At 50.5% G+C, this 57,671-nt stretch carries 49 protein-coding genes and 1 pseudogene; 24 read left to right on the forward strand and 26 right to left on the reverse strand.

Annotated elements, in window-relative coordinates:
• Positions 1 to 312: 312 nt before the first annotated feature.
• Positions 313 to 1,848 (forward strand): SpoVR family protein, encoded by a 1,536-nt coding sequence (locus PMPD1_RS12195; RefSeq protein WP_173634297.1) that lies wholly within the window; start codon positions 313 to 315, stop codon positions 1,846 to 1,848.
• 45 nt (positions 1,849 to 1,893) lie between these two features.
• Here the strand turns inward: PMPD1_RS12195 and fadR are convergent, their stop codons facing one another.
• The gene (fadR, locus tag PMPD1_RS12200; protein WP_173634298.1) at positions 1,894 to 2,613 is read right to left on the reverse strand and encodes a fatty acid metabolism transcriptional regulator FadR; all 720 of its coding nucleotides are present in this window, start codon (positions 2,611 to 2,613) and stop codon (positions 1,894 to 1,896) included.
• A 422-nt stretch (positions 2,614 to 3,035) separates the two neighbouring features.
• On the opposite strand from fadR, the gene dsbB reads away from it, so the two are divergent.
• Positions 3,036 to 3,566: a disulfide bond formation protein DsbB gene (dsbB, locus tag PMPD1_RS12205; RefSeq protein WP_173634299.1), complete on the forward strand. Its 531-nt coding sequence runs from the start codon at positions 3,036 to 3,038 to the stop codon at positions 3,564 to 3,566.
• A gap of 46 nt (positions 3,567 to 3,612) precedes the next feature.
• On the opposite strand, the gene ycgN is transcribed toward dsbB, so the two are convergent.
• The 4 genes from ycgN to PMPD1_RS12225 form a co-directional block, all read right to left on the reverse strand.
• Positions 3,613 to 4,059, reverse strand: a complete 447-nt coding sequence (ycgN, locus tag PMPD1_RS12210; protein WP_173636206.1) for a cysteine cluster protein YcgN — start codon at positions 4,057 to 4,059, stop codon at positions 3,613 to 3,615.
• A 61-nt stretch (positions 4,060 to 4,120) separates the two neighbouring features.
• A complete protein-coding gene (locus tag PMPD1_RS12215; protein WP_173634300.1) occupies positions 4,121 to 4,780 on the reverse strand; it encodes a fumarylacetoacetate hydrolase family protein in 660 nt (219 codons plus the stop codon).
• A gap of 54 nt (positions 4,781 to 4,834) precedes the next feature.
• The gene (locus PMPD1_RS12220) at positions 4,835 to 5,932 is read right to left on the reverse strand and encodes a lytic murein transglycosylase (RefSeq protein ID WP_173634301.1); all 1,098 of its coding nucleotides are present in this window, start codon (positions 5,930 to 5,932) and stop codon (positions 4,835 to 4,837) included.
• Between the two features lie 97 nt (positions 5,933 to 6,029).
• Positions 6,030 to 6,299, reverse strand: coding sequence for a YcgL domain-containing protein (locus PMPD1_RS12225; RefSeq protein ID WP_173634302.1), 270 nt, complete (start codon positions 6,297 to 6,299; stop codon positions 6,030 to 6,032).
• A gap of 161 nt (positions 6,300 to 6,460) precedes the next feature.
• Here PMPD1_RS12225 and minC point away from each other — a divergent pair, with 161 nt between their 5' ends.
• Genes minC through minE form a run of 3 tightly spaced genes read left to right on the forward strand, consistent with a single transcriptional unit; the run spans position 6,461 to position 8,279 of the window.
• Positions 6,461 to 7,162, forward strand: coding sequence for a septum site-determining protein MinC (gene minC, locus PMPD1_RS12230; RefSeq protein WP_173634303.1), 702 nt, complete (start codon positions 6,461 to 6,463; stop codon positions 7,160 to 7,162).
• A gap of 31 nt (positions 7,163 to 7,193) precedes the next feature.
• A complete protein-coding gene (minD, locus tag PMPD1_RS12235) occupies positions 7,194 to 8,006 on the forward strand; it encodes a septum site-determining protein MinD (protein ID WP_173634304.1) in 813 nt (270 codons plus the stop codon).
• A gap of 3 nt (positions 8,007 to 8,009) precedes the next feature.
• Positions 8,010 to 8,279, forward strand: a complete 270-nt coding sequence (gene minE / locus PMPD1_RS12240; protein WP_173634305.1) for a cell division topological specificity factor MinE — start codon at positions 8,010 to 8,012, stop codon at positions 8,277 to 8,279.
• A 59-nt stretch (positions 8,280 to 8,338) separates the two neighbouring features.
• Here the strand turns inward: minE and rnd are convergent, their stop codons facing one another.
• The 5 genes from rnd to yoaA form a co-directional block, all read right to left on the reverse strand.
• Positions 8,339 to 9,460, reverse strand: a complete 1,122-nt coding sequence (rnd, locus tag PMPD1_RS12245; protein ID WP_173634306.1) for a ribonuclease D — start codon at positions 9,458 to 9,460, stop codon at positions 8,339 to 8,341.
• 107 nt (positions 9,461 to 9,567) lie between these two features.
• Positions 9,568 to 11,247, reverse strand: coding sequence for a long-chain-fatty-acid--CoA ligase FadD (gene fadD, locus PMPD1_RS12250; RefSeq protein ID WP_173634307.1), 1,680 nt, complete (start codon positions 11,245 to 11,247; stop codon positions 9,568 to 9,570).
• A 210-nt stretch (positions 11,248 to 11,457) separates the two neighbouring features.
• A complete protein-coding gene (locus PMPD1_RS12255) occupies positions 11,458 to 12,051 on the reverse strand; it encodes a Slp/YeaY family lipoprotein (RefSeq protein ID WP_173634308.1) in 594 nt (197 codons plus the stop codon).
• 57 nt (positions 12,052 to 12,108) lie between these two features.
• Complete coding sequence (gene tsaB, locus PMPD1_RS12260; protein WP_173634309.1) at positions 12,109 to 12,810, reverse strand: tRNA (adenosine(37)-N6)-threonylcarbamoyltransferase complex dimerization subunit type 1 TsaB; 702 nt, start codon at positions 12,808 to 12,810, stop codon at positions 12,109 to 12,111.
• 59 nt (positions 12,811 to 12,869) lie between these two features.
• Positions 12,870 to 14,780 carry a DNA repair helicase YoaA gene (gene yoaA / locus PMPD1_RS12265; RefSeq protein ID WP_173634310.1) on the reverse strand — a complete coding sequence of 637 codons (1,911 nt, stop codon included), beginning with the start codon at positions 14,778 to 14,780 and terminating at the stop codon, positions 12,870 to 12,872.
• A gap of 134 nt (positions 14,781 to 14,914) precedes the next feature.
• Here yoaA and PMPD1_RS12270 point away from each other — a divergent pair, with 134 nt between their 5' ends.
• Positions 14,915 to 15,259 (forward strand): RidA family protein, encoded by a 345-nt coding sequence (locus tag PMPD1_RS12270; RefSeq protein ID WP_173634311.1) that lies wholly within the window; start codon positions 14,915 to 14,917, stop codon positions 15,257 to 15,259.
• Between the two features lie 12 nt (positions 15,260 to 15,271).
• On the opposite strand, the gene PMPD1_RS12275 is transcribed toward PMPD1_RS12270, so the two are convergent.
• The gene (locus tag PMPD1_RS12275) at positions 15,272 to 15,457 is read right to left on the reverse strand and encodes a YoaH family protein (protein WP_173634312.1); all 186 of its coding nucleotides are present in this window, start codon (positions 15,455 to 15,457) and stop codon (positions 15,272 to 15,274) included.
• Between the two features lie 137 nt (positions 15,458 to 15,594).
• Between PMPD1_RS12275 and pabB the strand changes: the two genes are divergently transcribed.
• From pabB to PMPD1_RS12295, 4 genes are all read left to right on the forward strand, one after another.
• The gene (gene pabB / locus PMPD1_RS12280) at positions 15,595 to 16,971 is read left to right on the forward strand and encodes an aminodeoxychorismate synthase component 1 (protein ID WP_173636207.1); all 1,377 of its coding nucleotides are present in this window, start codon (positions 15,595 to 15,597) and stop codon (positions 16,969 to 16,971) included.
• Positions 16,958 to 17,539 (forward strand): CoA pyrophosphatase, encoded by a 582-nt coding sequence (locus tag PMPD1_RS12285; RefSeq protein WP_173634313.1) that lies wholly within the window; start codon positions 16,958 to 16,960, stop codon positions 17,537 to 17,539. The genes pabB and PMPD1_RS12285 overlap by 14 nt, the downstream gene beginning before the upstream one ends.
• A gap of 294 nt (positions 17,540 to 17,833) precedes the next feature.
• A complete protein-coding gene (gene sdaA, locus PMPD1_RS12290) occupies positions 17,834 to 19,198 on the forward strand; it encodes an L-serine ammonia-lyase (protein WP_173634314.1) in 1,365 nt (454 codons plus the stop codon).
• Between the two features lie 214 nt (positions 19,199 to 19,412).
• Entirely contained in the window at positions 19,413 to 20,975 is a 1,563-nt protein-coding gene (locus PMPD1_RS12295; RefSeq protein WP_173634315.1) for an EAL domain-containing protein, read from the forward strand.
• A gap of 42 nt (positions 20,976 to 21,017) precedes the next feature.
• Here the strand turns inward: PMPD1_RS12295 and PMPD1_RS12300 are convergent, their stop codons facing one another.
• Positions 21,018 to 22,589, reverse strand: a complete 1,572-nt coding sequence (locus tag PMPD1_RS12300) for a TerC family protein (RefSeq protein ID WP_173634316.1) — start codon at positions 22,587 to 22,589, stop codon at positions 21,018 to 21,020.
• A gap of 530 nt (positions 22,590 to 23,119) precedes the next feature.
• Here PMPD1_RS12300 and manX point away from each other — a divergent pair.
• The 5 genes from manX (at position 23,120) to mntP (ending at position 27,264) form a co-directional block, all read left to right on the forward strand.
• Positions 23,120 to 24,085: a PTS mannose transporter subunit IIAB gene (gene manX / locus PMPD1_RS12305; RefSeq protein ID WP_173634317.1), complete on the forward strand. Its 966-nt coding sequence runs from the start codon at positions 23,120 to 23,122 to the stop codon at positions 24,083 to 24,085.
• A gap of 77 nt (positions 24,086 to 24,162) precedes the next feature.
• Complete coding sequence (locus tag PMPD1_RS12310) at positions 24,163 to 24,966, forward strand: PTS mannose/fructose/sorbose transporter subunit IIC (protein WP_173634318.1); 804 nt, start codon at positions 24,163 to 24,165, stop codon at positions 24,964 to 24,966.
• 14 nt (positions 24,967 to 24,980) lie between these two features.
• Positions 24,981 to 25,829, forward strand: coding sequence for a PTS mannose transporter subunit IID (locus tag PMPD1_RS12315; protein ID WP_173634319.1), 849 nt, complete (start codon positions 24,981 to 24,983; stop codon positions 25,827 to 25,829).
• 109 nt (positions 25,830 to 25,938) lie between these two features.
• Positions 25,939 to 26,397 (forward strand): DUF986 family protein, encoded by a 459-nt coding sequence (locus PMPD1_RS12320; RefSeq protein WP_173634320.1) that lies wholly within the window; start codon positions 25,939 to 25,941, stop codon positions 26,395 to 26,397.
• A gap of 306 nt (positions 26,398 to 26,703) precedes the next feature.
• Positions 26,704 to 27,264, forward strand: a complete 561-nt coding sequence (mntP, locus tag PMPD1_RS12325; protein ID WP_173634321.1) for a manganese efflux pump MntP — start codon at positions 26,704 to 26,706, stop codon at positions 27,262 to 27,264.
• A 14-nt stretch (positions 27,265 to 27,278) separates the two neighbouring features.
• On the opposite strand, the gene rlmA is transcribed toward mntP, so the two are convergent.
• The 5 genes from rlmA to PMPD1_RS12350 all read right to left on the reverse strand — a co-directional run bounded on the left by rlmA (position 27,279) and on the right by PMPD1_RS12350 (position 30,485).
• A complete protein-coding gene (rlmA, locus tag PMPD1_RS12330; RefSeq protein WP_173634322.1) occupies positions 27,279 to 28,094 on the reverse strand; it encodes a 23S rRNA (guanine(745)-N(1))-methyltransferase in 816 nt (271 codons plus the stop codon).
• A gap of 166 nt (positions 28,095 to 28,260) precedes the next feature.
• Positions 28,261 to 28,470 (reverse strand): transcription antiterminator/RNA stability regulator CspE, encoded by a 210-nt coding sequence (cspE, locus tag PMPD1_RS12335; protein WP_173634323.1) that lies wholly within the window; start codon positions 28,468 to 28,470, stop codon positions 28,261 to 28,263.
• A gap of 80 nt (positions 28,471 to 28,550) precedes the next feature.
• Positions 28,551 to 28,625, reverse strand: coding sequence for a DUF2627 domain-containing protein (locus PMPD1_RS22885; RefSeq protein ID WP_435529737.1), 75 nt, complete (start codon positions 28,623 to 28,625; stop codon positions 28,551 to 28,553).
• 553 nt (positions 28,626 to 29,178) lie between these two features.
• Entirely contained in the window at positions 29,179 to 30,183 is a 1,005-nt protein-coding gene (locus PMPD1_RS12345) for an MBL fold metallo-hydrolase (RefSeq protein ID WP_173634324.1), read from the reverse strand.
• 29 nt (positions 30,184 to 30,212) lie between these two features.
• Positions 30,213 to 30,485: a YebO family protein gene (locus PMPD1_RS12350; protein WP_173634325.1), complete on the reverse strand. Its 273-nt coding sequence runs from the start codon at positions 30,483 to 30,485 to the stop codon at positions 30,213 to 30,215.
• A 232-nt stretch (positions 30,486 to 30,717) separates the two neighbouring features.
• On the opposite strand from PMPD1_RS12350, the gene PMPD1_RS12355 reads away from it, so the two are divergent.
• Positions 30,718 to 30,957 (forward strand): YobH family protein, encoded by a 240-nt coding sequence (locus PMPD1_RS12355; RefSeq protein ID WP_173634326.1) that lies wholly within the window; start codon positions 30,718 to 30,720, stop codon positions 30,955 to 30,957.
• Positions 30,958 to 31,006: 49 nt separating this feature from the next.
• On the opposite strand, the gene kdgR is transcribed toward PMPD1_RS12355, so the two are convergent.
• Positions 31,007 to 31,798 carry a DNA-binding transcriptional regulator KdgR gene (gene kdgR, locus PMPD1_RS12360; protein WP_173634327.1) on the reverse strand — a complete coding sequence of 264 codons (792 nt, stop codon included), beginning with the start codon at positions 31,796 to 31,798 and terminating at the stop codon, positions 31,007 to 31,009.
• A gap of 196 nt (positions 31,799 to 31,994) precedes the next feature.
• Here kdgR and PMPD1_RS12365 point away from each other — a divergent pair, with 196 nt between their 5' ends.
• Positions 31,995 to 33,374, forward strand: a complete 1,380-nt coding sequence (locus PMPD1_RS12365; protein ID WP_173636208.1) for an MFS transporter — start codon at positions 31,995 to 31,997, stop codon at positions 33,372 to 33,374.
• Between the two features lie 62 nt (positions 33,375 to 33,436).
• Here the strand turns inward: PMPD1_RS12365 and htpX are convergent, their stop codons facing one another.
• The 4 genes from htpX to PMPD1_RS12385 all read right to left on the reverse strand — a co-directional run bounded on the left by htpX (position 33,437) and on the right by PMPD1_RS12385 (position 37,906).
• The gene (gene htpX, locus PMPD1_RS12370) at positions 33,437 to 34,318 is read right to left on the reverse strand and encodes a protease HtpX (protein WP_173634328.1); all 882 of its coding nucleotides are present in this window, start codon (positions 34,316 to 34,318) and stop codon (positions 33,437 to 33,439) included.
• Positions 34,319 to 34,550: 232 nt separating this feature from the next.
• Entirely contained in the window at positions 34,551 to 36,596 is a 2,046-nt protein-coding gene (gene prc, locus PMPD1_RS12375) for a carboxy terminal-processing peptidase (protein ID WP_173634329.1), read from the reverse strand.
• Positions 36,597 to 36,615: 19 nt separating this feature from the next.
• Positions 36,616 to 37,308 carry an RNA chaperone ProQ gene (gene proQ / locus PMPD1_RS12380; RefSeq protein ID WP_173634330.1) on the reverse strand — a complete coding sequence of 231 codons (693 nt, stop codon included), beginning with the start codon at positions 37,306 to 37,308 and terminating at the stop codon, positions 36,616 to 36,618.
• Positions 37,309 to 37,405: 97 nt separating this feature from the next.
• On the reverse strand, positions 37,406 to 37,906 hold the full coding sequence (locus tag PMPD1_RS12385) for a GAF domain-containing protein (protein ID WP_173634331.1): 501 nt from the start codon (positions 37,904 to 37,906) through the stop codon (positions 37,406 to 37,408).
• A 238-nt stretch (positions 37,907 to 38,144) separates the two neighbouring features.
• On the opposite strand from PMPD1_RS12385, the gene yebS reads away from it, so the two are divergent.
• The 3 genes from yebS to rsmF all read left to right on the forward strand — a co-directional run bounded on the left by yebS (position 38,145) and on the right by rsmF (position 43,525).
• Positions 38,145 to 39,389 (forward strand): membrane integrity lipid transport subunit YebS, encoded by a 1,245-nt coding sequence (gene yebS, locus PMPD1_RS12390; RefSeq protein WP_173634332.1) that lies wholly within the window; start codon positions 38,145 to 38,147, stop codon positions 39,387 to 39,389.
• Positions 39,358 to 41,982: a PqiB family protein gene (locus PMPD1_RS12395; RefSeq protein WP_173634333.1), complete on the forward strand. Its 2,625-nt coding sequence runs from the start codon at positions 39,358 to 39,360 to the stop codon at positions 41,980 to 41,982. Before yebS ends, PMPD1_RS12395 begins: the two co-directional genes overlap by 32 nt.
• 100 nt (positions 41,983 to 42,082) lie before the next feature.
• Complete coding sequence (gene rsmF / locus PMPD1_RS12400; RefSeq protein ID WP_173634334.1) at positions 42,083 to 43,525, forward strand: 16S rRNA (cytosine(1407)-C(5))-methyltransferase RsmF; 1,443 nt, start codon at positions 42,083 to 42,085, stop codon at positions 43,523 to 43,525.
• Between the two features lie 15 nt (positions 43,526 to 43,540).
• Here the strand turns inward: rsmF and PMPD1_RS12405 are convergent, their stop codons facing one another.
• Positions 43,541 to 44,188, reverse strand: a complete 648-nt coding sequence (locus PMPD1_RS12405) for a metallophosphoesterase (RefSeq protein ID WP_173636209.1) — start codon at positions 44,186 to 44,188, stop codon at positions 43,541 to 43,543.
• Positions 44,189 to 44,457: 269 nt separating this feature from the next.
• The gene (locus PMPD1_RS12410; RefSeq protein WP_173634335.1) at positions 44,458 to 45,471 is read right to left on the reverse strand and encodes an acyltransferase family protein; all 1,014 of its coding nucleotides are present in this window, start codon (positions 45,469 to 45,471) and stop codon (positions 44,458 to 44,460) included.
• Between the two features lie 281 nt (positions 45,472 to 45,752).
• Between PMPD1_RS12410 and PMPD1_RS12415 the strand changes: the two are divergent.
• The 4 genes and pseudogenes from PMPD1_RS12415 to PMPD1_RS12430 all read left to right on the forward strand — a co-directional run bounded on the left by PMPD1_RS12415 (position 45,753) and on the right by PMPD1_RS12430 (position 47,946).
• A pseudogene (locus tag PMPD1_RS12415) lies at positions 45,753 to 46,568 on the forward strand (DUF3289 family protein).
• Positions 46,569 to 46,668: 100 nt separating this feature from the next.
• Positions 46,669 to 47,160 (forward strand): Hcp family type VI secretion system effector, encoded by a 492-nt coding sequence (locus tag PMPD1_RS12420; RefSeq protein WP_173634336.1) that lies wholly within the window; start codon positions 46,669 to 46,671, stop codon positions 47,158 to 47,160.
• On the forward strand, positions 47,157 to 47,567 hold the full coding sequence (locus PMPD1_RS12425) for a polymorphic toxin type 44 domain-containing protein (RefSeq protein WP_173634337.1): 411 nt from the start codon (positions 47,157 to 47,159) through the stop codon (positions 47,565 to 47,567). Before PMPD1_RS12420 ends, PMPD1_RS12425 begins: the two co-directional genes overlap by 4 nt.
• A complete protein-coding gene (locus tag PMPD1_RS12430) occupies positions 47,545 to 47,946 on the forward strand; it encodes a hypothetical protein (protein ID WP_173634338.1) in 402 nt (133 codons plus the stop codon). The genes PMPD1_RS12425 and PMPD1_RS12430 overlap by 23 nt, the downstream gene beginning before the upstream one ends.
• Before the next feature lie 480 nt (positions 47,947 to 48,426).
• Here the strand turns inward: PMPD1_RS12430 and PMPD1_RS12435 are convergent, their stop codons facing one another.
• Both PMPD1_RS12435 and recA read right to left on the reverse strand, forming a co-directional pair.
• Positions 48,427 to 56,421 carry an LPD38 domain-containing protein gene (locus PMPD1_RS12435; RefSeq protein ID WP_173634339.1) on the reverse strand — a complete coding sequence of 2,665 codons (7,995 nt, stop codon included), beginning with the start codon at positions 56,419 to 56,421 and terminating at the stop codon, positions 48,427 to 48,429.
• A gap of 108 nt (positions 56,422 to 56,529) precedes the next feature.
• Positions 56,530 to 57,534, reverse strand: coding sequence for a recombinase RecA (gene recA / locus PMPD1_RS12440; RefSeq protein WP_173634340.1), 1,005 nt, complete (start codon positions 57,532 to 57,534; stop codon positions 56,530 to 56,532).
• Between the last annotated feature and the right edge of the window lie 137 nt (positions 57,535 to 57,671).

The raw sequence follows: 57,671 nt of genomic DNA on the forward strand, positions 1-57,671 counted from the left end.
GCATCTTATGATGACAACAATAGATATTGCGCATCAGAGCCGAAGATAGCGTTGTTCTCGCGCCAGCGAATAAAATAGTAGATTATGCTACCTATAAGAAAAATAGTCGCATTAATGCTTATTTATAAATTGTTTTTTATTCGGTGGTCTGGTTTCTACCGAATATAGCGGTTGTTTTCCTGGTTTGGATAGGAGACAGTGAACTATCATTGAAGTGTTCGCCCAGAAAAAACCTTAATCTACACCAAGCTGATTTAGTCATCGTGATATGCGGTGAGGAGCCTGAATCAGGTGCCAAAAGAGGGGTGCGCTATGACGACTTTATTTGACGATCCGATTAAGGACAGCAAACGACTCAGTGACGGACCTGACTGGACTTTCGAACTCCTTGACGTCTATCTGGCGGAAATTGATCGGGTAGCGAAACACTACCGTTTAGATACTTACCCCCATCAAATAGAGGTAATTACCTCGGAACAGATGATGGATGCCTATTCAAGCGTCGGTATGCCGATTAATTACACCCACTGGTCCTTCGGCAAAAAATTCATCGAAACCGAGCAACGCTATAAACACGGTCAGCAAGGGTTAGCGTATGAGATAGTGATCAATTCGGACCCTTGTATCGCCTACCTGATGGAAGAAAACACCATTACCATGCAGGCGTTGGTGATGGCGCATGCCTGTTATGGACATAACTCCTTCTTTAAGAACAACTATCTCTTCCGTAGCTGGACGGATGCCAGCTCAATCGTCGATTATTTACTGTTCGCGCGTAACTATATTGCCGAGTGCGAAGAGCGCTACGGCGTGGAGGAAGTGGAGCGCTTGCTGGACTCTTGCCATGCACTGATGAATTACGGTGTTGATCGCTATAAACGCCCGCAAAAAATCTCATTACAGGAAGAGAAAGCCCGGCAAAAAAGCCGGGAAGAATATTTGCAAAGCCAGGTCAATACGCTGTGGCGCACCCTGCCCCGGCGCGAGAAAGAAGAGGTGCAGCCGGAGGCGATGCGTTTCCCTTCTGAGCCGCAAGAAAATCTACTCTACTTTATGGAGAAGAACGCGCCATTGCTGGAGCCATGGCAGCGAGAAGTGCTGCGCATCGTGCGTAAGGTAAGCCAATATTTCTACCCGCAGAAGCAGACCCAAGTCATGAATGAGGGTTGGGCAACCTTTTGGCATTACACCATCCTTAACCATTTGTATGATGAAGGAAAAGTTTCCGAGCGCTTTATGCTGGAGTTCCTGCATAGCCATACCAACGTGGTGTATCAGCCGCCTTATAATAGCCAGTGGTATAACGGGATTAACCCCTATGCATTGGGGTTCGCCATGTTTCAGGACATTAAACGCATTTGCCAATCTCCTACCGAGGAAGATCGCTATTGGTTCCCGGATATTGCCGGGAAAGATTGGCTGGAGACGTTGCATTTCGCGATGCGTGAATTTAAGGACGAGAGCTTTATTAGTCAATTTTTGTCGCCCAAAGTGATGCGTGATTTCCGGTTATTTACCGTGTTAGATGATGACCGAAATAACTATCTGGAAATTGCGGCTATCCATGATGAAGCAGGCTATCGCGCTATTCGCCAGCAATTGTCGGCTCAATATAATTTGAGCAACCTGGAGCCGAACATTCAAGTGTATAACGTTGACCTGCGCGGCGACCGCTCGCTCACTTTACGCTATGTGCCGAATGATCGTGCGCCATTGGATAAAAGCAGACGGGAAGTATTGAAACACGTTCACCGGCTGTGGGGGTTTGATATACAGCTTGAGCAGCAAAATGAGGACGGCAGCAGCGACATTCTTGACCGCTGTCCGCCGCGCCCCGGAACACTGTAAACCCGATACAAGAAGGCCGGGCAATGCCCGGCCTTCTTTTTTCGTTTAACGACGCTGGTGCGCTATATCGGTTGGCATGGTTTTTTGCATACTGTGCCAAATCTCTCCGCTGCGACGACCATATTCACGCACTGCGTCTACGACGCTCTCTGTCTCGCCACGTTCGCAAAATGCGCGCAACTGCTGGTAAAAGGTCAACGCCAGCTTACGCGCCTCCGGGTTAGAGAAATAGTGTCTTCCGACGCGCGTATACAGCCCTTTTAACCCATTAAGAATTAAGCCATAAATCGGGTTACCTGACGCGAACGCCAGACCGCGAAAAATACTGTAATCCAGTTCGGTATAGGCATCTGCCTGATCTTCGACCCCGACCGCAGTCTCCAACACGACTTTTGCCTTATCGGGATGGTGACTCACCGCGCGACGAATAAATATTGATGAAATATTGGTTCGCACCGACAGTAAATTATCGATAAGTTGCGGTACGCTATCGTGGTCGAGACGCGCTAGCGTTTCAAGGATATTAAGCCCCGAGGTTTCCCAAAAATCGTTAACACGCGTTGGCTTACCATGCTGGATGGTTAACCATCCATCACGCGCCAAACGTTGCAGGACTTCACGCAATGTTGTCCGCGTTACGCCAATGAGCTCAGAGAGCTCGCGTTCAGCGGGGAGAATGGATCCTGGTGGAAAACGACTATTCCAAATACTTTCAATAATATACTCTTCCGCGAAACCAGCCGGACTTTGCGCCTTAATGACCATAGTGTAGTTTTCTCACTGCTTTCTTATTTGGCGATATTCAGCTCATCATACCAGAGGCCCCAGGCGGGACATAGCCTCGAGGTGGTCGAAAAAGCCAACCTGGCGCAAATATCAGAAAAGTTGCTAGAAAATCAGTTGAATAAGAGCCAAAAAATGACATTTTTACTACTTTTTGGCATCCGGGTTTTTCAGTGCCAGGCAGAGTAGAAAGCCATTATCAGGGTAAGAAATTTGGCTGCCAGAGGGCCAGGCTCAACGTTACGTACCAACTGGTTGCGGCATCTGCTGGCGAACAGTTACGCTTTAATGTCGGTTTATTTACCTTAAGTCATTTTCATTACTGATTTTTTTATCCGGAAGGCTGGCAGCCGGACACTTTTGGTTTACACTGCCGTTTCAACGCTTATTGCATGGAAAGAGTTATGTTGCGATTTTTAAATCAATGCTCCAGAGGACGTGGCGCCTGGTTGTTATTGGCATTTACCGCCTTCGTATTGGAGATGGTGGCGCTCTATTTTCAGCACGTAATGATGCTAAAACCCTGCGTCATGTGTATTTACGAGCGCTGTGCGTTATTCGGCGTGATGGGCGCGGGGATTGTTGGTGCCATTGCACCCAAGACGCCATTACGTTTTGCCGCCTTATTGATTTGGCTGTATAGCGCCGTTGAAGGGCTACGCCTGTCTTACGAACATACGATGATCCAGCTCCATCCGAACCCGTTTGTGACCTGTGATTTTGCCGCTCGCTTCCCGTCATGGCTGCCATTGAACCAGTGGTTCCCGGGCATCTTCGTTGCCTCTGGCGACTGCGCGGAGAAACAGTGGTCATTTTTAACCTTAGGCATGCCACAATGGTTAATCGTGGTGTTTGGCGTCTTTTTACTGATCGCCCTGCTGGTGTTACTGGCGCAATTTTTCAAGCCTAAACGCCGCGATCTGTTCACTCGCTAACATAAAAAAACGGCCCGAAAGGCCGTTTTTTTTATCCTGCTACAGATTATTTTGCCCAGCTCGGCCGGTTCATGATGTGGTCTTCCCAATCCACCACCTCACTTTCACGTACTGCAATATGCCGAACCGAAATACGCTCGGCATGCATCGCCGCTTTCGAACCGGTCCGCAACGGATGCCAGACCGGTAATGGCTTCCCTTCCGCCAGTAGCCGATAAGCACAACTGGGCGGCAGCCAGGAGAAGGTCGGCAAATTATCGCGCGTTAACTTGATGCAATCCTCTTCATATTCGAAACGGCGCTCATAGTTACGACACTGGCAGGTTTTAATATTGAGTTGGTTGCAAGCGACGTTGGTGAAATAGATCTCATCGGTATCGGCGTCCTGCAACTTATTCAGACAACACTGCCCGCAGCCATCACATAAGGACTCCCATTCCTCATCGCTCATCTGCTCAAGCCGCTTATGCTGCCAGAAAGGGGTATCAGTCATCATGGTGTCCTGTCGGGTAAAAACCGCACCTTATAACCAGGTTATGTGCGGGATGCAACTTTTAGAGTACGCGGGTGGCAATACCATGGCCTGCCAGCGACACTTCCAGCTTATCGCCAGCGTGCATTGGCCCGACGCCTTCCGGCGTACCGGTTAAGATAACGTCGCCGGCACGTAGCGTGAAAAACTGGCTCATATAAGCAATTAACGGCAGAATTGGCGTAATCATATCGGCGGTGGTGCCGTGCTGACGCACTTCGCCATTAACCACCAGCTTCAGTTCTGTATTTTGGACATCGCCGTCAAATTCGCCAACCGGGATAAACCCGGAGAGTGGGCAAGAATTATCAAACCCTTTGGCCTTCTCCCACGGTTGACCGGCTTTTTTTAACCCCGCCTGCACATCACGTAAGGTCAAATCAAGCGCCACACCGTAACCGGCGATAGCTTTCACCACATGCTCTTCCGACGCTTGCTTCAAAGTCGCGCCGATTAATACCGCTAACTCCACTTCATGATGCACTGAACCAAACTCTTTTGGAATTGACAGCGGCTGGCGCAGATCGCACAGCGCCGTTTCGGGTTTAATAAACACCACGGGCTCAGTCGGCGTGGCGCTCCCCATCTCTTTAATATGCTTAGCGTAATTACTGCCGACACACACCACTTTACTAACCGGATAATCTAACAAAGCGCCCTGCCAGTCACGATGCTGATACATGCTTTCCCCTTGCGATAATGTGGCGCCGACGCGATGTCGGCCAATGTTGGACAATTACTGTGCGATAGCATCAGCCATTTTGCCAATACTAATGGCAAAATAATAAGATCGATTCCAGCGCATAATGGTACGGAAATTGTCATAAACCATGAATGCACGTCCCTGCATATCATCCGGCAAAATGATCCAGGCCCGTTGTGAAGTGTCCGGTAAGTTCACGCTATCGGTCAGCCGCACGCCCAGTTTCTCCCACTCACCCACTGTTTTCGCTTGCCCGGTTTTCAAGCCAGCCTGCTGCTGAACAAAATCCACCGGCAGCACAACTTCACGCCCCCAGCCTTCGCCGTTTTTCCATCCCTCTTTCGCCAAATAATTGGCCGTTGAAGCAAACACATCGGCTTCGTTATGCCAAATATCGATTTTACCGTCGCCATCACCATCTGCGCCGTAACGCAGGTATGAGCTTGGCATAAATTGGTTTTGCCCCATGGCGCCAGCCCATGACCCTTTCATCTCAGAGGCATCAATATGGCCTTGCTGGATAATTTTCAGCGCGGCGATCAGCTCTTGAGTGAAGAACGTTTCACGACGCCCTTCAAAAGCCAGCGTTGACAGCGCAGAGATGATGTCCTCTTTTCCCTGGATCTTGCCAAACTGACTCTCCATCGCCCACAGCGCGACAATGTATTGCGGCGGCACGCCATATTGTTGGCTAACCGGCGCGAGGTCGCCTTGATAACTTTTTACACTGTCGCGTGCCTGCGCGATTTTCCCGGCGGTCAAAACCCGGCTGAGATAGTCATCCAGCGTGATATTTTTCTCCGGCTGATTGCGATCTGATTTTATGACCCGATCGACAAAATGCACCTCGGCAAATGCGGCCGCAATCGTTGCTTGATCAACCCCTTGCGCACGTGCTTGCGCCTTTAACTGTTCAACATAGCCGGGAAACTCTGCCGGATTCCGGCCTTCCTGCGCCAGCGTAGTCTTGCCGGTTGGCGGTTGAAGGAAACCGCCAGATGACGGCGCCGCCGTGGATGAGGGGGTGGATGGCGGCGCGCTCTGCGGTTCCGCCATCGCCGGACGATTTTTACCGGCACATCCCGCCAGCAGGAGAGAAAACATGATGGCGCTCAGAACGGGTTGCTTCATGCAGGGTTCCTTTAATAATCGGTTGGGCCATCATTTAATAATAAAAAGCGTGATAACGACGGCGATGATATATTTTACAGAGGATTCTGAAGTAACGTTATTTACTATTTTCCAGATGACGTTTAAGTAGACTTTCAGCGGGCGGTGGAAGTTGTAAATAATAGCCCTGTTCTTGTAATGCGGTTTTCACTTTCTCAATATCCGCATTCACCAGTTTCTTGCGGCCATCCAGCGGGAGCATCATGGCGAACTGTGGCCTGCCGAAACCGCGTAACAGGGCTTCCGGCACGCGCGAAAAATCGTCTTTTTTTTCTACATAAAGGTAAGTTTGGTCGCGCAACGGGCTTCTATAGATCACACAAAACATATTTTTTACTCGAATTAAACCGGATGGTGGCTTGCCTGAATATAACAGTAACTATAACATGCTTGCAGTACTTCGGAATAATGTCCCGGCGTGATTAAGCATTTGGAAATTAGTTGCATAATTGCGTTGGGTAAAGACATAACAGGACTGAGTCAGGACAGATGTCGCAAACGCCAATCGAGTTTAAAGGCAGTAGTTTCACACTGTCTGTTGTTCATTTACACCACACTCAACCCGAGGTGGTTCGTCAGGCGCTACAGGACAAGATTGACCAGGCTCCCGGCTTTCTGAAAAACGCGCCGGTCGTTCTGAACGTGGCCACACTGACCGGCGACGTCAACTGGAAAGAGATGCAGCAGGCGATTGCGGCTACCGGCCTACGTATCGTCGGCATAAGCGGCTGTAAGGATGAGGCGTTAAAGCGCATGATCGTCCGCGCCGGGTTGCCGGTGTTATCGGAAGGTAAAGGGCAGAAGAAAAGTGTCGAACCTGAACCGCTGGTACAGGTTCAGCCTCCGGTGGAAACCCCAGTAGCGAAAACGCGGGTGATCAATACACCAGTGCGTTCTGGTCAACAAATTTACGCACGTAATGCCGACCTGATTGTCACCAACAGCGTCAGTGCCGGTGCGGAGTTAGTTGCCGATGGCAATATTCATATTTACGGCATGATGCGCGGTCGCGCACTGGCCGGTGCGGGAGGCGACCGTGATTGCCAGATTTTTTGCACCAGCCTGTCCGCAGAGTTGGTTTCCATTGCCGGTGAATACTGGATTATGGACCAAATTCCCGCAGAGTTTTTTGGAAAAGCGTCGCGCCTTTGCCTGAAAGATGGCGCTTTAACGATACAAACATTGAATTAGACCCCTTTTCTTCTTTAAGGAAATTTCAAATATGGCACGCATTATTGTAGTTACATCGGGTAAAGGGGGCGTTGGTAAGACCACGTCAAGCGCGGCCATCGCTACCGGTCTGGCCCAAAAAGGGAAGAAAACGGTGGTGATCGATTTTGATATCGGTCTGCGTAACCTGGATTTGATCATGGGCTGTGAACGCCGTGTGGTATATGACTTTGTGAACGTTATCCAGGGTGATGCCACACTTAACCAGGCGCTGATCAAAGATAAGCGTACCGAGAACCTCTATATCCTGCCGGCCTCACAGACGCGAGATAAAGATGCATTAACGCGTGAAGGCGTCGAAAAGGTACTGAATGACCTGAATGGCATGGATTTTGATTTTGTGGTGTGTGATTCACCGGCTGGGATTGAAACCGGCGCGCTGATGGCGCTCTACTTCGCCGATGAAGCGATTATTACCACTAACCCGGAAGTTTCGTCAGTACGCGATTCCGACCGTATTTTAGGCATTATCGCTTCAAAATCGCGTCGAGCGGAAAATGGCGAAGAACCGGTGAAAGAACACCTGTTGTTGACCCGCTATAATCCGGGGCGTGTTAACCGTGGCGACATGCTCAGCATGGAAGATGTGCTGGAAATTTTGCGCATTCCGTTGGCGGGCGTTATTCCGGAAGACCAATCCGTACTACGTGCGTCTAACCAGGGGGAGCCCGTCATTCTGGACGGCGAGTCCGATGCGGGCAAAGCCTACTCTGATACCGTTGACCGTTTGCTCGGTGAAGAACGTCCCTTCCGCTTCATTGAAGAAGAGAAGAAGGGTTTCCTGAAACGCCTGTTCGGGGGATAAACCATGGCCTTACTTGATTTCTTTTTATCCCGTAAAAAGAACACTGCCAATATAGCCAAGGAACGGCTGCAAATCATTGTGGCAGAACGTAGAAGGGGCGATAGCGAGCCCCATTATCTGCCACAGTTGAAGCGAGATATACTGGAAGTGATTTGTAAATATGTGAAGATTGATCCGGAAATGGTAACGGTTCAGTTGGATCAAAAAGGCGATGATATTTCGATTCTGGAGCTGAACGTCACGCTACCGGAAGTGGAAGAAACCACGAAATGATGCGTCTTTGTTCATAATGTTCCCCTGCTCTGGTGCAGGGGAACCTTTATGGATCACGCTTAATATTCAGTCAGCAGTTCGCCGATCTCCGCTTCCATCAGTTCTCCCCGCCACCCGGCCAGCAATTCAGGTTGCCGTTGGCGCGGCTTAATTTTCCAGTGCCAGCTTAACAGCTGATTGATTTGACGCCGCGATGCCAGTAACTCTGGGCTGAGCCCCGCCCGCTCACTCACGTTTTGCACCAACGCTTTTAACGCTTTAAAGGCTTTTTTGTAATGGGGATGATCAATGATATTCATAATCGGTTCGGGTAATACGCTCTCTTCCAGCGCATTAGCTTGCGCAACTAACCCCACCAGCGTTTTGCCATGAAAGCGGATTTCATGCCCACTCAGCCCTAAATGGTCAAGTTCGCCAAGTGAACCCGGTAAATAGCGTGCCACTTTCCACAGGTTCTCTTCACGCACCACGAAATTCACCGCCATATCTTTTTCACGCGCCAGATTGAGCCGCCAGGCCGCCAGCAATTTGAGCGCCGCCAACTGACGCGGCCTCAGCTGCCAGGCATTACTGATATCACGATACGCCTCTTCCGCCACCGTGAACTCCGCCCTGCGCTGACAAAGTAGTTCACACTCGCTAAGCGCTGCCGCCATATTCCCTGCCGCCTCGGTCGCTTCCATTAGCTGGTGGGCGATAGGTAACAGATAGAACACATCGGCGGCGGCATATTCGCACTGCCGCTCAGTTAGCGGGCGTGCCAGCCAATCAGTACGCGATTCGCTTTTATCCAACACCGTGCCGGTGAAAGACTCGACAATGGTCGCGAACCCACAGGAAAGCGGGCGTCCGCTAAATGCGGCCAGAATTTGGGTATCGATCATCGGCTGCGGCAAAGTCTCAAAGGCATTTAAAAACACCTCAAGATCTTCGCTACCGGCGTGCAAAAACTTGACCACGGCACGATCGCGTAACAAAGCAATAAACGGCGCCCAGTCCGTAATAGTTAACGGATCGATCAACGAGATGGTTTCGCCATCATACAACTGAATCAGCCCCAACTGTGGGTAGTAAGTACGGGTACGGACGAACTCCGTATCCAATGCCAGCGCGCTATGCTGGCGTGCGGCCTGGCAAACAGTATCCAGCGCCGTATTGGTGGTGACAAATGTATAATTCAAATCAATGTTCTCTCACTGCCGGCTAACAAAAAAACAGGCAACGGTCGGATAACAGTAAAAACGCCGGTGTGACCGGCGTTTCTCTTAGTGGGTGAAGATCCTTAACGCTAGGCGTGTGCGGTTTTTCCCTGCTCTTCTCGCAACTCACGGCGTAGGATCTTACCGACGTTGGTTTTCGGGAGTTCTTCACGAAACTCGACGATTTTTGGCACCTTATAGCCGGTCAAATGGCGGCGGCAGTGGTCAATCAACTCCTCTTTGGTTAAAGAGGCATCCTTTTTAACCACGCAGACTTTTACCGCTTCGCCGGAAAGATCGCTCGGCACGCCAATCGCCGCCGCTTCACGAACTTTTGGATGCTGCATCAGCACGTCTTCGATTTCGTTAGGGTAGACATTAAACCCGGAAACCAAAATCATGTCTTTTTTGCGATCGACAATCCGCAAAAAACCTTCGCTATCAACGGTAACAATATCACCGCTGCGAAGCCATCCATTTTTTAGCACCTCTTCCGTCGCCTCAGGAGATTGCCAGTAGCCAGACATCACCTGCGGCCCTTTGATGCACAATTCACCGGGCTCACCAGCCGCAACTTCATGCCCTTCATCGTCGATAAGTTTAATATCCGTTGACGGCACCGGCAGGCCAATACTGCCGTTATGACAGGTAATATCATACGGATTGACCGATACCAACGGTGAACACTCCGTGAGACCATAACCTTCCAGCAGATAGTGCCCGGTCAGTTTTTCCCAACGTTCAGCTACGGCTTTTTGCACCGACATCCCGCCGCCAGCCGATAAGCGCAGGGAAGAGAAATCAAGCTCAAGGAAATTCTTATCGTTCAACAACGCATTAAATAGCGTATTCACGCCGGTAATGGCGGTAAACGGATATTTGCTCAACTCTTTCACAAAACCAGGGATATCGCGCGGATTGGTGATTAACAAATTTTGCCCGCCGAGCTCAACGAACAGGAAACAGTTCACCGTCAGCGCAAAGATATGATACAGCGGCAGTGCCGTGACCACGAACTCCTTGCCATCACGCAGCAACGAACCATAGGTCGCTTTAGTTTGTTCGAGATTGGCCTGCATGTTGCGATGGGTCAGCATCGCGCCTTTTGCTACGCCGGTGGTGCCGCCGGTGTACTGTAAAAAGGCCAGCGCATCATTAGTAATCTCTGGCCGCACATACTGCATGCGGTACCCTTTGTGCAGTAAGCTGCGAAAAGAGATCGCATCCGGCAAATTGTACTTTGGCACCAACCGCTTAACGTACTTCACCACAAAATTAACCAACGTCGCCTTCGCGGGTGAGAGTTGATCGCCCATGCGCGTCAGAATGACGTGTTTCACTTGGGTCTTATCTACCACTTTTTCTAACGTGTGGGCGAAGTTAGACACAATCACAATCGCGCTGGCGCCGCTATCAGTAAGCTGATGCTGTAATTCACGCGGCGTGTACAGCGGATTCACGTTCACCACCGTCATACCGGCTCGTAATATGCCAAACAGCGCAATCGGATACTGCAGGAGATTGGGCATCATCAGCGCTACACGGTCGCCCTTTTTCAACCCTAACCCTTGTTGCAAATAAGCCGCAAAAGCACGGCTGCGCTCTTCCAGCTTACGAAAGGTCATCATTTGCCCCATATTGATAAAGGCGGGTTGATCGGCATAGCGCTTCGCGGCTTGCTCAAACAAATCAATCAATGACGTATAACGGTCGGCGTTAATCTCTGCCGGGACATCGGCCGGATAACGGTTTAACCAAACCTTATTCAAGGACTCACCTCGGATATCATATTTTATCGCCATCGCCGCCTCTGCCATCCGCACTATTAACAATATTTTAACTCATTGTACCAGTTTGCAAATTGCGCGTTTGTCAGGTTGCGAAGCGTATCACTAAATTCCTCTCTTCCTGAGAGACATAACAAAACGGCCCGCTCGCAGAAGTCGCGTTCGGGCCGCAAAAACAGCGTTAAATTAGGCTCACTCGGTCAGGATAGTTTGCACCTGGGCTGGGCCGGTATTGTAGTACCCATACCATGGGCTCGGCCCCCAGTAACCGCGATGGTGACGCGTCGGGCCATACCAAATCCAGGGATCCATGGGTTGCGGCGGCATGACAACCTGCTGTCGCAAATGCCAGCGCTGAAAGCCGGTGACATTAACTACCACAAAGTTATAGCTTGCCTCGCCGATGGTTCCCTTCTCGGTTCCGGTAATCGGCCCAACCACGGTAACCATCTGATTATTGAAATCAACCGGGTCGACAAAACCGTTAACATCGGCATAAATCCGCCCCACTGAGGCGCTACCTAATTGTGGGCGCCCGGTATCATCCAACGGCAAAGTCGCCAATTCGAGCCGCGTGCGGCCAGTAAGATTGGTCACTTTCACTACTTTACCGCCAAAACGTGACTCCTGCCCAACGTATAACTGCGGCGCATTTAGCACGCGCCTTAAATCTTGTTGCGGTGTTGGCGACGTGCCCTTAATTGAATCAGGAACCGATACACAGCCGGCAAGCAAAGCGGTGGCCAGCAATAGCAAGCCAGTAAAACCGGTAAAACGTTTACGCATAAACTTTCCCTCTCAAGACTCCATCCTTAGACTGCCCGGCAGGCAATTAGTTGCCGTTTACTCACGCCCCGGAAGTTTTTTCCACGCCACTTCATTACGTAAATAAACCGGTTCGGCGTGTTCCGGCAATACCGTCTGCCGGGCGTTCAAGGCACGTAACGCTAACGGTAGCATATCTTGTGCCGCGGGCAGCGTTATCGCGGTTTCCTTCAATGCCAGGGGCGCCTGCTCCGCCAACATCGGCCATGCTTGCCAACCGGTTCCTACCATCGCCCATCCACCGTCTAATTGGTGCATGCGCGCCAATGCCGCCTCGGGTTTCAGTACCGCTTCCGTCTGCTCACCGTGCCATGCGCCCTGTTCATCTCGCTGATATTCCGCCCAATACACCTCGCCCATACGGGCATCAATTGCCGCCAACACGCGCGTTGCGCCACAACTGCGCCACGCGCCTTCAGCCATGGTTTCCAGCGTAGAGACGCCAATCATCGGCAAGGTCGCGCCAAGCGCCAACCCTTGTGCAATACCAATACCAATGCGCACACCGGTAAAACTGCCCGGCCCGCGACCAAAAGCTAATGCGTCAAGTTGTTGCAACGTCACGTCATGGCGTGTCAGGATTTCCCGCACCATTGGCAGAATGCGCTGAGTATGCTCGCGCGGACAAAGTTCGAACAGCGCGTCACTCTGACTGTCTTGCAATAAGGCAACGGAGCAGGCTTCCGTCGCCGTATCAATGGCTAAAATTCGCGTAGACATACTAACCTCGGGCGGGATAACAATTTTTCGGCGCGCATCTTACCACAGCACAAGGCGAATTACTGCGTCGGCGCCTGTTGTAGAAACGTTACCGCGCGCTGAATATCACGGGTACGCGGCGTGGGCGGCAAACTGTTTAAAAATAATGCGCCATAAGGCCGCATGACTAAGCGATTATCACAAATCACCAAAACACCGCGATCCTCAACATCACGAATCAATCGCCCTACGCCCTGCTTTAGCGTAATCACCGCATCGGGTAACTGCACCTCATCAAAAGGCTCGCCGCCGCGTAACTTACAATCCTCCATCCGCGCCTTCAGCAAAGGATCTTCCGGCGAGGTAAAGGGCAATTTGTCGATAATCACTAGCGATAGCGCATCGCCGCGCACATCTACCCCTTCCCAGAAACTGCTGGTAGCCACTAATAACGCATTGCCCGCCTCAACAAACTGCTTGAGCAACTGGCCTTTACTGGTTTCGCCTTGTAGCAATACCGGCAAGGTTAACGTGGCGCGAAAATGTTCCGCCAACTCGCGCATCATTTGGTGTGAAGTACAGAGAAAAAAGCAACGTCCATTATTGGCCTGGATTAACGGCCCCAGCATACGTGCCAACTGTTTCGCGCCGCCGGGTTGGTTCGGCGACGGGAGGTTACGCGGTACGCAAAGGAGTGCCTGACGCGTGTAATCAAAGGGGCTGGAAAGGATCAACGAATCTGCCTTTTTCACCCCTAACCGCTCGACGAAATGCACCATGCTTTCGTTAACCGCCAGCGTCGCAGAGGTAAAAATCCATGCTGCCGGGCGCTCATCGATCACTTCACGGAAACGTTCGGAAACCGAGAGCGGCGTTAACGCCAGCACAAAGTGGCGCGAGGTACACTCGTACCAATAACTAAAGCCGGGTTGCGATACCTCTTTCAAGCGCTTGAGACGATTGCGATAGAGCGCCGCCCGCTCAAACGCCGCATCTAACAGCGCCGAACGGCCCAATGAAAGTTTTGCCACGTCGTAACACAGTTCCAGCGCATCATCAAGCAGGGTTAAGGCACGTAAAATCGTGCTATCGCTCAGTAAGTCGCGCAAGTTACCACGATAGCCGGGATCGCCTAGCGCGAGCCGGAAATCTTGTGCGCATTGCGCCAGGCGATCGGCCGATTTTTGCAGTTGCTGAACATCACGAATTTCGGTGCGATAAGCAATGTTGATATCTTTCGCCAGGTCAAGAAGTTGGCGGCTGGAGAGCTGCTGACCAAAGTATTGGCTGGCAATATCCGGCACCTGGTGCGCCTCATCAAAGATCATGACATCCGCCTCCGGGATCAGCTCCGCGAAGCCACTCTCTTTAACCACCATATCCGCCAGAAACAGATGATGGTTGACCACCACCACATCAGCGTCCATTGCACGGCGCCGCGCTTTTACCACGAAGCACTCTTTATACAACGGGCAGTCATTGCCCAAACAGTTATCATTGGTGCTGGTAACCAATGGCCAGATCTGACTATCCTCCGCCACGCCGCCGCAAGTGCTGATATCCCCCTCAACGGTTTCACTTGCCCAGCCGCGGAGATGCACCAGGTCGCTCAATGTTTGACCATTTAATTCACCGCCGGTCATCGTCTGTTGCTCCAGACGTTCGAGGCACAGGTAGTTTGAACGCCCTTTGAGCAGTGCCAGTTTGCCGTTAAATTTTAACGCGGTGGCAATGGTGGGAAGATCGCGGTTATACAACTGGTCCTGCAAGGCTTTAGAACCGGTAGAGATGATGACTTTTTTACCCGAGCGTAAGGCGGGTGCCAGATAAGCATAGGTTTTTCCGGTGCCGGTTCCCGCTTCAACTACCAGTTCACTGCGGCTGGCGATAGCTTTATCCACCGCTTGCGCCATTTGTCGTTGCGCTTCTCGCGGTTTAAACCCGGGAATCGCTTGCGCCAATGCGCCATCTGCTGCGAAATCGTCTGCCACACACCCTCACACATCGAATAAAAACACTGTGATTATGTCAGTATTTTCCGCCTCCCTCCACAACAGATGACAGCGCCCGGTTAACTGTGCCAGGCTAACGGCGAACAATTAAAGTGGAAATAAGGACGCAGTAAATGACGATTACCCGCATCGATCCCGAGCATCGTATGTCTGAAGCGGTGGTTCACAACAACACGGTGTATTACACCAGCGTGCCAGAAAACCTTGACGATGATGCGCAAGCGCAAACCGCCAATGCCCTGGCAACTATCGACAAAATCTTAACCCGTGTCGATTCCGATAAGAGCCGCATCCTGGACGCGACGATTTTTCTGGTTAACAAAGAGGATTTCCCGGCAATGAATCAAGCCTGGGATGCATGGGTTTCTCCCGGTAACGCGCCGGTTCGCTGCACCGTACAAGCGGGCCTAATGAACCCGCGCTACAAAGTAGAAATTAAAATTATCGCCGCGCTATAGTTCCCCGGCGCGTTATTCGTCTTCATCATCGTCTTCGAAGCGCGCCGTAATTAGCCCTCCGGTATGGGTTTGACGGATTTCTTGTGCGACCTGAGCAATGGCCTGACCGCTGCTCAAGCCTTGCGCCATCAATTCCTGGATGCGCTCTACCGCTTGTTGTTGCTGCTCATGAGATAATGCCGGAAGACCTGTTGTCATAGTGGTTCCTTATCGATTGAGGAACGCGCATTATTTCACGCGCCAGATGCGCTAAACAATGGCGAGCATAAACAGATGCCAACCGCGAAAAAATATGCCAGGCTTGCTGTTTTTACGTTGTGCACCTTTTGAAACTCATGCTGCCTGTTTACCACAGCTTCGATTATACCCCAGACGCCTTAACACGTCTGTTTTCCCGTGTCGCTCATTTACCCTGGTCGATGCTGCTCAGTTCAGGTTTTGCCGACCATGCTGATAACCGCTTTGATATTATGGTGGCCGACCCGTGCCAGACCTTGCAATCAGAAGGCATCACCACAGTAATCCGTAAAGGTGACAGGGTCACGGAATCACACGCCGATCCATTAGCATTAGTACAACAAGCGCTCGATGAGTGCGGATTAAGCGCCGATATCAATACGGATCTGCCGTTTCAGGGCGGAGCTCTCGGCTTGTTTGGCTATGATCTTGGTCGCCGTTTCGAACGCCTGCCGCACCTTGCTGAGCCTCAATTGCAAACGCCGGATATGGCGGTCGGCATTTATGACTGGGCATTAATCGCCGATCACCACCAAAAAACACTCACTTTGGTGGCGCATTGCGACGCGACACAACGCCTCGCATGGCTTGAAACATTGCCTGAGGTTGATGCACGTCCGGCATTTCAACTCACCAGCGCCTGGCAATCCAACATGACACTCGCCGACTATGAAGCCAAATTCGCGCGTATTCAGGCGTGGCTCCATGCCGGAGATTGTTACCAGGTCAACCTCGCTCAGCGTTTTCAGGCTACTTATCAGGGCGATGAATGGCAGGCTTTCACGCTGCTCAATCAACAAAACCGTGCGCCTTTCAGCGCTTTTCTACGCCTGCCGCACAGCGTGATCCTTAGTCTCTCGCCCGAGCGCTTTCTGTCGCTCGAACAGGGTGTGATCGAAACACGTCCCATTAAAGGGACGTTGCCGCGGTTAGCAGAACAAGAGGCCGATCGTCGTCAGGCGCAAAAGCTGGCGCATTCGGAAAAAGATCGCGCGGAAAACCTGATGATTGTCGACTTACTGCGTAACGATATTGGGCGAGTCGCTCAACCTGGCAGTGTTGAGGTGCCCGAATTATTTGTCGTCGAACCTTTTCCGGCGGTTCATCATTTGGTCAGCACCGTTCGCGCGCGTTTAAAACCCGGTTTGCACGCCACCGATTTGTTACGCGCCTGTTTTCCCGGCGGTTCAATTACCGGCGCGCCAAAAGTGCGGGCGATGGAGATCATCGAAACGCTCGAACCACAAAGACGCAATGCCTGGTGTGGCAGCATTGGGTATCTAAGCGTTTGCGGGCGCATGGATACTAATATCACCATCCGAACCCTGATTGCCGAACAGGGGCACCTTTACTGCGCCGCTGGCGGCGGTATTGTCGCCGATAGTCAGGCGGCGGCGGAATATCAGGAAACGCTGGATAAGGTCAACCGCATTTTGCCCTGCCTGGCGGCGGAGGCTTTACATGGCGACAACTAATTTGACCCTTGAGGGGTTTTTAACCCGCTTTTTATTACAAGCGCCGCCTACGCAAATGCAACCACTGCCGACACGGCGCGCAGCAGTACTGGTGCCGGTGGTCGAACGCGCGCAACCGGGGCTGTTACTGACCCGCCGCACCACACACCTACGCAAACATGCCGGACAGGTTGCCTTCCCCGGCGGGATGATGGATCCCGATGATGTTTCTCTAACCGCCACCGCCCTACGTGAAGCGATGGAGGAAGTGGCGATCCCACCCGACAGCGTGCGTGTCATCGGCACCTTGCCGCCGGTTACCAGCAGCACTGGTTTTCAGGTTACCCCGGTGGTGGGTATTATTCCGCCTGATATCGCGCGGCGCGCCAGCGAAGACGAAGTCGACGCCATTTTTGAAATGCCTCTACAGGAGGCATTGCGCCTTGCCCGCTACCATCCGCTTGATATTCACCGCCACGGTTTGCCGCACCGCGTGTGGCTTTCGTGGTACCAGCACTACTTTGTCTGGGGAATGACTGCCGGTATTATTCGCCAACTCAGCCTACAAATTGCCGAAGATGTGGCTTAACAGCTAATCACCCGGCAGATATTGCACAAAAACCAATCTAACCCTTATTTTTCACTACAATTACTCAGACAAGCGATCCGAATCACTGCATGGCGCACGCTTAACGGTTATATTATGCGTTATCATCCGGGTAATAGAGGTTAATAACCAAAATCCGGTTCGGTACATAAGGTTATCTTTTGCGATGGCTTAGTTTATTTCATGCGAAAAGATGATTTTTTAGGCGTCATGATGATTACTATTACGCAGAGAAATTTCCTCTCTGCGGCAGTAAAAAAGAAAGGAGCGTGTAGCGTGATTAGCGTTTTCGACATGTTTAAACCCGGTATTGGCCCTTCCAGTTCCCATACGGTGGGTCCGATGAAAGCCGGCAAACAGTTTGTCGATGATTTAGTGCGGAATGAACAACTGGCTTCCGTTACACGTATCGCCGTGGAAGTTTATGGCTCTTTGTCGCTCACCGGCAGAGGTCACCATACTGATATCGCCATTATTATGGGTCTCTCTGGCGCCGCGCCGGAGGATGTCGATATTGACAGTATCCCGGTATTTATTCGCGATGTTGAACAGCGTCAACGTTTGTTGCTGGCCAACGGGCAGCACGAGGTGGATTTCCCACGCGAAGGCGGTATGGCGTTCAGCCAGGAAAACCTCCCGTTACATGAAAACGGGATGCGTATTCACGCCTTTGATGGCGAGCACCTTATCTACAGCAAAACCTATTACTCTATCGGCGGCGGTTTCATCGTCGATGAAGAGCATTTCGGGCAATCTCTGCTTAATGAAGTGACGGTGCCCTATCCTTTTCATTCCGCTCAAGCCATGCTGGCGCACTGCCACCAGACCGGTTTATCACTGTCCGGGCTGGTAATGAAAAATGAACTGGCGCTTCACTCGCGCCAGGAGATTGAGAGTTACTTCGCCAATGTCTGGCAAGTCATGCGTGATTGTATTGATCGTGGCCTGAATACCGAAGGCGTGTTGCCTGGGCCGCTACGCGTGCCGCGTCGCGCTTCAGCGCTGCGCCGGATGCTGGTGTCGTCGGATAAACTCTCCAGCGATCCGATGAATGTTATTGATTGGGTGAATATGTTTGCGCTGGCGGTGAATGAAGAGAACGCGGCCGGTGGTCGTGTCGTCACTGCGCCGACCAATGGCGCTTGCGGTATCGTTCCGGCAGTGTTGGCGTATTACGATCATTTTATTGAGTCAGTAAGCCCGGATATTTTTATCCGTTATTTCCTCGCCGCCGGGGCTATTGGAGTGCTGTACAAGATGAATGCCTCTATTTCCGGCGCCGAAGTCGGCTGCCAAGGCGAAGTAGGCGTCGCTTGTTCGATGGCGGCGGCCGGGCTAGCGGAACTGCTCGGCGCCAGTCCGGAACAGGTGTGCGTCGCAGCGGAAATTGGCATGGAGCATAACTTGGGTCTGACCTGCGATCCGGTGGCCGGCCAGGTGCAGGTTCCCTGTATCGAACGTAATGCGATTGCTTCGGTAAAAGCAATTAACTCCGCCCGTATGGCATTACGTCGCACCAGTGAAGCACGCGTTTCGTTGGATAAAGTTATCGAAACGATGTATGAGACCGGTAAAGACATGAACGCGAAATACCGTGAAACATCGCGCGGCGGGCTGGCAATTAAGGTGCAGTGCGATTAGTTGGCGGTAATGCTTCATTAAAGAGGCAAAAATAGTTTCTTTTCCCGCTATCGCCTGGCGGGAGAAACCGCTAGAGTTAATTTGCGCGGCCAGTTGGCCGCGTTGTTGTTTGTCAGTAGAACCGCTTTTTTCTCCAGCACAACTAAACTTAGCACCTCTTTTGCCGATAACGAAACGTCGGGTTTTTATTTTGCGCTTTTAAGGGTGGTTACTGATGCAGGTGTCCCAGCAAATTGTTGGACAGTTTCGTCGAAAACGATTGCTCATCGCTTCGATTGTTGCCGCGTTAGTGCTCATTCTTACGTTAACCTTCCGCTTCGTTGAAGAGAAAGGCCGCATAGAACAGCAATCACGCAATTTTGCCAATAATGCGATTCAACGTTTTGATCGCATGTTCTCTCCGTTGGATGTTTCTGCCAGCAACACACTTGGCCTGGTCGGGGTGCGTTGTTCGACTGTCCGTTTCCCTTTGGTTGAAAAGCTCGCCACCTTACAAACCGTGCGTGCGGTGTTATTGGTCGATAACGATCGCATTTACTGTTCCAGCATTTATGGCGAGCGCAATATTCCCTTCAGCACAACTTATCCGGAGTTAGCGGTCAATAATCAGCGCATGTTGCTGAGCGTCGACAATTACCTCCTGAAAGGCTCGCCAGTACTGCTGTTCTGGACGCCAAGAAGTATGGATAACCGCGCCGGGATTTTGCAGGTCATCAATATTGAGATGATGAGTAACTATCTGCTGGAGCCGACGCTGCCTTGGGTTGAACGCGCAGTGTTTAACGTTGGCGGGCAAAGCCTTGAATACGGTAATCCGATGATCGAAGCGGTGCATCCGTCAGAAGATGAAGTGGGCTATCAGCAAAGCTCGCTACGTTACCCGTTTAGTATCACGTTGTTCGGCCCCGCGCCCTCGCGTCTGGCCTTAATGACATTGCCTTCCCAGTTACCGCTGGCGTTGTTATTAAGCCTGCTGATGGGCTATATCATCTGGCTGGCGACCGCTAACCGCATGAGCCTCTCGTGGCAAATTAGCTATGGTCTCTCGGCGCAAGAGTTTATGGTGTACTGCCAGCCATTAATTAGCGCACGTACCGGCAGTTGTGAAGGGATTGAGTTACTACTACGCTGGCATAACCCCCGCCAGGGATGGATCCCGCCTGATGTGTTTATTCCGATGGCTGAACGTCAAAACTTGATCGCGCCATTAACCCGTTTTGTGATTAGTGAAACCGTTCGTCATTTACCGACGTTACCCGCTTGTCCAACCTTTCATATCGCGATTAACGTTGCGGCCAGCCACTTTCGCGATCGTGCAATAATTGATGACTTGCAACGTCTCTGGTGGCCGGCAAATCCGAAGCCGCAACTGGTGGTTGAGTTGACCGAACGCGATGCGCTACCGGTGGTGGATCAGCGCGTAGTCTCTCATCTACATAAAATCGGCGTTAAGCTGGCAATTGATGATTTCGGAACCGGACACAGCTCGCTCTCCTATCTGAAAACACTCAGCCCTGATGTGCTAAAAATCGATAAAATTTTTACCGCTGCGATTGGTACTGACGCAATTAATGCTACGGTGACCGATATGGTGATTTCACTGGCGCAGCGTCTAAATATCAGTCTGGTGGCTGAAGGCGTGGAAACCGCAGAACAGGCGCTCTATTTACGCGAACGCGGCGTTGATACGTTACAAGGCTATTTTTATGCCCGCCCAATGCCATTGGGCGAGTTCCCCGGTTGGCTGACCCGCCATCAGCCAACCATGGATGCCTAAAAAAACGGCGCCAACGCGCCGTTTTTTCTGCAGATTGCTTTCTTATTGGTCGAGGTCGTCCTGCTCTTGCGCCGGACGGTCTTTGGTGACGCGCACCAAATCCACCCGATACGCCGTGGCGTCAACAATCTGGAAATGGAGCGGCGGCAAATCAATGATTTCGCCCGGCAATGGTAACTGGCCTTTCTGAGCAATCAACAACCCGGCCAGCGAGGCATAATCCTCCTCTGGATTAACCAGTTGCTGGCTATCCAACAACAACTGTAGCGAATGCAGATCGGTACCGCCTTTTACTAACCAGCCATCGCCATCGGCGATAATGTCCGGGGTTTCATCCTCATCCGGGAACTCACCGGCAATGGCTTCCAACACATCCAGCGGTGTAATCAACCCTTGCACTACGCCAAACTCGTTGGTTACCACCACAAAACTCCCCTTCGCACGCCGTAACACGCCTAACAGATTTATCGGGTCAAGCGTATCCGGTACGATAATGGGCGGCGATGAGGCGGCAACGGTCGCCACATCCAACCCCGTCTCCAGCGCCACCAACAACTCTTTCGCGCGCACTACGCCAATAATTTCATCCAGTTCGCCACGACAAACCGGGAACAGGCTGTGGGGAGTATCAAGCAATTGGATGCGAATCTCATCCTGCGGACGAAGCGCATCGACCCAGGATACCTCCCCGCGTGGCGTCATAATGCTACGTACCGAGCGTGAAGCCAGCGTCAGGACACCATTGATCATATAACGCTCCTCATCCTTAAACGCTTCTTGCGGTAGCGCCTGCGCGCGCTCCTCTCCTTCGTTCAGGCTGGCCTGTTGGGTACCGCGCCGCCCGCCCATCAACCGTAAAATCGCTTCGGCGGTACGCTCACGCATCGGACGGTGGGCCTGGTGACGAATAAAGTTACGTCGCGCAATTTGGTTAAACAACTCAATCAGGATTGAGAAACCGATCGCCGCGTAGAGGTAGCCTTTCGGAATATGGAAACCGAAACCTTCCGCCACCAGGCTGAGGCCGATCATCAGCAGGAAGCTCAGGCAAAGCACGACGACAGTTGGATGTGCATTCACGAAGCGAGTCAATGGTTTTGACGCCAACAGCATCATTCCCATCGCGATCACCACCGCCGTCATCATTACCGGCAGGTTGTTCACCATCCCGACCGCGGTAATAACCGCATCGAGCGAAAACACCGCATCCAGAACCACGATTTGCACCACTACCGCCCAAAAGCTGGCGTAACTTTTGTTCGCGCCCTCTTCATGCTGACGGTTTTCCAGCCGCTCATGCAGTTCCATGGTTGCCTTAAACAGCAAGAACACACCGCCCAGCAGCAAAATAAGATCGCGCCCGGAGAAGCTGAAACTTGCCACACTGAACAATGGACGAGTCAGGGTAACCATCCACGAGATCAGCGAAAGGAGCGCCAAACGCATCAGCAATGCTAAAGAGAGGCCGATCAGGCGTGCTTTATCACGCTGCTTCGGCGGCAGCTTATCGGCCAGAATGGCAATAAAAACCAAGTTATCGATGCCGAGCACAATCTCCAGCACCACCAACGTCAGCAGGCCGACCCAAATTGAGGGGTCTAAAAGGAATTCCATGACAAGCTCCGGGCATTAAAACGTGACGACGCGATGTAGGATGTAGCGAACATACAACGAGGGATGAGACGGACGGCGGTCAGTACAACGCCTGGCGACGCTTGAGAACAAGCCGGATGAGCCGGCGGCAGAATAACGCTTCTTCGGTGACAGTCCATAGGGAGGGCTGAGGCCCATTACTCCTGTAACAATAATAGAGCCCTTACTGTATCAGCCGCGCAATCGACGTCAATATATTTACTTACATTTAACCTTGCTTTGCCACATAACTGCTTTATAAGTGTCCAGATGAGTTAATCAATGACTTAGGCCTCTAAATAGCTGAGCGTCGTCACATAATTTATTTTTTCACAGTCTAAAATAATTCGCGACGTAATGGCTTTCCATACCCATGCGGTATGAAAACTTATGTGACATCTGCCGCGCTAAATTTGAACCGGTTCATTGGCCGGATTCAGTGTCTCAGATGACATGGTTGGCGAAACAGTGCGACTAACTGGCTCGCTCAATATTGTAAACGGAGGTAGCAAGTGACTATTGCTATTGTAATCGGCACGCACGGTTGGGCCGCGGAACAACTGCTGAAGACCGCTGAAATGCTATTAGGCGAGCAGCAAAATGTCGGCTGGATCGACTTTGTTCCCGGCGAAAACGCTGAGACTTTAATAGAAAAATATACTGCGCGTCTTGCTGATTTGGACACCAGCAAAGGGGTACTTTTCCTCGTCGACACATGGGGAGGCAGCCCATTTAATGCCGCTAGCCGTATCGTGGTTGACAAGGAAAATTATGAAGTGGTCGCCGGCGTGAATATCCCCATGTTGGTTGAAACCTTCATGGCGCGTGACGACGATCCGGCATTCGCCGATCTGGTCGCCGTCGCGGTGGAAACCGGTCGTGAAGGTGTGAAGGCACTGAAAGCTAAAGAGCCTGAACCAGCGCCGGTTGCCGCACGCCCCGCCGCTGCCGCGGCACCGCAGAAACCATTAGGGCCGGACGATCACATGAAGATTGGCCTGGCACGTATTGATGACCGTTTAATCCACGGCCAGGTTGCCACCCGCTGGACCAAAGAAACCAATGTCACACGTATTATCGTGGTCAGTGATGAAGTGGCCGCCGATAACGTGCGTAAAACGCTGCTGACTCAGGTGGCACCACCCGGCGTTACCGCCCATGTGGTTGACGTCGATAAAATGGTGCGCGTCTACAACAACCCGAAATATGGTCAAGATCGGGTGATGTTGTTATTCACCAATCCGACTGATGTGGAACGTATTGTTGAACAAGGCGTACAGATCAAATCCGTCAACATTGGCGGCATGGCCTTCCGGCAAGGGAAAACGCAGGTTAACAATGCGGTTTCCGTCGACGCAAAAGATATTGAGGCCTTCAATAAATTAAACCAGCGCGGTATTGAGCTGGAGGTACGTAAAGTTTCAACCGATCCCAGACTGAAAATGATGGATCTCATTGCCAAAGTTGGCCAACAGTAACTGCAAATAAAAACGTCACGCTTGCCTGAGAACCTATCAGGCTTAACTCAGCTTATGAATGTCAGAGGAGAAGTACAATGGAGATTACCACTCTTCAAATTGTGCTGATATTTATCGTTGCCTGTATTGCAGGTATGGAATCGGTACTCGATGAGTTTCAATTTCACCGCCCGCTGGTCGCTTGTACCCTGATCGGTTTAGTTCTGGGTGACATGAAGACCGGTATCATTATCGGTGGTACGTTGGAAATGATCGCACTCGGCTGGATGAACATCGGTGCGGCGGTTGCCCCTGATGCCGCCCTGGCGTCGATTATCTCCACCATCTTGGTTATTGCCGGTGGGCAAAGCGTGGGCGCGGGTATTGCGCTGGCTATCCCCCTGGCGGCGGCCGGTCAGGTTCTGACCATTATCGTTCGTACCATTACCGTTGCCTTCCAGCATGCTGCCGATAAAGCCGCGTCGAATGGTAACCTTACCGCCATCTCCTGGATTCACGTTACCGCGTTGATTCTGCAGGCGATGCGTATTGCTATCCCTGCCGCTATTGTTGCGGTATCGGTTGGCACCAGCGTAGTCCATAACCTGCTGAGCTCTATCCCGGAAGTTGTCACCAATGGTCTGAATATCGCCGGCGGCATGATCGTCGTGGTGGGTTACGCGATGGTAATTAACATGATGCGCGCAGGCTATCTGATGCCGTTCTTCTACCTGGGTTTTGTTACCGCTGCCTTTACCAACTTCAACCTGGTTGCGCTGGGCGTGATTGGGGTGGTGATGGCCGCGCTGTATATCCAGTTGAGTCCAAAATATAACCGCGTTGCGGGCGGTGCCGCCACGGCCGGTCCGTCTCATAACGATCTGGATAACGAATTAGATTAATAAGGGGTGGGAAAATGGTTGATACAACTACAACGGCAGCAAAAAAGCTCACCTCCGGTGATATTCGCGGTGTGTTTCTGCGCTCCAACCTGTTTCAGGGCTCCTGGAACTTCGAACGTATGCAGGCGTTAGGCTTCTGCTTCTCCATGGTACCGGCAATTCGTCGCCTCTATCCGGAGAATAATGATGAGCGTAAGCAGGCAATTAAACGCCATCTTGAGTTTTTTAACACTCACCCTTACCCGGCTGCGCCGATTCTCGGCGTTACGCTGGCAATGGAAGAACAGCGTGCCAATGGCGCTGCCATTGATGACGCGGCAATCAACGGTATTAAAGTGGGTCTGATGGGTCCGCTGGCAGGCGTGGGCGACCCGATCTTCTGGGGCACCATGCGTCCGGTATTCGCCGCGCTTGGCGCCGGTATCGCGATGACCGGCAGCTTACTTGGTCCGTTACTGTTCTTTGTGCTGTTTAACGTGGTTCGCCTGTTATTCCGTTACTACGGTGTCGCTTATGGCTACCGTAAAGGTGTCGATATCGTTAACGATATGGGCGGCGGCTTCTTGCAGAAACTCACGGAGGGCTCCTCAATTTTGGGGCTATTTGTGATGGGGGCGCTGGTCAACAAGTGGACACATGTCAACATACCCTTAGTGGTCTCGCGGATTACCGACCAAACCGGTAAAACGAACGTCACGACGGTGCAAACCATTCTCGATCAGTTGATGCCGGGGCTGGTCCCACTGTTGTTAACCTTTGGCTGTATGTGGCTGCTGCGTAGAAAGGTCAACGCGCTGTGGATCATCATCGGCTTCTTCATCATCGGTATCGTAGGATACTGGATTGGTCTGTTAGGCCTGTAAGCGCTATCGCCGGGAGCATTCCTCCCGGCTTTTCTTTTCCTTTCATGCCGCAGGTTTTACGGCACCAGAACCTCTCTACTGTTAATCAGACCGCTTTACCGGAGTCAGTATGTCCCTCACCGATTACGTCATTATCGCGTTTATTGCCCTCTTCCTGCTGTATGCCATATTTGATGAATTCATCATGGGGAAGCTACGCGGTGAAACTCATCTGAAAATCTTACTTCAGCGCCGTAATAAGCTGGATAGTCTGATTTTTATCGGCTTGATCGCCATTCTGATCTATAACAATGCCATCCATCAGGGGCCGCAAATTACCTCTGTTTTATTAATGGCATTAGCGCTAATTGCCGCCTGGACTTTCTGGATCCGCCGCCCTAAGTTGCTGCTTAAAAAAGCGGGTTTTTTCTATGCCAATGCCTGGATAGCCTGGTCCCGCATCGGCGCCATGAACTTATCCGAAGACGGTGTTTTGGTTATTCAACTCGAACATCGTCGTTTATTGATTCATGTAAAACAATTAGATGATCTTGAGAGCATCTATAATTTTATGGTTAATAATCAATAGATTAAAATATAGCAAAAGGAATATTCCCTTTGCTATATTTATCAAAAAACCACACACTTTATCATTACATTTCTTAAAGGCAAACAAACCCGCAACAACATTGTTATTATTTAGACACCTTTCTTCTTTCAGGCTTTAAATAACAAGCCACGTCAAATTCATTATAAAAAAACGTGATTTCGATTTTAACATTATTTCTGGCTGTGTTAATGTAGCGCCGTCGTAGGGAATAGCTGCTTTTTCGATCAGTCGAAAAGACATCTGCCGCCATACTTCATGGCTCTCCCGGTTGAGGTCTCAATATCCATGAATCTTTCCGCCACGCTGATCCTTGCCTTCGGCATGTCGATGGACGCTTTTACCGCCTCGATCGGTAAAGGCGCGACTCTCCATCGTCCGCGTTTTCGCGAGGCGCTACGTACTGGTTTGATCTTTGGCATTATTGAAACGCTGACCCCGTTGATTGGCTGGGCGCTGGGTCAATTAGCCAGCCATTATGTGGTGCGCTGGGATCACTGGATCGCCTTTGTGATGCTGTGTTTCCTTGGCGGACGGATGGTTTGGGAAGGTTTTCGCCAGCGCGAAGTTGAACCGTTTCCGCTGCAACGTCATGGCTTTTGGCTGCTGGTGATGACCGCTATTGCGACCAGTATTGATGCGTTAGCGGTCGGCGTGAGTCTGGCTTTTTTGCAAGCCAATATCGTTCAGACCGCATTAATGATTGGCTGCGCGACTTTTATTATGTCCACGCTGGGTATGATGATTGGACGTTTTATTGGTCCTCTGCTGGGAAAACGCGCCGAAATTATCGGCGGTGTCGTATTGATTGGGATTGGCTGCTACATTCTGTTTAGCCATTTGGCGTAAAATCTGACTGGCGCTTAATCCCGTTGCCACAACGTGAGGGTAAAATCCGTCTCACAGAAAAATGCCGTCTCCTGCGCTAACCGTTGCCAAACCCCTTCATCCGCTCGCCAGGCAAATGGCGTCATCTGTAACAGCGCGGTCGCCGCTTCACCATTTAGGTGCAACGAATATCCCAGCGCTTCTTGTGTGACGCGTGTGAAACCCGCCAGTTGCTCGTCAGCCGTGTCATGTAACTTAATCTGTTGGTAAATTAACGCCTTAAACTGCATTAAGTGGCGTGGCCCCGGCGTTACCGTCAGTACATAGCCCCCCTTCTTTACCACTCGCGCCAGTTCCGCAGCTTTACAGGGCGCATAAATGCGCAATACCCCGTCCAGCGATTTATCCGCAAAAGGGAGCCGATGGCTGGATGCGACGCAAAACCGAATCTGCGGGTAACGCTTAGCAGCAAAACGGATAGCGACTTTCGCCACATCCAAACCATAGACCTGCAGATGGCCGCAATGTGCTAACGCATCAGCCACCGCATTGGTGTAATATCCCTCACCACAGCCAATATCCAGCACCGCGTCCGCGGTATCCGGCAACCGCTGTGCCCATATCTCCGCCACACGTTGTTGCAAAGGGCGATAATAACCGGCATCAAGAAAATCGCGCCGCGCCTGGATCATTTCCGCACTGTCGCCCGGTTGACGGGAACGTTTATGCTGTACCGGAAGCAGATTGACGTACCCCTCTTTCGCGCAATCAAACTGGTGATGTGCGCTGCAGATCCAGCTTTGATGTTCAAGCGTTAATGGCTGCTGACAGAGCGGGCAAAGCCAGGTCATGTATTCTCTCCGGGGCGGATAAATTAAGGCGCGCAGTTTACACGCTTCGGCTTGCTATCGTAACCCGCAGTTGTAAAAAGAAAAGCCCTGGCATCTGCGCCAGGGCTTTTACTTTATAGATTCAGTCGTTGGTTACTTATTCGTAACGCGCACGCTGCAATCGAAATCAGATCGCCGTAACGTTGACAGCAGCCGGACCTTTCTGGCCGTCCTGAATTTCGAACTCAACGTTCTGGCCTTCTGCCAGAGTTTTGAAACCATTGCTCTGGATAGCAGAGAAGTGTACGAACACATCTTTGCTGCCGTCAGCAGGAGTAATGAAACCAAAACCTTTAGACTCGTTGAACCACTTAACCTGACCTTTAATCTTTGCCATTTCGCAAATTCCTTAGAGTGTTTATTTGCCCGAAGGCTGACTTACAGAGAAACCAGAGACATTACTGAATGAGGCACTAATTAAGGTTCGGCAAGGAAGCGGTATTCAACGTCAACGTCTTTACTCTGAACTTCTTTACTGAAGATGCCATACATAAACAGAACTGTACCTCGTTTTGCCCAGAAAGCGTTATCACATATCCCATAATTAATGGCAAGCCATTTTTAAACAGTGATCGACATGCCGCACAATAAATAATTGCAATAACGCACACTTTGCACATATATGCATTGTTTCTGATATCGGTAACGTAGTCGACACAGTGCCTACCTAACAGACAGTAACGCCTTAACTTGAAGATTACTCTAGCCTAAAGCACCGCTTTCGTCTAATCCGATGAGCTGTTAACTGACTAACATAGCGACATTTTATTGCATAAATATGGCATAACATTATCAAATTTCTTCGATAAAAATCACCGCCCATTCGGTTAAATTTTACATTTCATCGTCGCGCTAAACTGTACAACAAAAATACTCAAGTACAATTTAATAATTAATTTGCACCAAAATCAGGAAACTATCCGGCCTGATGCCCCAATAAAAAGCACGCCTCCATTTTTCACACTAATAAGCTTTTGTTCAGCGCGGTTGTAAAAACTAATAGCCCGGCTTTACGGGCTATCGATTAACCATTCGGTGTTTAGGATTAATCCTGGCTAATATTATTTACCGACATTTTCTCGCCTATACGCCATGCGCGAAAACGGCTGCCATCAAGCCCGGCAACCTCCATTGACTGTGCTAAGGTTTGCGGAGGTTCATCTAATGATTCATCAGCCAGTTCAAAAACGCCCCAATGAATCGGTATCGAATGCGGGCAACCAATATCGCGGTGCAATGAAACCGCTTGTTCGGGATCCATATGCTGCCCGCGCATGAACCACGTTGGTGCATACGCGCCTACCGGCAACGCGGCTAAGTTAAACGGGCCAAGGCGCTGCGAAATCTCAAGTAAATTTTCACTATAGCCACTGTCACCGGTAAACCAGAAGCGTAGATTCTTAGTCTGCACCACCCAGCCACACCATAGCGAACGGTTGCGATCTTTCAGCGTGCGCATACTCCAGTGCCGAGCGGGAACGGCGTGAACGGTAAAACCGACATGCTGCGTACTCTCCCACCAGTCAAGCGCTGTGACCCGCCGTGCGCCCTGCTTAACAAACCACGCCTTTAATCCCAATGGCACAATAAAATGTACCTCAGGAAAGCGCCGTATGATTCGCTGAACGGTGGGCTTATCCAAATGATCGTAGTGGTTATGGGAAATCAGGACAGTGTCTAAGGAAGGGAGCTGATTAATGTTTAGCGACGCAGGCGTTTTACGCGCCGGGCCGTAAAAACGCAGCGGTGACGCTCGCTTTGACAAGGCGGGGTCAATCAAACAGTAGCGATTATTGTTACGCAGCAACAAGCAAGCGTGCCCTAACCACCAAACGGCGTCATCCTCGCCGCTCAGATCGGCAGGTTGCCACCATTGGCGGATAAACGCCTCATATCCCTCAGCGGGTGGAAAAGGTAGCCCCTGCGCTTTGCGTTCCTTACGCCAGCGCTGGAGGTCGCCGGGTTGGCGTAAATCCGCTTCGGGATTACAAAAACCTTCCGGCGTGTGATGCGCTTTTGATGGATCATACCAGGGATTCTTCCAAACCATTATCACCCCTCCAGGGCCTTATTCTGCGATTAGCGCTCTGGAATTAAGCGCGTAAAGTCTCTGTTGGCATCCTCAGTGGTTTCAGCCGTTTTATCCGTACCGGCGACATGCGCCGTTAGCTGGCGCAACATGGCATTTTGTTTCTTCTGTTCTTCCAACAATGCTTCCAGTAAGCGAATCTGTTCACTGGCGCGTACGCTGGCGCGGTTGATAAAAAACCAGGCGATAAGCCCAACAATTACCAGCGCCACGCTTATTATCATTGGCGCAAGCCCCGCCGCGCCATTTGTCATCTCATTCATAACTGCCTCAACGTTTGCCTCTTATCGCATCGGCACCTGGCCAATGTCACGCAGACGATTCTACCCGCTAAACCGTGAATTGGTAGCGAGCGCAGATAAAATCAGCCCCCGCCGCAGTAGCGATAGCACGCTTTCGGTCTCCTCCGATCGACGGCAAGCCTGACAACGGGCAAGCTGCTATGATTATGACGCGCAGCGAAGCGCGAAAGTGGCTTTTTCTTAAGGAGATAATATGAAGGTTGTGGTGCGAATTGTGATTGTGCTGGCGATTATTTGGCTGGCGATGTTATTAACCGGCTATGGTGTACTCACCGGTAGCAGCAAAAACGTTGCGGGGATGGGGTTACAATGCCAATACCTCACCGCCAGAGGAATGGTCAGCGCGCAATATCTGCATACTGATAGCGGCATTATTGGTGTTACAGACTGCCCGGTGTTGAAAAAAAGCACTGAAGTTGTCGATAACCATTAAAACTTACGCGGGTGAGCCTAAACTCGCCCGCGTTTTCCATCCTTTCTACTCAGAACGGATAATCATGAAAACCCATTTGTGCCGAGAGCTGTTTCGCCGCCCGATGTAACATCGCAACATAATCATTTTTACGCGCTTCGGAAAAGCGAATAGTCGGAAAGGAAATACTTAAGCCGGCAATCACCACGCCGAAACGGTCAAACACCGGCACCGCAATACAACGCAGCCCCTCTTCCTGTTCCTCATTATCCTCACCAAACCCCTGCGTTTTCACCCGCTCCAGCACCGGCAACAACTCTTCCGTACTGCCGACGGTGCGCGAGGTACTACGAGTGAAGGTCACTTCGTGTAAGATTTCTTTGATTTCGGCCTGGCTGCGCCACGCCAGCAACACTTTACCAATCGCCGTGCTATGCAACGGATTGCGCCGCCCAATGCGTGAATACATACGCAGGTTATACAGCGAGTCGATTTTGTGGATATAGACAATGCTGTCCTCTTCCAGTGCGCCAAGGTGGATCGTTTCTCGCGTCAGGCGTGACAGTTCGCGCATTTGCACATCCGCACTGCGGATCAGATCGACATTTTGTAATGCTCTGGCGCCCAACTCAAACAGCTTAAGGGTCAGAGCATATTTTTCTGACTCCCCTTCTTGTGACACATAGCCAAGCGTTTTCATGGTTTGTAGAAAGCGATAAACCGTGCTTTTTGACATCATCACGCGTTGCGATAGCTCGGTGATGCCGTTTTCCCGTTCTTCGCCCAACGCCTGTAAAATGCCAAACACTTTTAGCACCGAAGACACCGAATCCGGCTGTTTATCGATCTCTGCATTCGCCATGGTCTCAACCTTTTTGAAATCGTTTTATAAAAAATGGAACACTATTTCTAGTATACGATTGCCGACCAGAACTCCGCAATGATTAGCGATGAAAAGCCACGACACACACTGTGATAATTTTTTATCCATCAGAAAGATGCAATACGTGACGAAAATCATTAGCATGATGATATTCCCCCACTTTACCTTTCTGTTTATGCCGCAAACTGCTCACCCGGACGGAATTCCTGTCCCCCAGCGCTACGGCGCTATTGTTGCTATCGCGCTTGGTATTACCGTTGCAGTACTGGATGGCGCTATCGCCAACGTTGCACTGCCGACTATCGCGCGTGAATTACACGCCAGCCCGGCGGAGTCTATCTGGATTGTTAACGCCTATCAGTTGGCAATTATTGTCTCGCTGCTGTCACTCTCTTTTCTTGGCGACATCGTCGGCTATCGCCGCGTCTATCAATGGGGGCTGCTCCTTTTCTGCTTTACCTCCTTGTTCTGCGCCCTCTCGGACTCGCTCGGTATGTTGGCCTTCGCGCGCGTGTTGCAAGGTTTTGGCGGCGCCTCGCTGATGAGCGTTAACTCCGCCCTGATCCGAATTATTTATCCGCAGCGCTATCTTGGGCGCGGGATGGGGATCAACTCGCTAATCGTTGCCGTCTCCACCGCCGCCGGGCCAACGGTCGCGGCCGCGGTCTTATCGGTCGCATCATGGAAGTGGTTGTTCTTTATTAATGTGCCGGTCTGCCTCGCCGCGTTGGCATTGGCGCTGCGTTTTTTACCTGACAATGCGCAAAAAGCTCGCGGACAAAAGTTTGATACGCTGAGCGCCATCATGAACGCCCTCACCTTTGGGCTATTAATCTCCGCGCTAAGCGGCTTTGCTCAGGGACAAAGCGGCAAGATTATCCTTGCGGAACTGGTCGCTTTGCTGGTCATCGGTACGCTGTTTATTCGTCGTCAGCTGAAAATGCCGATACCGCTGCTACCCATCGATCTACTGCGCATTCCAATATTTACGCTGTCGCTTTGCACATCGGTCTGTTCTTTCTGCGCCCAAATGTTGGCGATGGTTTCATTACCGTTCTTTTTACAAAACGTAGCGGGACGTGATGAGGTCGCCACCGGCCTGTTACTTACCCCGTGGCCGTTAGCAACAATGGTGATGGCCCCGATTGCCGGTCAGTTGATTGAACGCGTACATGCAGGGCTACTGGGCGGTATTGGGCTGGCAATGTTCGCCGCTGGCTTGTTTGCGCTGGCATGGCTGCCTGCCGCGCCGGGCGATATGGATATTATCTGGCGCATGATCCTGTGCGGCGCCGGTTTCGGGCTATTCCAGTCACCAAACAACCACACTATCGTTACCTCTGCGCCACGCCATCGCAGCGGCGGCGCCAGCGGCATGCTGGGTACTGCCCGGCTGCTTGGGCAGACCAGCGGCGCAGCGTTGGTGGCCTTAATGTTTAACTTGTTCAATGAGCACGGCACGCATGCTTCCCTGCTACTGGCAGGCGTATTTTCCAGCGCCGCCGCCATCGTCAGCACCTCACGCATGACGCAGCCGAAGCACACCGCCGAGTAAGGACGGTCAAGGCCAATAAAAAAGGCGACATCCCTGTCGCCTTTGCTTTTCCTGCGGAATAATTATTTCAGATACTGGCCGCTACGCAGCGCTTCAATACGCTTATCCAATGGCGGGTGAGACATAAACAATTCGCTCAGCGATTTGGATTTACCGTTGATGCAAAGCGCCATCATGCTACTGGCTTCCTGCGGCTCGTAGCTGGTTTTTAGACGCTGTAGCGCGGCAATCATCTTCTCGCGCCCCACCAACTTGGCGGAACCGGCATCGGCATAAAACTCACGATGACGTGAGAACCACATGGTAATGATGCTGGCCAAAATACCAAACACCAATTCCAGCACCGTCGCCACCGCAAAATAGACCAGCGGATTACCATTGCTGCTCTCGCCATCATCACGATCACCGGACAGGAAGCCGGAAGCAAGCTGCGCGATAATGCGAGAAACAAAAATCACAAAGGTGTTCACCACGCCCTGAATCAGCGTCATGGTCACCATATCGCCATTCGCGATATGGCTAATTTCATGCGCCAGTACCGCTTCGGCCTCATCGCGATTCATATTTTGCAGTAACCCGGTCGACACCGCGACCAGCGACGCGTTGCGTCGGGCGCCGGTGGCAAACGCATTAATATCCGGCGCGTGGTACACCGCCACCTGCGGCATCGCGATACCCGCCTGCTGAGCCTGATGCCCCACGGTCTGCATCAACCAGCGTTCGGTTTCATTGCGCGGCTGCTCAATCACTTCGCCGCCAACCGAACGCAACGCCATCCACTTTGACATCAGCAGTGAAACAAACGCACCGCCAAAGCCAAACAGACCTGCCATAATCATCAGGCCCTGCACGCTGCTTGACTGGATTCCTGTCAGACTGAGTATCAGCCCAAAAACCAACATTACGCCCAAGTTGGTTAGCAGGAAAAGAGCAATACGCATCATAAACTTTAATCTTCCTCGGTTAACAAAGCGCTTATGCGCGGATCTACATCCTAGGGTCATTGGCGAGCTTTTCAAGCGACCTTAACGTTTAAGTGTCTAAAAAGACATAACTTTACATTTTGTCGTATCTGTCACGCGGTGCAGAATTGCAGGAGGAAAAACCGTGAATCAGGGCAGTTAAACAGCCCGGCGGGGAAAAAAACAGGCACCGCTTACGCAGTGCCTGGTGGGGTTATTTGCTGGCGGCAGGTTTCTCTGCCGGCTGGGCTTTCTCTTGCTGGGCCAAATCGTTAGCAATTTGTACCGTTTCATCCAGATACGGATCGGGTTCCTTGTAATCCTTCGGCAAATCATCCAGCGACGCGAGCGGTTTTTTACCTTCCGCTTTATAACGCGCATTAATGCGCTCCAGACGCAGTGCATCCTCCTCGTGATTCTCTTTCTCGCGCTGGGCAAGATTGAGCGACACGATATTGCGTTTATCCTTCATTGCATCAAAACGCTGAATGTCTTTAATGATGTACTGGAACTCAGGATCGTTGGCGATACGCGCCTGGTGATCCTTGGTCAACTGCGGCACTAACGGTTTCACATCACCGGTTTTAACATAGCTCGCGGCATTGATGCTATCCCACGGCAAGGCGTTATCCTCAAACTTCTCGCCGGTTTCCACCGCTTCAACCCCGGTCGGCATCAGAATTTCAGGCGTTACGCCTTTACGCTGCGTACTGCCGCCGTTGATACGGTAGAACTTCTGGATAGTGTATTGCACCGATCCCAACGCAGGCCAGTCAGGACGCAGCATTTGATCGTAAATACGGTTTAGCGAGCGGTACTGCTGCACGGTACCTTTACCAAAGGTCGGTTCGCCAACAATCAACGCACGTCCATAATCTTGCATTGCCGCAGCGAAAATTTCTGACGCCGAAGCGCTAAAGCGATCTACCAGCACCACTAACGGGCCTTTGTAGTAGACAATGCCGTCATTATCGCTATCTTCACGCACGCGACCATTATTATCACGTACCTGAACCACCGGCCCGCTCGGGATAAACAGACCAGAGAGCGATACTGCCTCGGTCAACGCCCCGCCGCCGTTGGTGCGCAAGTCAATCACGATGCTGTCGACATTTTGCTTCTGCAGTTTCTGCAACTGTACTTTTACATCGTCGGTAAGACCGACATAGAAGCCTGGGATATCCAGCACACCGACTTTTTGTTTACCGACATTATGCACCGACATTTTTACCGCCCGATCTTCGAGACGGATTTTTTCACGCGTCAGCGTCACAACACGGGTTTTGGTACCTTTACCGGCTGGTAAAATTTCCAGGCGAACCTTGCTGCCTTTCGGCCCTTTAATTTTCGCCACCACATCATCAAGCCGCCAACCGATCACATCCTCCATCGGTTTGCCCGGCTGACCTACGCCAACAATCCGATCGCCAACGTTGATGGTTTTACTTTTCGCCGCAGGCCCGCCGGCGACCATTGAATTAATGACGGTATAATCATCATCCATTTGCAACACCGCACCGATCCCTTCCAGCGAAAGGCTCATTTCGGTATTAAACTGCTCGGTATTACGCGGCGACAAATAGTTGGTATGCGGGTCGATTTCATGGGCGAAGGCATTCATCGCCAACTGGAAAACGTCTTCACTGTTGCTTTGCGCTAAGCGGCGGATAGCAAAGTTATAACGTTTGGACAGAATATCGCGAATTTCGCTCTCTGACTTACCGGTCAATTTCAGACTCAGTTCGTCATATTTTACTTTGGCATCCCACAGCGCGTTTAATTCAGCCGTACTCTTCGGCCACGGCGCTTTACTCCGATCAATATCAATAGTGTCGTTACCATTGAAATTCATCGGCTTACTCAACACCGACAGCGCATATTGATAACGCTCAAAACGGCGTTTCTGCGCTAAATTGTACAGATCATAGAAAACCGGCAATTGGCCGCTGCGCAGCTCATCGCCCAGCGTGGTTTTCTTATCGGCGTATTGTGCTACATCCGACGCTAACAGCACGTTATGGCTGTAATCCAGCATATTCAGGTAACGATCGAAGATTTTAGCTGAAAAATCTTTATCCAGATCGAACTGACGATAATGGGAGCGAGTGAAGCGAGAAGTGACGCGTTCGCTTACCGTAGCGTGCTGAGGTTCCTGATGTAACTGGGGAATTTGGTCTGCGCGGGTAATATTTTCCGCAGCGAATGCATGGCCTGCTAACAGCAGGCCCGCAATCATCGTCATTCTAAAAATATTGTTCATGCCCTGGTTGGCCTCCGTTTCAGAACTGCAAGTGTTCTGCGCGCACAATCATTGCCAGGCCGGAAGCGAGCTGTACCCGGACACCATCTTTTGAGATTTCCAGAATAGTGGCATCCATCGCACTTTTGCCTGCTTTCACTTTAATGCTCTGGCCCACTTGCAAAGCTGCGGTATCGGTCACCGGTATAGCACGCGGTTGACGCGATTCAGAAGCGCTGCCGTCTTGAGCCGGTCGTGAGGCTTTCGGCCGAACTTTACGCGGCGCTTCGCCTTCGGCGACAGGTTTACGTGGTGTGGGTTTACGCGGACGACGCGGCGCACTCTTCTCATCACCCTCACCGGCTTCGCGCTTTTTCGCCTGCTGCTGCTGGCGCTGTGCCTGAACACGTGCTTTAGCTTCTTCAAGCTGCTTACGCGCGTGTTCGACGTGCTGCTCATCCAGTTCGCCGCAGGCATTACCATCCAGATCAACACGAGTCGCGCCCGCTTTGATGCCGTACAGGTAACGCCAGCTTGACGTATACAGACGTAATGCCGAGCGCAGTTGAGTTTTACTCAAACTCATTTCACCCTGAACGCGATCGACGAGATCCTGAAAGATACCGATTTTGAGCGGACGTGCTTCACCCTCGGCGCTAAAGCAGTGAGGAAAACGCTCGGCCAAAAAGGCGATGACTTCTTTACTGCTATTCAACTTAGGTTGATTTTCCATGAAATTTCCTGATTACAACGGAATTGCCAACAAGCCACAGGCATGAACAGGCGACATTATAATGAGCCCATCGGCAATTGCTACGTGATCCAGCGCTTTAGCGACGGTTGATGTGAAGAAATTTTTGCACATCACTCCCCGCCAGCACCTCACAAAGCCCGTCAGTAAGGGTTTTCAGGCCAATTTCGTCCTCGTTATCGAAACGCTTATACGTTGTACTATCAATATCGAGAACGCCGATAATTTCACCATTAACCTTCAGCGGCAGCACAATTTCTGCATTACTGGCAGCATCACAGGCGATATGGCCGGGGAACGCGTGCACATCATCAACCCGTTGAACCTTATCTTCGGCGAAGGCGGTGCCACATACGCCTTTTCCAACCGGAATACGAACACAGGCGATTTTCCCCTGAAACGGGCCAAGCACCAGGGTATTCGCTTCAGTAAGCAGATAGAACCCCACCCAGTTAACGCCTTCCAAACGTTCAAACAGTAACGCACTACAGTTCCCCATTACTGCCAGAAAACTGGTCTCACCAGAAATCAACGCCTGCAAATCGCGATTCAAATCGTGATAAAATTCTTGTTTGTTCATTTAATAACCATTGTCAAACTGTACGCGGCGTTTTTTACCGCCCGTTAAAATAAGCATTAAATATCCGCAACCACAAGGTGAATCATTCGGTTAGTTAATATAACCTTAGACTTATCTTGATCGGATAGCAGAGCCAATGTGTTACCTGCGGTTGGCAACGCATCGTTTAACCTGTCCCGGAACCGGAGCGTTCTCCAGGACTTCCCGGCGTAAAGTAACCAGGCCAATACTGCATCTTATGAAAATACATGCTATCCGCCATGCTCTGCCTCAGGAACGTTATCAGCGTTGTCCGCAATGCGATACCCTTTTTTCCTTACCGAATGTGAAATCTCATCAATCCGCCTGGTGCCCACGCTGTAACGCTAAAATTCTCAATGGGCGCGACTGGTCCATGACACGTTTAGCCGCGATGGCCGTCACCATGTTGCTACTATTGCCATTTGCGTTAAGCGAACCGCTGGTTGATATCCGCTTACTCGGCACCCGCATCAGCGCCACCTTATTAGAGGGCGTATTGCAAATGGCACAGCAAGGTAACGCGCTCACCGCTGCTATGGTCGCGTTCTGTACCATCGGCGCGCCGGTTACGCTGATTGTGGCGATTATTTATCTGTTTTTTGGCGAGCGATTAGGCATGAATCTGCGGCCGGTGTTACTGATGCTGGACCGCCTTAAAGAGTGGGTAATGCTCGACATCTATTTGGTGGGCGTGGCGGTTGCTTCGATTAAGGTCAAGGATTATGCCGACATTAATGTCGGCTACGGATTGGTGGCGTTTATCGCGCTGACTTTGCTGAGTTTACTGACCTTAATACATCTGAATATCGAGCAACTGTGGCAACGCTTTTATCCACAGCCAGAGCATTATGTCGACCATCAAAAACTGCAGGTGTGTCTCAACTGCCACCACAGTGGGTTGCCTGACGATCGCGGGCGCTGCCCGCGTTGCCACACCCCACTCACCTTTCGACGCCGCCACAGCCTGCAAAAAACCTGGGCGGCATTAATTGCCTCGGTAGTACTGCTTATTCCGGCGAATCTGTTGCCTATTTCAATTATTTATTTGAATGGCTCACGACAGGAAGACACCATTTTCTCCGGCATTCTCTCGCTGGCATCCGGTAATATCCCGGTGGCAGCGGTGGTGTTTATCGCCAGTATTCTGGTGCCCTTTACTAAGGTGCTGGTACTGATCACTCTGCTATTTAGTATTCATTTTAATTGTGAGCAGGGTCTGAAAACGCGTATCCGCTTGCTGCGCGTGGTGACATGGGTTGGCCGTTGGTCAATGCTGGATCTCTTCGTGATTTCGTTAACTATGTCGCTAGTCAATCGCGACCAATTATTGGCTTTTACCATGGGGCCGGCCGCCTTCTATTTTGGCGCGGCGGTCATTCTTACTATCCTCTCCGTTGAGTGGCTGGATAGCCGTCTAATTTGGGATGCACATGCAACAGGAAACGCCGACTACACCGACTAGGGCGCGGGTTACCAATAAGCGCAAAATTTCGCCCTTCTGGCTGTTGCCGCTGATTGCGCTGCTGATTGCAGGCTGGCTGCTGTGGACCAATTATCAAGAGCGCGGAACAACCGTGACGATTGATTTTGTCTCGGCGGACGGTATTGTTCCCGGAAGAACGCCAGTGCGTTACCAGGGTGTTGAAGTCGGCACCGTGGAAGGCATTAGCATGACCGATGATCTGCGCACCATTAAAATTAAAGCCAGTATAAAAAGCGATATGCGCGATGCGCTGCGTGAAGATACTCAGTTTTGGCTGGTGACACCAAAAGCCTCACTGGCCGGTGTTTCGGGTCTTGATGCACTGGTAGGCGGTAACTATATCGGCATGATGCCCGGTAAAGGCCAACCGCGCGATCACTTCGTCGCGTTAGATACGCAACCTAAATACCGTGTTAATACCGGCGAAATGCTCATTCATCTGCATGCGCCGGATTTGGGGGCGCTAAATAGCGGCTCGCTGGTCTACTACCGCAAGATCCCGGTGGGACGCGTTTACGACTACAGCATTAACTCCGGCAATCAGGGCGTAACGATTGATGTCTTAATCGAGCGGCGTTTCACCAATCTGGTGAAAAAAGACTCACGGTTTTGGAACGTTTCCGGCGTGAAAGCGGATGTCGGTTTTAGCGGGGCGAAAGTTCAGTTAGAAAGCCTGGCGGCGTTGGTCAATGGCGCGATTGCGTTTGACTCGCCAAACCAGTCGCAACAAGCCGCTTCCGAGGCCAGTTACCCTCTCTATCCGGATCTCGCCCATAGCCAACGAGGTGTGATTATCCATCTCGATTTGCCGAACGGACAAAACCTCAAAGAGGGCAGAACGCCATTAATGTATCAAGGGCTGGAGGTTGGCACGCTAACTAAAATGACCCTCCAGAGCGGCGGCAAAGTCAGCGGCGAATTGACTATCGATCCGTCCGTAGTCGGTTTGATGCGTACCGGTACGCGCATTGAGATGCGTAGCCCGAAAATTAGCCTGACGAACAGTAACCTCAGTTCATTACTGACCGGAGACACGCTGGAGCTCATCCCCGGTGAAGGCGAGCCGCAAGAGAATTTTGTGGTGCGGCAAAGTAATGAAGCGCTGCTACAGCACCCCAATGTGCTGACCGTAATGCTAAGCGCGCCGGAGACCTTTGGGATCGATGCCGGCCAACCGATTGTGATGCGCGGGATGCAGATCGGGCAAATTGTGCGCCGCACGTTGGGTGAAAAAGAAGTTCGTTTCGAAGCAGCAATTGCGCCGGAATATCGGCAGTTAGTGCATGCGGATAGCAAGTTTATTATTAATAGCCGTCTCGACGTTAAATTTGGTTTGGAAGGCATGCAGGTGCTGGGCGCCAGCGCGCGTGAATGGGTGGATGGCGGCGTGCGTTTGCAACCCGGATCGACCGGCGCGCCGCTGCAGCACTACCCATTGTATGCCGATGCGGAAAAAGCAGAAGAAGGGATTACCACCGATCGTGCGCCCACCACGCTTACCCTTACCGCACGCAGTCTGCCAGATATTCAGGCCGGTTCCGTGGTGTTGTATCGTAAATTCCAGGTGGGTGAAATTGTTGATGTTACGCCGCGCGCGAATGAGTTTGACGTCTCAGTGCACATCAAACCTGAATATCGCAAGCTGTTAACGCCGAATAGCGTGTTCTGGGCCGAGGGCGGCGCAAAAGTGCAACTTAATGGCAACGGGCTAACGGTGCAGGCATCGCCACTTAACCGTGCGCTGAAAGGCGCGATCAGTTTTGACAACCTGGCCGGTGCCGTGCCCGGCGAAAAACGTGTGTTGTATGATTCCGAAACCACTGCGCGCGCGGTGGGCAGCCAAATTACGCTGCACACTTTTGACGCCAGCAAACTGGCCGCCGGGATGCCGGTACGCTATTTAGGGATTAACGTTGGTCAGGTTGAGTCGCTAGCGCTCAGCCCGGACAATAATCAGGTGATTGCCAAAGCGGTACTCTACCCGGAATATGTGCAAAGCTTCGCCCGTCAGGGCAGCCGTTTCTCGGTCGTTTCCCCGGAAATTTCCGCTACCGGCGTTAATCATCTGGAAACGTTGCTCCAGCCCTATATCAATGTCGATCCCGGTAAGGGCCGCACAATGCGTGATTTTGAGTTACAAGAAACCACCATTACCGACTCTCGCTATCTAAATGGGCTGAATATCGTGGTGGATACGCCGGAAGCCGGTTCGCTTTCAATTGGCACGCCCGTGCTGTTCCGCGGCGTGGAAGTCGGCACCGTTACCGGCACCTCGCTGGGACGGATGGCAGACCGCGTGCATGTCCAATTGCGTATTAGTAAAAAATATCAGTATCTGGTGCGCAATAATTCGGTGTTCTGGCTGGCCTCTGGCTATAACCTCGATTTTGGGCTGATCGGCGGCGTGGTGAAAACCGGCACCTTCCAGCAATTTATTCGCGGCGGCATTCAGTTTGCCACGCCGCCAACCGTCCCGTTGGCGCCGCAGGCTGCGGTGGATAAACACTTCCTATTACTGGATGAAGAGCCGAAAGAGTGGCGGAAATGGGGCACCGCGATCCCTCGCCCTTAATCGTTACCTTCCACGGGTGGCCTTCTGCCGCCCGTGTTTTTTCTGCTACAGACAGGCTGTGATAAACTCTCTGTTTAATTAATAGTTATGGAATCTGGTAGTGGCTCACTCTTCCCCCGTTTATTTTCCGCAAGCCTTTCTTGACCTGATGCGCGCAATGTTGCCCGATGAAAATAGCTTTGATCGCTTTATCGCCATTAGCCAACAACCGTTACGCCGCAGCCTGCGCGTCAATACGCTAAAAATCAGCGTGGCGGATTTTTTGCAGTTAGTCGCGCCGTACAACTGGAAACTAACGCCGATTCCGTGGTGCGAGGAAGGGTTTTGGATTTCACGCGAAGAGAGCGATGAAAGCTTACCGCTCGGCAGCGTGGCGGAACATCTCAGTGGGTTGTTTTATATTCAGGAAGCCAGCTCTATGCTGCCGGTACGTGCGCTGTTTGATGCACAACCCTCGCCTCAGCGGGTTATGGATGTCGCCGCAGCGCCAGGCTCAAAAACGACGCAAATGGCGGCGAAAATGGATAACCAGGGCGCAATTCTCGCCAATGAGTATTCCGCCAGCCGCGTCAAAGTGCTGCACGCCAACCTCAGCCGTTGCGGAGTGAGCAATACGGCGCTAACCCATTTTGATGGCCGAGTGTTTGGCGCGGCCTTACCGGAAACATTCGATGCGATTCTGTTGGATGCGCCCTGTTCCGGTGAAGGTGTCATTCGTAAAGATCCGGAGGCATTACGCAACTGGTCGCTGGAAAGTAATGACGAGATAGCCGCCACGCAACGCGATTTACTTGAGAGCGCCTTCCACGCCCTCAAGCCGGGCGGCACGCTGATTTACTCCACCTGCACTCTAAACACGCAAGAAAATCAGCAGGTCGTCAACGGGTTATTAGCCCGCTACCCCGATGCGGTGGCACTGCATCCGCTGCACGATCTTTTTCCCGGCGCGGAGCACGCGGTGACAGCCGAAGGTTTTTTACACGTTTTCCCACAGTTGTTTGATAGTGAAGGTTTCTTTGTTGCGCGTCTGCGTAAACTCGCCAGCATCCCGCCTTTGCCGCAACCGAATTATAAAGTTGGCAAACTGCCGTTCACCCCACTTAGTGCAAAGTTGACACAAGAGGTTACACAAGCGGCGGCGCGTGTCGGGCTTGCCTGGGACCAGGCCTTAACGCTGTGGCAACGGGATAAAGAACTGTGGTTATTTCCCTCCGCTATAACACCGCTGCTCGGTAAAGTGCGCTTTTCACGCATTGGCGTGAAGCTGGCAGAAACCTTTCCGAAAGGTTTTCGCTGGCAGCACGAAGCGGTTATCGCGCTGGCGCGTCCCGATGTACATAACAGTTTTGCGTTAACCGAGTCAGAAGCCGAGGAGTGGTATCGCGGGCGAGATATCTACCCACAAAGCGAGATACCACGCGATGAAGTGATTGTTACCTGGCAAGATCAGCCGCTTGGGTTGGCGAAAAAAGTGAATACGCGTCTCAAAAACAGTTACCCACGCGAGTTAGTGCGTGATGGTAAATTATTCCGCGCCGGATAGCTTGCCAGCAGCCTGCTACTGGATCTGCTCCAGCGTCAGGCTGTTGCCAAACACCGCGCCGGTATCAATATAGTGCTGATTAAAGGCGTGCAGCACTTTTTGTAACGGAGTATGTCCAAAATAGAAAGCATCGGCACCGCTAATCGATTCACCTTCCCCGCTCTGTAGCCGGTCGATACGCTCCCGGCTCCACACCACCTGCTGTACATCAATCTCCTGCCCCCAGGCGTAATGCGCGGCAGGATAATCAGCATGGGCGACCACCACCGTTCTATCTTCCAAGTGGATATGCAATATGAGCGGCATTTGGTGACAACGTAACAGAGCATGCTTCGCGGTAACCAGCTCGACACCGCGTAAACGGTAAAACCACTCGCCACCGTTGAGTTCCCACAGCATGCGATCCCCGGAGTTTAACGCATTGAGCGCCATCTCCTCATGGTTACCGCGAACGCAACGGAACCAAGGTTCATCGATTAGAGCCAGGCAGGCCAGACTTTCCGGACCACGATCGATTAAATCTCCCACCGCCACAATCAAATCCTGTTGCGGATCAAAATGACGTGCAACCAGTTGCTCATCTAACAGATAGCGGCAGCCGTGCAGGTCACCGACAATATAGATATGCCGCCAATTTTCGCCATTAAGATATTGATACACCATCATACAATCCTGTACAGCAAGGCTATTAATATTGATGTGCTGTTTAAACACCGAGGGGTAAAGTATAGCAGTTGAGGTTTCGGACGACGGGAGGAGAGAATGAGCAGCCGCAAACAATTTATTTTTACGTTAGTGCTTCTGTTCTCAGGCAGCTTGTTACTGTTGGAGATTTTGGCCCGGGTAGTGCATCTGGTTATTGTCGGGTGAGTAAAGGCGGGTTAGCCTCCACTCTTCCGCAATAAATGTCAGGCTTATCGCCACGCAGCGCGCTATTTACTCCCTCTTTCACTTAGCTGCCGATGCGGCCATGAAAAAAGTAAATTAAACCGCCGGTGGGTTAAAAACACCGCGGCAATTGTCGGTATCAAAATACCAGCGCTTACACCCAGCGAGAGATGTAGCCACCAGTCGCTACTGTGCAAGATTTTACTGAGGAAAATACGCATTCCGCTACCGGCCAAGATATGCATCAGATAGATCATCATGCTAAGTTCTCCGAGGCGCTGTAATAGCGTAATATTTAGGGTGGCTAAATAGGCCGATAGACAAATTATAAACATAATCGACATTGTCGCCAGTATCACATTTTCAATACCAGCAACCATATATGTCTTTCCATGAACGCTGTGAAATAAATATTGCAAGCCAATAAACAAGATTGAAATACCGCAAAGCATTGCGCCATTTATAAACCTGTTGAGGTAGTTATCTATCCGTTGAAACCCAATACCCAGCATGAAGAAAAAAGTATATTTTGCCACATAGCCAACCTGCAATAAATCGGTTAACCGGTCATTATAGAGGTTTAATGCCAGGGTTATAACCAGTAACATAGGTAGGTATTTATTGAAGATTGCTTTTTGGTAACATAAAGCGACAACAAAAAAGACCATAAATAAAGCATAAAGAAACCAAAACTGAGCGCGTGGTTGCGATAATAATGATAAGACCTCGCCGATTTCTGTTTTACTATTGGTGTAATGTGAAAGCAGAACCTCAATACCCCCTTGTAATAAAGACCAGATAACATATGGATAGATCAGCGTACTGACTTTATTGAGCAGGAACCCCGGTTTACCGCGTCGCTCGATCGACTGAATAAAAAATAACCCGGAAAGAAAAAAGAATAATGGCATGTGGAAAGTATAAATAACGCTGTCCATTAGCTGATATATCCGGTCGGAAAGATAGATTCCTGAACTGTACAACCCCCGATTTACATGCCCTAAAACGACAAGGATAATCCCTATCCCTTTTGCATAGTCAACCCATGACCTTCGCATATTTCACTTGTAGTTATTTTAAACACGTTAAAAAAACATAGTCCTCCAGACGATTATGCATCTCAATAAAATGGATTATTTTTTCAGAAAAAACTTACCTCAGAGAAAAAGGTTGCCATGCTATTAAAAAAAAGGTGTACGCTTAAGTTGTGGATATACCTGATATTTATACAGTCTGTATAAATTACCACCACGCTAAAATTATTAACACACGTTATGATATAAGTCTTGTCTCTGTAAGGAATGACACGCTGAAATATCCATACTATAAGGGAATTTGTATGCCAGCATTACTGTTACCTTGCACTCTCTATCAAACGCAGCACAGATTTAACGATTACTCAACCGATGACATGCAGTATGGCGATCTGACAGAAAAGCAACTCCGGACAGATTGTGACCTTGACGACGTATCAGATGTGGTTAACCCCTGGACCGGCGAAGAGGTGTCGCTGTTTAGTGCCTTCAATAAATCCAGACCTAAGACCAAACAGGAGATGGCTCGCCTGCTTTTCAACGAGTTTCTGCGGCTGTCGATGCCTGCATACTATTTCGGGCAGCGACAATTATTTATTGACCTCGTAAAACATTTCTATAACGGACGAGGAAATCCTTTTTCTAGCCCTTTCCTTGATAGTGCCTACAAAGAGAAAATAATAGGTGATACTTCGGAACAGAATAGTTCATTACTAGCAATTAAAGCTACTCTTTATGATGGAATTGACTGGGAATTAGGCACATTTTCTCAATCTCAGGACAATAACTTCCTCAAAAATATTAGTGGGACAGCTTTGCCAAAGTTTCGGCGCTGGATAGATTACGTTAACGGGCTAGGAATGTCAGTGCATGATGTTTATGCCACATGAATAGAGCTAACAAGCCTTGAAATAAGCAAGGATAAATTCACTGCCACCATAAAATATACCGGGCAAGATCATTTTGAACTTGATAAAGAAGACATTATGAATAGAAAGTTTCACTATATAAGAGCTTTCCGGATATGGTTTGTACTTCAACACTGGCAATCTTTTGGATTTAAGCCTTTTTTTACTAATATGAGTGCAACCATAACGATTACAGGAGTACGTAGAAAATGAAGCACTATAAGATCCTGATTATTTTTATTGTATTGGCATCGATTATTTCCTATGTGACCTTGAGGCTTTCATTACCTACAAAAATATGAGGTTTCTAAAAATGGCTATTCCAGCTTACCTATGGCTTAAAGATGATGGCGGTGCAGACATTAAAGGATCTGTCGATGTCCAAGACCGTGACGGCAGTATTGAGATCACCGGATTTTCTCATAACCTGAGCATACCAACTGACGGAATGACGGGAAAAATTACAGGAACCCGTAAGCACTCAGCCGTGCTAATTCAAAAGGAATTTGATAGCTCCTCCCCTTACCTCTACAAGGCTGTTGCCACTGGTCAGACGCTTAAATCCGCAGAGTTCAAGTGGTATCACATCAATGACGCAGGTCAGGAAGCAGAATATTTCAACATGCTGCTTGAAGGTGTGAAAATTGTAGGCGTGTCCCCCGTGATGCACGATACCAAGGACGCAACCAAAGAGAAGCATAACCACCTTGAATGCGTGGAACTTCGTTATGAAAAAATCACATGGAAGCACTGCGACGGAAACATTATGTTTACCGATAGCTGGAACGAAAGAGCACAGGCATGAGATACCCAACATTAGCTGCATCGCCTCATCCGCCGTATGATGTGTCTTCGTTCGCTCCCCCGGGGATTAACATAGTCAATAATATGATGATGGCGCGGTTTCATAAAGGGCCGTCAGCTCTAACTTTTGCGTGGTTTTATCAACAGGTAAGGTTGCATGGCCCCTGGGATTATAAAACTCGGCTTGGTCGCCAGTATGAAAACTTTCATTATGGTGCGGTCGGTGGTACAGCGGCAGGTATAACTGAGCCGGTATTGTTACGGGTGGCAGGTTGGGCGCAATCCAGATCTGGAAATGGACTGGCAGAGGATGGTAACTGGTACGGCCTGCCACCTTACGGAGATGACCCCAAAGATCAATTTTGGATAAAATGTGGGATCGATTATGCAAAAAGAACAGGGTTTTAAAAAACGCTATATTCTGGTGCCTGTTTTTTTTAGTTTACTGGTATTTGGGTGGGTGTTTTACTTTCTTAAATTCCCTGTAGAGCAAGAAATTTATAAGAAGGTAAGGATTAATGAATCGACCGTTTTGTATATCACACAAGCCAGCGCCGGGGCTATGACTTCATTTTCGTATCATTACTATTTTTATGATGCAAAAAAAAGCGACGCTGATTTTATAGCTCACGTTGACGACAGAACACCATTTATGATTACGAATGACAATACGGCCGCTATAGCAGTCAAAGAAGGTCAAGTTTATTTGCGTGTTCGTGGGGAAGTATACTCATTTAGAAATACCAACCGTCTCGCAACGATACACCTTGATGCCTCTCCTTGGTAAATTCCAACCAAAGTTAAGCATAACCGGGGCCAGGCCGCTGTCTGGGATCGGATTTCAGTATACAGATTAAAAAAAGACCGAATACGATTCCTATTGTCGTATCAAGATAATATATTTATATTTTTTTCAATGAGTTATATGTAATTTTTGATATAAATGCACCTATCAACACTTATCAAATCTATTCTTTAATTTCAGATGGTTATCATTAAATTCGGGAGTTTTCGGGAAAATTTCGGAGCAATTAATGCCTTCTACCCTGTTCATTATGTGCCTGGTCGTTGGGGGCATACTCATGCTCGCCCACCCGGTATTTCTCATCCCTTTTATAGTCATTGCCGCCCTGTTAGCTGCAAATGTTGACATGCGAATGGACAGCAACACCAGCATAATAATAGGCATTACAGGGAGTATTTTGTTGTTGTCCTTCATCGTCGCACTGCTTTAAAAATCAGCCCCCATTTCTGGAGGCCTGCATCGTTATCTGACATCAAAATACGGATTGATACGCTGAACCGCCTGCTGAACAATTTTATTCCGGCGGGCAAGTAGCTTATTGATCCGGTCCTTCTTCTCATCCGCTGATAAAATTCGGTCACTCTTAACCATTTCGATCATCCCATTCAGCGCCCTTACCTGTTTCTGTGTGGCGTTAAGTCCCTTCCTCTGTGACAACTCTTTCCGGTTTTCTTCCTGAAGCTCCTGAGCATCATCAAATCGCCCTTGCTTACGAAATGCATTTATCGTGCTATAGACCTCATTGGCTTTTTGCATCATCTGATAAAAGTCTTCGGTAAACTGCGTGGATTTGGCCGGGTCACTGCCGCGAAGGAATGACTTGAGCACGGGCAACTCATCGGTTCGTAACGCTGGCGTTTCGCCATAATCACCCATACCGCGTATCAACATATCACTGGCGCCCAGTACATAAGCCCCCAGCGTACCCGTATAGCCGGTTATGATGTGGTCAATTTTCTTTGGCGACCAGCCAAAGGCTTCACCCGCCTTGCGTGCGATCATGCTGGTATGGTCGTTATATCGTGCGCTGGCGAGTAGGTTACCGTCGGACATGTTTTCTATCGGATTGCCGGTAAAGGAATCGTAGTTAACGTAGGCTTCAGCAATTGGTAACGCGACCTGCGGAACAGGGTTGAAAGCGATTTGCTCCATAAAATTATGAATTGCTAACTTAGCAAATTTGGCACCAGAGTCCTTTCCGGCGATGGCGCGCATTAAGCGTTCAGGCATCGTGCCAAACATAAGCCCTATCTCGAACGGCTTAGGAATACGAAAATGCTGATCGCCCAAAAAGAAATGCCAGTAGGTATCCTTGTCCCAGTCTGGCAACTCTTCATATTTCTCATTGTCTAAGTTAGCGGCCATCAGTGCCACGGAAGCCGCAGCAATAATTCCACCACGTTTGAGCACTTCCGCCGGGTCGGCTTTAACTGCCCTGCCAAGCTTACTAAAACCCTGCATGCGCGCATTGAAGAACGGCAATACATCACTCAGAGTCATCATAATTTTACCCGAGCCTTGCATACTAAAGTCCATCAGGTCACGAGACTCAAATGCGGCTTGCGCCTTACTTTTACCCGATTTTATCGCCGCATCGTAGGTTGCGATGCGGTTGGCATTCTCTGCTGCCTCGCTGACGTGCTTATACTTTTCAAACGCCCCATTGAGTTTATTCATGGCATCCCGGCCAGTGGTAACGATGCTAGACTCAAACTCCCTGACTTGACTATCGGTATATCCTTTCCGGCGCAGGATTGAGCGTATATTCCTGGCTGTTCCGGCTGGGTCATATACGTTCGAATACCCTCCACCAAACGTGGCGCCAGCAAACATCATATCCACCAGAGTATCGTCACCCTTAATTGCCTTCTTTAAACCTTCGAATGAGGATTTTACCGGTGTAAAACCGTCTTTATTGATCGCCCATGAATGCAGTGAATCACGCAGGAAGTTACGCAGGATAAAATCGGGCATCGAAGTGGTACCGATCGTTAACACGCGTTTTGCCTGGCGCGCTGCACGTAAAAACACTGAGTTACTTCTCTCCATGTCGATCATGGTCATGGCGCGATATACCTCATCATTGTGAACACGCACCAGCGTTTCTTTTCCGTCGATGAAGACCTTCGCAACACCTTTGCCAATTTGCTGATAATCGATTTTGTTAGGCGATTCGATAACATCAATCATGCCAGTATCAGCTAAGTTAACGACTGTCCGACGCATAGCCTCATTTTTCATTGAGGAATCGATAGCTTTAGAAACGTAATTAAACAGGTTTTCAACCGGGTCTTTTATATTTTGCTCGCCGCCTTTAAGCTGGCGAACTGTGCTTCTCTGGTTCGCAATTCCTCGTGTTGACCACGGGCCGCGTACGCCACCATCCTCCGTTTCGCGGTAATACGGGATGTACCAGGCATCTTCCCACTGCGCCCTGCTCTCTGGATCGATTAATCCCATATCCTGCTGGAGATCCATAATCGATTTGATAAAGGCGTCGTACTTCGCTTTCTGATCGGCAAAGAGTTTTTCCCGGCCACTATCGAGCGACTTCATGAAGTCGATTTCCTGTGCGGTAAACAGGTTTTCGCGCCCTTCCTTCATCAGCCGTTCAGAGCGGTGACCGGCAATCCATTTAAAAAAGTCCTCACGGTGGTTGCCGAGACCGTCAAGCACGCCCATTAACGAATCCGCTTTGGTAGTTCCTGCCTTACGCTCAATCACGCCTTCTTTAGCGTTGTATTGAGGCAGGCCGTGCTCCAGCGTTGCTGCGGTGACCGAACCGGAACCTGCTGCCATGCGTGCCGCGACGTATGCCGAACTCTCCGCTTGTGACTTACCGGCTTCGTCTTCGGCATACTTGATTGGAGCCAGTCCGTCAAACGTGCGCGTATTAAGCTGGCGCATTGAATCTGACAACCAGGCTTTCTTCGCAGCCTTATCCTTGCCGTTGAACGTATCGTAAAAGGTTTTTGCCTTGTCGAACCAACCGGTTTCGCGACGAAACCCCATTTTACGGTTGATCACATCATCCATAGCAGGCGCTGCGGCTCGGGAGTAAAACGTTTTGTTCTTGCGAATATCCGCAGAAGTGAGTATATTTTGGCTTGAACCGACATCTGGTGAACCACGCTGGGGCAATTGCAGCCCTTGGGTCGTACCAGATGAAGGCTCAGAACCCTGATAAGAACGCTCCTCCTTGGGCAATTGAAGCCCCTGTGAATGAGGGTTATCAGGGTTTTCTTTTTTGTTTCTACGGTAACGCAGTAGCCCTTCATCAATCCAGTTCTGGTACTGCTTCGCCTCGCGCCCATACACGCTGGCGATTCGGTTAATAACCATACGTCCTGACTCAATATTCATATGGACGGCGGCCATCACCTGACGGCCAGTGGTATCCTTGGCGCTGAGTAACACAGAAGCAGCGTTGTCTTTGGTTTTTGATTCAAAGACGGCTTCTGGATCATGAAACAACTCTGGAAGACGTTCAATTACGTCCATCGGTACATCATGCTTCGCGCCGTTGCTGGCTTTACGCACTGTGTCGCGAGTAATAACCATATCCAGATTCGGCGCGCCCATCGCCCGCAGCACCGGCGGCGTTCGTCCAATCTTGATGCTTATTTCACCTGACTTGAGCGACCGCATGGCTTTATCCAGATCGGTACGGTACTGTTCAGCCTCATGTGGCAGAGGTTTCAGCGGATCAACATCGTCATTGCCCTTTGAATAAAGCGCGTCAGCCCGCGAAAAGGTATCTTCAAACTCTCGCGTACCCGGTTGCTCGTCTGCATGCATTGCCGTGCGTTTAAACCGCCCTGCGATGGTACGAAGGATGTTACGCACTTCGACTGGCGTAATGTTCTGACTAATCAGGCCCGCTTTCCTTAACGCATTTACCAGTACACCTGCGATACGGTCATACACTGCACCGAATTTCGACATACTGGTATTCTCTGCCATGTGAGCCAGAAACTCGTTAGCCTGGGTTTCGAGCGACTCATTTTTGTATGACCGGTCAACCTGGCCCCATACTTCCTGAATTGCTTTATTAGGGCTTTGCCGCGTCTGATGAAGCACACGAATGATACGGTCGTACTCAACATCGCCGATTACTGATGCAAGCCCGTGGTGTGCGAGGATTTCGTGACGCAGCTTCGCGTTCAGATCCTTAAGTGTGGGGATATTATCTGCAACGACGATAACGCGACTAAGTTCAGGTTGGTAAATGGCATGCACCACGCCATATTCCTTCGGTATACCATTCGGCATCATGGCCGCTGCCTCATCCTGAGACTGAACGACTTTCACTTTTATCTTAGCTGCGCCGTTCATTTTTTTAACAAATCCGTCGGCGGCGACCTGTGCAACGTGGCGCGTTAAACCCCGCGCTGGTTTATCAACACCCGGTTCCCAACCTTCGCGGGTAATGATATTTCCATCGCCAATATCCTCACCACCGTATCGGGAATAAAAGGTTGTGCCCCGATCCGTTTTCCGGGTTTTCAACGTTGCGAAAAGATGATCGAATGCCTGACGGATTCCGCCGCTCAGTTCCTTATCGGTAGGGTATGCGTAAGTATCGGAGGCGTTAGCCTCATCGCCTTTCCAGATGTTAACCAGGTAGTCGTTATCAATGCCTTTAGCCTGAGTTTTATCAAGCATGTACCGTTCAAAGGCACGGGCTGCCAGCTCGACGTTGGTTGACCAGTAGGCTTTACTGCGTACCGAATCAAGATTTCGCGCCCTGCCAACCATACCGCTGTTATCAATCGCGTCCATAACCCCGCGAAATGCGTTATATACTTCCTGTCGTACAGGATGCTCCGCATCAACAAAACGTCCGTTCCGGATAACCTTCGCGCGCCGACGTGATGACGACATAAAGTTGTCACCACTCTTAACCTCTCCATCGCGGCCAACATCACTCTGGCCGAAGAAATTATCAAGCGCGTGGAACCATTCATGCGCCAGCGATCCGGAACCATTACCTTTTGTCAGGTTGATCACGACCTGACCGGGTTCATAGTGCGCTTTTGCAGCATTCAGCCCGCCACGACCGCGCGCGCCAAAGGCCAGCCCAAGATTGCCATTCAGTGAAAGTGCCTGGGTGGGTACGTTGAGTACATCAGCCATATCTGTCAGTGCATCATAGGCTTCGTTTAATTCTTTCTGCCGGCGGGCACCCTCAACGTAGTTCCCGAACTGAACACCACGGAAACCGAATTTTTCGGTGAAACTTTCTGGTGTTGCAGCACTGTCACGAACTGCCGGGCCGGTTCGTTTACGGTTCTCTGCGTTTCGCTGCTCCGTCCGGGAGGTTTCACGCATTGAGGAAAGCTTCTTCTCCAGCTCATCCCGGTTTTCATTGAGATAGGTGCGTGCCTCAGTAGCGTCCTTAAAACCTGATTTTAATGGCACCAGCCCAGTCGCACCCTTATATGCGATAAATCGTTCGCCCGTATGCCGGTCTCTGTATATCTCGAGTTTCGATTGCTTTACTGTGCTCACGCCATCTTTGCTGGTTGACTGGTTAACATATGCGACGGCTTTTTTAATCGCTCCTTCCTTAGTCTCGTCGGAAACGCCACGAACACTTTTACCTTTTAGATCCTCAAGTTCGTAAATCGTCTTGCCACCTGATTTGCTGTAATCGGTGCCGTTATACATTGAATAGTGATGCGTGCGGAGTCGGTAGCGTGAGGCTTCTTCAACCTGCCCGGCGGGTAGTTTCGCCATCAAATCGAGCGTATCAGTGATGTCGCGCAACTTTGGATTCGTTGCATACAAACGGTGCATCTCATCCGGATCAACTTTACCGTCCAGTATTTCATTCGCCATCTCACGTAATTCATGTGCCTGTTCAGCCCATCGTTTCACACGACCCGGCATGGTAGGTTTGGTGCCGATCATTGAGCGAAAAACAGCAACCATCGATAACCCTTTATGACTTATACCTGCCGCGTGAAGGGCTTCGTAGTCCGGGCGGGGGAAAGTTCTACTCAGTGGCTGCGCACCAATATCTTCCACCGTATTATTTGACTGCATTGCCTGCCGGAACTGGCCCCAACGATCTTTAGCGGCACCCTGAAGCTTCTCGCCAAAATCCTCAATTTTAGGCTGTGCAGAAGGCAGACGGACGCCGTAACCGTTACCTACTTTTTCAATCGTGGCACCCGGCATTTTTGCCCATTTGGAAAAGCGCGCTACCCGCTCATTACTGAATGGCTTACCGGGCTGGTACAACTTGAGGTCAGGATCGGCAGGAACTGAAGCGGCTTTGCTTTTATCGGGGAGTCGAACGGCATAACCGCCTTCCACTTTTTCAACGGACGCGCCGGGCATTTTGGCCCACTTCGAATAACGCGCGACTTTCTCAGTGCTAAAAGGTTTTCCCGGACTGAAGAACTGCAATCGCGTCGGAACAGCCCCTTTCGCTACAGCAGCCGTTTCACGATCGATTGGTGTATCTCCAGCCCGAACGCGCTGATCAGAGATGCCGGGGGGCGTGTTCTCATTGCCCATAGCCTGAGTAAATTCGCGCATCTGGCGCTGCGGCGCGGTTTCTCCCCGTGTAAAATCCGGTGAACGTCCGGCCTGTGATTCGTCAGAATTGCCTGGCTGGAAAATGATATTCTTATCTTCGATAGCATCGCCAGGCACTGTCTCACCTTCATAGGTATTGCTGGCGCGACCAACTTCCTGTTTTGGCTCATCTTCACGGGGCAGTAGCCGCTGACCACGGACTTGCTCACCACCACGAAACTGTGGCCCACTTCCGGCCTGCTGCTCATCAATATTCGCGACGGGACCGGGCATTTGATAACCCTCGGCCAGACTTGTATCACCGGGCGCCGGTAATCGGGGGATTCTGGCCTGCCGTCGTGCATCAGCATCCGCCAGGGTAGCTTGTTCGTCTGGTGTTAAGCCCTGATCGCCGTTCTGTATTTGCTGCCTGATGAGTTCTTCAGGTGTGGGCGCAGCATCCTGTCCTAATGCCTGTTGTACCTCGCTGTCATCAGCGAAACCCTGAATGCGGGGGTCATTGCGTAGGTAGGCTGGCGTATCAAGATCGGGCGTAGGTGATGAGGAAGCAACCGGAGTTACATCATCAGATGTGGCTGGAGACTCGCTTTCTTGCTTTGTTCCCTCATCATTCGGTGGTGATTCGATGGCGGGATCACCTTCATTGCTTCTCGCTGAAGTATTATTTTTACGCCCGCGAACACCACCAATAGCACCTGCTGCGGCACCCATTCCCGCCCCTAAAAGCGCGTTGTTTAAACCGGTATCAACCACCCCTTTCATCGGGTCGATGTCCTGACCAGCGGTATCTTTCAGTTGTTGATTTTGCAGGTACTGCTGCGTTGCACCCTGCGCAAACTCGGTTCCTCCTTCAGCAAGTGCCCCCGTTGCTACACCAGAAAGTACACCACTAGCCGCTCCTTTTTTGGTCAAAAGCGATAACAAGGTATGATCGCCTAACGACGCCGCTGCAATATTTACAGCCAGCATGCGCGGATCGGCAGTAACAGAAGATGCAGCCTGCTCAGCGACCATATTACGAGCCATAGTCAGTTTCTGCGTATCGCTCAGATTTGCATACGCATCATCTGTATCGACATCATCAAAGGCTTTCTGAAATGTCGGACTCTGCATCAGTTGATCAAATGGCAGGCTGGTTATTTGATCGCGCATATCAATACCACCCTGACCTTGCGCGGATGCTGTCATTCCCCCAACAAATATCTTTTTCTGGGCTCGATCACCAGCGACTTGTGCCGCTTCTTTCGCTGTCGCTCTGGCAACCTCATCAGGTAATTGCCTGCTTAAGCTCTTATAGGCCATATCCTCTGCAATCTTGGCTACTTTTGACGCGCCGAATTTTGCAATACCTGCAACCGTGAACATTTGAGCCAACGTTGGAGTCGCATTAATTATCCAGGCATCTTTATCAAAAGCACCAGGACCAACTTTGTAACCCCCTTCAGCATCCTTTTCGATAAATGGCAAAGCCGCTGCCTGCTTAGCTCCCTCGGAATATCCCTCTTTAATTGCCTCTGAGCCTTTTTTAGCCAATCGTCCTACGGACCCAAAAGTGTTATCAACCCCAGAAGCAATATCATTTCGAACCCCTTTGATCGTGTTCATCGCATTGTCAGATATACCAAGACGACTTTGGGCCTCATTTTCCTGACTAGTTGCATAGCGATTCGCAACATCATTAAGTCCTTTGGGGAGTTGCGCAATCGATTCTGTTACATCAAATGGTACAGCAGCGACAGTTCTAACTATATCCCCTTTGGTTAAGCTAGGATTAACCTTTGCCTTTGCTTTCTCCAGTGCTGCGTCCAGATCAAAGGGCTCGCGTTCGCCGGGTTGGCTGATATTCAGGGTTTGCCGGTTATCATTATCTGATTGTTGTTCTGGGCGGTATTGCTGCATGTCTTCAGCCATTACATTCTCCGGATTTCAGGCATAAAAAAAGCCCCGCTTTTTAAAGCGAGGCCTGGCATCATTCGCGAATTTAGCTCACATAGTGATCCGTAAGCAACTGTCTATTTTTTAGCTGTGTAAGTCTTCTGACTTAAAAATTATATTCACTTCACGCTCAAGCTTTTCCCGGATTTCTTTATGCTGCATTAGCGCACATATCGCTGATGTTTTATTGTTCCCGAGCGTAAATTCTCCGTACCGGTACCAAACACCTGATCGCAGAACTATCCCTTTTTGCATTGCATGATCGAGCACTTCACCTTCGTGTGAGATACCGTGATCAAACCAGATTTGAAAAGTGGCCTGACGATATGGGGAACCCATCTTATTCTTAACCACTTTGACGCGATGCTCTGTGGCTACTACCGTTTTGTTTTCCGCCAGTTGGTTTGTCTGGCGAACGTCCAGCCTGATACTCGCAAATTGCTTTAAAGCGGCACCGCCAGTGGTAACTTCCGGGTTACCGTAAATTACACCGGGTCGGTTCCGTATCTGATTAATAAAAATCAGAAGGCAATTGTACTGGTGAGCCAGTGGACTAAGCTTGCGCATTGCTTTAGACATCAGGCGCGCTATTTCGCCGTCGTGCGCATCTCCCATGGCGCCCTCATATTCACCGCGTGTAATTAGCGCAGCTACTGAGTCAATAACAATGACGGACGCAGCACGCGAACGGATTATGCTCTCGCATACATCCAGTGCCAGTTCTCCTGTCGCAGGTCGGGATACCAATAACCTGTCGAGGTCGATACCGGAGTTTTCTGCATAGGCAGTATGTAAAGCCCGATCAGAGTCAATAAAAGCGCAAGACTTTCCAAGTTGCTGAGCCTGCCTGATGACTGATAACGCCAGTGTCGTCTTACCGGAGGAATCCGGACCGAAAATTTCCACAATCCGGCCAAGTGGTAACCCGCCAATATCAAGTGCCCGATCCAGCCCCATGCATCCGGTTGGTATGCTAACTAATTGCTTACACTGGTTACCTTTAGTCGCCGCATAAACAATGCCTTTGCCAAATTTCTGTTCGAGTAGAGACACAGATGTGTCTAACATAACTTTATGATTTTCAGCCATTTTATTAACCCACCCTGCTGAATTTATTATGTGAAGAGGTGAGTATATTTATACTGTATAAAAATACAGTACGCAAAGATATTTTAGGAATTTACTTTAGTTACACTAACACTTTCGAGCGTAATCACTGATTAGAT

It is taken from the genome of Paramixta manurensis, from assembly GCF_013285385.1.
GTDB classification, from domain to species: Bacteria; Pseudomonadota; Gammaproteobacteria; order Enterobacterales; family Enterobacteriaceae; genus Paramixta; species Paramixta manurensis.

What these genes read in the sequence shown, in the direction of transcription:
- recA (WP_173634340.1), bottom strand. Translation starts at nt 57,534, where the DNA reads ATGGCTGAAAATCATAAAGTTATGTTAGACACATCTGTGTCTCTACTC.
- minC (WP_173634303.1), top strand. Translation starts at nt 6,461, where the DNA reads ATGTCGCAAACGCCAATCGAGTTTAAAGGCAGTAGTTTCACACTGTCT.
- PMPD1_RS12225 (WP_173634302.1), bottom strand. Translation starts at nt 6,299, where the DNA reads ATGTTTTGTGTGATCTATAGAAGCCCGTTGCGCGACCAAACTTACCTT.
- PMPD1_RS12310 (WP_173634318.1), top strand. Translation starts at nt 24,163, where the DNA reads ATGGAGATTACCACTCTTCAAATTGTGCTGATATTTATCGTTGCCTGT.
- dsbB (WP_173634299.1), top strand. Translation starts at nt 3,036, where the DNA reads ATGTTGCGATTTTTAAATCAATGCTCCAGAGGACGTGGCGCCTGGTTG.
- PMPD1_RS12405 (WP_173636209.1), bottom strand. Translation starts at nt 44,188, where the DNA reads ATGGTGTATCAATATCTTAATGGCGAAAATTGGCGGCATATCTATATT.
- PMPD1_RS12255 (WP_173634308.1), bottom strand. Translation starts at nt 12,051, where the DNA reads ATGCGTAAACGTTTTACCGGTTTTACTGGCTTGCTATTGCTGGCCACC.
- PMPD1_RS12355 (WP_173634326.1), top strand. Translation starts at nt 30,718, where the DNA reads ATGAAGGTTGTGGTGCGAATTGTGATTGTGCTGGCGATTATTTGGCTG.
- cspE (WP_173634323.1), bottom strand. Translation starts at nt 28,470, where the DNA reads ATGGCAAAGATTAAAGGTCAGGTTAAGTGGTTCAACGAGTCTAAAGGT.
- PMPD1_RS12215 (WP_173634300.1), bottom strand. Translation starts at nt 4,780, where the DNA reads ATGTATCAGCATCGTGACTGGCAGGGCGCTTTGTTAGATTATCCGGTT.
- PMPD1_RS12425 (WP_173634337.1), top strand. Translation starts at nt 47,157, where the DNA reads ATGAGATACCCAACATTAGCTGCATCGCCTCATCCGCCGTATGATGTG.
- proQ (WP_173634330.1), bottom strand. Translation starts at nt 37,308, where the DNA reads ATGGAAAATCAACCTAAGTTGAATAGCAGTAAAGAAGTCATCGCCTTT.
- PMPD1_RS12300 (WP_173634316.1), bottom strand. Translation starts at nt 22,589, where the DNA reads ATGGAATTCCTTTTAGACCCCTCAATTTGGGTCGGCCTGCTGACGTTG.
- PMPD1_RS12220 (WP_173634301.1), bottom strand. Translation starts at nt 5,932, where the DNA reads ATGAAGCAACCCGTTCTGAGCGCCATCATGTTTTCTCTCCTGCTGGCG.
- PMPD1_RS12435 (WP_173634339.1), bottom strand. Translation starts at nt 56,421, where the DNA reads ATGGCTGAAGACATGCAGCAATACCGCCCAGAACAACAATCAGATAAT.
- PMPD1_RS12275 (WP_173634312.1), bottom strand. Translation starts at nt 15,457, where the DNA reads ATGACAACAGGTCTTCCGGCATTATCTCATGAGCAGCAACAACAAGCG.
- PMPD1_RS12430 (WP_173634338.1), top strand. Translation starts at nt 47,545, where the DNA reads ATGCAAAAAGAACAGGGTTTTAAAAAACGCTATATTCTGGTGCCTGTT.
- prc (WP_173634329.1), bottom strand. Translation starts at nt 36,596, where the DNA reads ATGAACAATATTTTTAGAATGACGATGATTGCGGGCCTGCTGTTAGCA.
- PMPD1_RS12365 (WP_173636208.1), top strand. Translation starts at nt 31,995, where the DNA reads ATGCCGCAAACTGCTCACCCGGACGGAATTCCTGTCCCCCAGCGCTAC.
- yebS (WP_173634332.1), top strand. Translation starts at nt 38,145, where the DNA reads ATGAAAATACATGCTATCCGCCATGCTCTGCCTCAGGAACGTTATCAG.
- kdgR (WP_173634327.1), bottom strand. Translation starts at nt 31,798, where the DNA reads ATGGCGAATGCAGAGATCGATAAACAGCCGGATTCGGTGTCTTCGGTG.
- PMPD1_RS12410 (WP_173634335.1), bottom strand. Translation starts at nt 45,471, where the DNA reads ATGCGAAGGTCATGGGTTGACTATGCAAAAGGGATAGGGATTATCCTT.
- PMPD1_RS12395 (WP_173634333.1), top strand. Translation starts at nt 39,358, where the DNA reads ATGCAACAGGAAACGCCGACTACACCGACTAGGGCGCGGGTTACCAAT.
- pabB (WP_173636207.1), top strand. Translation starts at nt 15,595, where the DNA reads ATGCTGCCTGTTTACCACAGCTTCGATTATACCCCAGACGCCTTAACA.
- PMPD1_RS12420 (WP_173634336.1), top strand. Translation starts at nt 46,669, where the DNA reads ATGGCTATTCCAGCTTACCTATGGCTTAAAGATGATGGCGGTGCAGAC.
- mntP (WP_173634321.1), top strand. Translation starts at nt 26,704, where the DNA reads ATGAATCTTTCCGCCACGCTGATCCTTGCCTTCGGCATGTCGATGGAC.
- PMPD1_RS12320 (WP_173634320.1), top strand. Translation starts at nt 25,939, where the DNA reads ATGTCCCTCACCGATTACGTCATTATCGCGTTTATTGCCCTCTTCCTG.
- PMPD1_RS12315 (WP_173634319.1), top strand. Translation starts at nt 24,981, where the DNA reads ATGGTTGATACAACTACAACGGCAGCAAAAAAGCTCACCTCCGGTGAT.
- tsaB (WP_173634309.1), bottom strand. Translation starts at nt 12,810, where the DNA reads ATGTCTACGCGAATTTTAGCCATTGATACGGCGACGGAAGCCTGCTCC.
- PMPD1_RS12270 (WP_173634311.1), top strand. Translation starts at nt 14,915, where the DNA reads ATGACGATTACCCGCATCGATCCCGAGCATCGTATGTCTGAAGCGGTG.
- fadR (WP_173634298.1), bottom strand. Translation starts at nt 2,613, where the DNA reads ATGGTCATTAAGGCGCAAAGTCCGGCTGGTTTCGCGGAAGAGTATATT.
- PMPD1_RS12195 (WP_173634297.1), top strand. Translation starts at nt 313, where the DNA reads ATGACGACTTTATTTGACGATCCGATTAAGGACAGCAAACGACTCAGT.
- PMPD1_RS12285 (WP_173634313.1), top strand. Translation starts at nt 16,958, where the DNA reads ATGGCGACAACTAATTTGACCCTTGAGGGGTTTTTAACCCGCTTTTTA.
- PMPD1_RS12385 (WP_173634331.1), bottom strand. Translation starts at nt 37,906, where the DNA reads ATGAACAAACAAGAATTTTATCACGATTTGAATCGCGATTTGCAGGCG.
- PMPD1_RS12295 (WP_173634315.1), top strand. Translation starts at nt 19,413, where the DNA reads ATGCAGGTGTCCCAGCAAATTGTTGGACAGTTTCGTCGAAAACGATTG.
- minE (WP_173634305.1), top strand. Translation starts at nt 8,010, where the DNA reads ATGGCCTTACTTGATTTCTTTTTATCCCGTAAAAAGAACACTGCCAAT.
- PMPD1_RS12345 (WP_173634324.1), bottom strand. Translation starts at nt 30,183, where the DNA reads ATGGTTTGGAAGAATCCCTGGTATGATCCATCAAAAGCGCATCACACG.
- PMPD1_RS12350 (WP_173634325.1), bottom strand. Translation starts at nt 30,485, where the DNA reads ATGAATGAGATGACAAATGGCGCGGCGGGGCTTGCGCCAATGATAATA.
- ycgN (WP_173636206.1), bottom strand. Translation starts at nt 4,059, where the DNA reads ATGACTGATACCCCTTTCTGGCAGCATAAGCGGCTTGAGCAGATGAGC.
- rlmA (WP_173634322.1), bottom strand. Translation starts at nt 28,094, where the DNA reads ATGACCTGGCTTTGCCCGCTCTGTCAGCAGCCATTAACGCTTGAACAT.
- htpX (WP_173634328.1), bottom strand. Translation starts at nt 34,318, where the DNA reads ATGATGCGTATTGCTCTTTTCCTGCTAACCAACTTGGGCGTAATGTTG.
- minD (WP_173634304.1), top strand. Translation starts at nt 7,194, where the DNA reads ATGGCACGCATTATTGTAGTTACATCGGGTAAAGGGGGCGTTGGTAAG.